Source organism: Endozoicomonas sp. 2B-B, from assembly GCF_053470045.1.
The window spans coordinates 5,815,344-5,873,014 of record NZ_JBLZMU010000001.1; the positions used below are offsets into that span (position 1 = coordinate 5,815,344).

57 protein-coding genes (1 of these 57 only partly in view) are annotated in these 57,671 nt (G+C 48.0%); 18 read left to right on the forward strand and 39 right to left on the reverse strand.

Annotated features, from left to right (window positions below; all coding sequences use genetic code 11):
* On the forward strand, window positions 1–45 hold the final stretch of the coding sequence (fliP, locus tag ACOMHB_RS21465) for a flagellar type III secretion system pore protein FliP (protein ID WP_448218661.1). Its footprint begins 690 nt before the window's first position; the window shows 45 of its 735 coding nt (coding positions 691–735); its start codon lies off the left edge, out of view; its stop codon occupies window positions 43–45.
* Here the strand turns inward: fliP and ACOMHB_RS21470 are convergent.
* From ACOMHB_RS21470 to flgB, 24 genes are all read right to left on the reverse strand, one after another.
* On the reverse strand, window positions 31–1,809 hold the full coding sequence (locus tag ACOMHB_RS21470; RefSeq protein ID WP_448218139.1) for an N-6 DNA methylase: 1,779 nt from the start codon (window positions 1,807–1,809) through the stop codon (window positions 31–33). The two genes, fliP and ACOMHB_RS21470, sit on opposite strands and share 15 nt — an antisense overlap.
* Before the next feature lie 114 nt (window positions 1,810–1,923).
* Window positions 1,924–2,652, reverse strand: coding sequence for a flagellar basal body P-ring formation chaperone FlgA (gene flgA, locus ACOMHB_RS21475; RefSeq protein ID WP_448218140.1), 729 nt, complete (start codon window positions 2,650–2,652; stop codon window positions 1,924–1,926).
* 127 nt (window positions 2,653–2,779) lie between these two features.
* Window positions 2,780–3,418: a hypothetical protein gene (locus ACOMHB_RS21480; RefSeq protein ID WP_448218141.1), complete on the reverse strand. Its 639-nt coding sequence runs from the start codon at window positions 3,416–3,418 to the stop codon at window positions 2,780–2,782.
* A gap of 21 nt (window positions 3,419–3,439) precedes the next feature.
* Window positions 3,440–4,423, reverse strand: coding sequence for an ImmA/IrrE family metallo-endopeptidase (locus ACOMHB_RS21485; protein ID WP_448218142.1), 984 nt, complete (start codon window positions 4,421–4,423; stop codon window positions 3,440–3,442).
* A gap of 103 nt (window positions 4,424–4,526) precedes the next feature.
* Entirely contained in the window at window positions 4,527–4,946 is a 420-nt protein-coding gene (locus ACOMHB_RS21490; protein ID WP_448218143.1) for a hypothetical protein, read from the reverse strand.
* Window positions 4,943–6,271: a FliI/YscN family ATPase gene (locus ACOMHB_RS21495; RefSeq protein WP_448218144.1), complete on the reverse strand. Its 1,329-nt coding sequence runs from the start codon at window positions 6,269–6,271 to the stop codon at window positions 4,943–4,945. Before ACOMHB_RS21495 ends, ACOMHB_RS21490 begins: the two co-directional genes overlap by 4 nt.
* A complete protein-coding gene (locus ACOMHB_RS21500; RefSeq protein ID WP_448218145.1) occupies window positions 6,271–7,035 on the reverse strand; it encodes a FliH/SctL family protein in 765 nt (254 codons plus the stop codon). Before ACOMHB_RS21500 ends, ACOMHB_RS21495 begins: the two co-directional genes overlap by 1 nt.
* Window positions 7,036–7,086: 51 nt before the next feature.
* On the reverse strand, window positions 7,087–8,109 hold the full coding sequence (gene fliG / locus ACOMHB_RS21505; protein WP_448218146.1) for a flagellar motor switch protein FliG: 1,023 nt from the start codon (window positions 8,107–8,109) through the stop codon (window positions 7,087–7,089).
* A complete protein-coding gene (gene fliF, locus ACOMHB_RS21510; protein ID WP_448218147.1) occupies window positions 8,102–9,754 on the reverse strand; it encodes a flagellar basal-body MS-ring/collar protein FliF in 1,653 nt (550 codons plus the stop codon). The genes fliG and fliF overlap by 8 nt, the downstream gene beginning before the upstream one ends.
* A gap of 14 nt (window positions 9,755–9,768) precedes the next feature.
* The gene (fliE, locus tag ACOMHB_RS21515) at window positions 9,769–10,089 is read right to left on the reverse strand and encodes a flagellar hook-basal body complex protein FliE (RefSeq protein WP_448218148.1); all 321 of its coding nucleotides are present in this window, start codon (window positions 10,087–10,089) and stop codon (window positions 9,769–9,771) included.
* 98 nt (window positions 10,090–10,187) lie between these two features.
* Complete coding sequence (locus ACOMHB_RS21520) at window positions 10,188–11,081, reverse strand: OmpA family protein (protein ID WP_448218149.1); 894 nt, start codon at window positions 11,079–11,081, stop codon at window positions 10,188–10,190.
* 5 nt (window positions 11,082–11,086) lie between these two features.
* The gene (flgN, locus tag ACOMHB_RS21525) at window positions 11,087–11,596 is read right to left on the reverse strand and encodes a flagellar export chaperone FlgN (RefSeq protein WP_422135160.1); all 510 of its coding nucleotides are present in this window, start codon (window positions 11,594–11,596) and stop codon (window positions 11,087–11,089) included.
* Complete coding sequence (gene flgM, locus ACOMHB_RS21530) at window positions 11,568–11,876, reverse strand: flagellar biosynthesis anti-sigma factor FlgM (protein ID WP_422135161.1); 309 nt, start codon at window positions 11,874–11,876, stop codon at window positions 11,568–11,570. Before flgM ends, flgN begins: the two co-directional genes overlap by 29 nt.
* A gap of 103 nt (window positions 11,877–11,979) precedes the next feature.
* The gene (gene flgL, locus ACOMHB_RS21535) at window positions 11,980–12,888 is read right to left on the reverse strand and encodes a flagellar hook-associated protein FlgL (RefSeq protein WP_448218150.1); all 909 of its coding nucleotides are present in this window, start codon (window positions 12,886–12,888) and stop codon (window positions 11,980–11,982) included.
* 21 nt (window positions 12,889–12,909) lie between these two features.
* Window positions 12,910–14,541 carry a flagellar hook-associated protein FlgK gene (gene flgK, locus ACOMHB_RS21540; RefSeq protein WP_448218151.1) on the reverse strand — a complete coding sequence of 544 codons (1,632 nt, stop codon included), beginning with the start codon at window positions 14,539–14,541 and terminating at the stop codon, window positions 12,910–12,912.
* 14 nt (window positions 14,542–14,555) lie between these two features.
* Window positions 14,556–14,888, reverse strand: a complete 333-nt coding sequence (locus ACOMHB_RS21545) for a rod-binding protein (protein WP_448218152.1) — start codon at window positions 14,886–14,888, stop codon at window positions 14,556–14,558.
* A 27-nt stretch (window positions 14,889–14,915) separates the two neighbouring features.
* Entirely contained in the window at window positions 14,916–16,034 is a 1,119-nt protein-coding gene (locus tag ACOMHB_RS21550; RefSeq protein ID WP_448218153.1) for a flagellar basal body P-ring protein FlgI, read from the reverse strand.
* Between the two features lie 11 nt (window positions 16,035–16,045).
* Entirely contained in the window at window positions 16,046–16,786 is a 741-nt protein-coding gene (locus ACOMHB_RS21555) for a flagellar basal body L-ring protein FlgH (RefSeq protein WP_448218154.1), read from the reverse strand.
* A 35-nt stretch (window positions 16,787–16,821) separates the two neighbouring features.
* Window positions 16,822–17,607 (reverse strand): flagellar basal-body rod protein FlgG, encoded by a 786-nt coding sequence (gene flgG / locus ACOMHB_RS21560; protein ID WP_448218155.1) that lies wholly within the window; start codon window positions 17,605–17,607, stop codon window positions 16,822–16,824.
* Between the two features lie 40 nt (window positions 17,608–17,647).
* Window positions 17,648–18,382, reverse strand: coding sequence for a flagellar basal-body rod protein FlgF (gene flgF, locus ACOMHB_RS21565; protein ID WP_448218156.1), 735 nt, complete (start codon window positions 18,380–18,382; stop codon window positions 17,648–17,650).
* The gene (flgE, locus tag ACOMHB_RS21570; RefSeq protein ID WP_422135169.1) at window positions 18,382–19,602 is read right to left on the reverse strand and encodes a flagellar hook protein FlgE; all 1,221 of its coding nucleotides are present in this window, start codon (window positions 19,600–19,602) and stop codon (window positions 18,382–18,384) included. Before flgE ends, flgF begins: the two co-directional genes overlap by 1 nt.
* Before the next feature lie 21 nt (window positions 19,603–19,623).
* Entirely contained in the window at window positions 19,624–20,265 is a 642-nt protein-coding gene (locus tag ACOMHB_RS21575) for a flagellar hook assembly protein FlgD (RefSeq protein WP_448218157.1), read from the reverse strand.
* A gap of 11 nt (window positions 20,266–20,276) precedes the next feature.
* Window positions 20,277–20,696: a flagellar basal body rod protein FlgC gene (flgC, locus tag ACOMHB_RS21580; protein ID WP_448218158.1), complete on the reverse strand. Its 420-nt coding sequence runs from the start codon at window positions 20,694–20,696 to the stop codon at window positions 20,277–20,279.
* Entirely contained in the window at window positions 20,697–21,083 is a 387-nt protein-coding gene (gene flgB / locus ACOMHB_RS21585) for a flagellar basal body rod protein FlgB (RefSeq protein ID WP_448218159.1), read from the reverse strand.
* A 242-nt stretch (window positions 21,084–21,325) separates the two neighbouring features.
* Between flgB and ACOMHB_RS21590 the strand changes: the two genes are divergently transcribed.
* Window positions 21,326–22,258, forward strand: coding sequence for a bile acid:sodium symporter family protein (locus ACOMHB_RS21590; RefSeq protein WP_448218160.1), 933 nt, complete (start codon window positions 21,326–21,328; stop codon window positions 22,256–22,258).
* Here the strand turns inward: ACOMHB_RS21590 and ACOMHB_RS21595 are convergent.
* A complete protein-coding gene (locus tag ACOMHB_RS21595; protein WP_448218161.1) occupies window positions 22,236–23,924 on the reverse strand; it encodes a SufS family cysteine desulfurase in 1,689 nt (562 codons plus the stop codon). The genes ACOMHB_RS21590 and ACOMHB_RS21595 overlap by 23 nt on opposite strands.
* 665 nt (window positions 23,925–24,589) lie before the next feature.
* On the opposite strand from ACOMHB_RS21595, the gene ACOMHB_RS21600 reads away from it, so the two are divergent.
* The 5 genes from ACOMHB_RS21600 to ilvM all read left to right on the forward strand — a co-directional run bounded on the left by ACOMHB_RS21600 (window position 24,590) and on the right by ilvM (window position 28,779).
* On the forward strand, window positions 24,590–24,838 hold the full coding sequence (locus ACOMHB_RS21600; protein WP_448218162.1) for a hypothetical protein: 249 nt from the start codon (window positions 24,590–24,592) through the stop codon (window positions 24,836–24,838).
* A 208-nt stretch (window positions 24,839–25,046) separates the two neighbouring features.
* Window positions 25,047–26,330, forward strand: a complete 1,284-nt coding sequence (locus tag ACOMHB_RS21605; RefSeq protein ID WP_448218163.1) for a BamA/TamA family outer membrane protein — start codon at window positions 25,047–25,049, stop codon at window positions 26,328–26,330.
* Window positions 26,331–26,664: 334 nt separating this feature from the next.
* Complete coding sequence (locus tag ACOMHB_RS21610; RefSeq protein ID WP_448218164.1) at window positions 26,665–26,871, forward strand: hypothetical protein; 207 nt, start codon at window positions 26,665–26,667, stop codon at window positions 26,869–26,871.
* Window positions 26,858–28,504, forward strand: coding sequence for an acetolactate synthase 2 catalytic subunit (gene ilvG / locus ACOMHB_RS21615; RefSeq protein WP_448218165.1), 1,647 nt, complete (start codon window positions 26,858–26,860; stop codon window positions 28,502–28,504). The genes ACOMHB_RS21610 and ilvG overlap by 14 nt, the downstream gene beginning before the upstream one ends.
* Window positions 28,501–28,779: an acetolactate synthase 2 small subunit gene (gene ilvM, locus ACOMHB_RS21620; RefSeq protein ID WP_422135179.1), complete on the forward strand. Its 279-nt coding sequence runs from the start codon at window positions 28,501–28,503 to the stop codon at window positions 28,777–28,779. The genes ilvG and ilvM overlap by 4 nt, the downstream gene beginning before the upstream one ends.
* 8 nt (window positions 28,780–28,787) lie before the next feature.
* Here the strand turns inward: ilvM and ACOMHB_RS21625 are convergent, their stop codons facing one another.
* Window positions 28,788–29,750 carry a LysR family transcriptional regulator gene (locus ACOMHB_RS21625; protein WP_422135180.1) on the reverse strand — a complete coding sequence of 321 codons (963 nt, stop codon included), beginning with the start codon at window positions 29,748–29,750 and terminating at the stop codon, window positions 28,788–28,790.
* Between the two features lie 278 nt (window positions 29,751–30,028).
* Here ACOMHB_RS21625 and ACOMHB_RS21630 point away from each other — a divergent pair, with 278 nt between their 5' ends.
* Window positions 30,029–30,487 (forward strand): hypothetical protein, encoded by a 459-nt coding sequence (locus tag ACOMHB_RS21630; protein WP_317145220.1) that lies wholly within the window; start codon window positions 30,029–30,031, stop codon window positions 30,485–30,487.
* 151 nt (window positions 30,488–30,638) lie between these two features.
* On the opposite strand, the gene ACOMHB_RS21635 is transcribed toward ACOMHB_RS21630, so the two are convergent.
* On the reverse strand, window positions 30,639–31,445 hold the full coding sequence (locus ACOMHB_RS21635; protein ID WP_448218166.1) for a PTS sugar transporter subunit IIA: 807 nt from the start codon (window positions 31,443–31,445) through the stop codon (window positions 30,639–30,641).
* A 165-nt stretch (window positions 31,446–31,610) separates the two neighbouring features.
* Window positions 31,611–34,391: a hypothetical protein gene (locus ACOMHB_RS21640; protein WP_448218167.1), complete on the reverse strand. Its 2,781-nt coding sequence runs from the start codon at window positions 34,389–34,391 to the stop codon at window positions 31,611–31,613.
* 176 nt (window positions 34,392–34,567) lie between these two features.
* Between ACOMHB_RS21640 and ACOMHB_RS21645 the strand changes: the two genes are divergently transcribed.
* From ACOMHB_RS21645 to ACOMHB_RS21655, 3 genes are all read left to right on the forward strand, one after another.
* The gene (locus ACOMHB_RS21645) at window positions 34,568–34,831 is read left to right on the forward strand and encodes a hypothetical protein (protein ID WP_448218168.1); all 264 of its coding nucleotides are present in this window, start codon (window positions 34,568–34,570) and stop codon (window positions 34,829–34,831) included.
* A gap of 68 nt (window positions 34,832–34,899) precedes the next feature.
* Entirely contained in the window at window positions 34,900–35,298 is a 399-nt protein-coding gene (locus ACOMHB_RS21650) for a penicillin acylase family protein (RefSeq protein WP_448218169.1), read from the forward strand.
* An 81-nt stretch (window positions 35,299–35,379) separates the two neighbouring features.
* Window positions 35,380–35,607: a penicillin acylase family protein gene (locus tag ACOMHB_RS21655; protein ID WP_448218662.1), complete on the forward strand. Its 228-nt coding sequence runs from the start codon at window positions 35,380–35,382 to the stop codon at window positions 35,605–35,607.
* A 221-nt stretch (window positions 35,608–35,828) separates the two neighbouring features.
* Here the strand turns inward: ACOMHB_RS21655 and ACOMHB_RS21660 are convergent, their stop codons facing one another.
* Window positions 35,829–38,852, reverse strand: coding sequence for a hypothetical protein (locus tag ACOMHB_RS21660; protein ID WP_448218170.1), 3,024 nt, complete (start codon window positions 38,850–38,852; stop codon window positions 35,829–35,831).
* A 327-nt stretch (window positions 38,853–39,179) separates the two neighbouring features.
* The gene (locus tag ACOMHB_RS21665) at window positions 39,180–39,470 is read right to left on the reverse strand and encodes a WD40 repeat domain-containing protein (RefSeq protein ID WP_448218171.1); all 291 of its coding nucleotides are present in this window, start codon (window positions 39,468–39,470) and stop codon (window positions 39,180–39,182) included.
* Window positions 39,471–39,635: 165 nt separating this feature from the next.
* On the opposite strand from ACOMHB_RS21665, the gene ACOMHB_RS21670 reads away from it, so the two are divergent.
* Entirely contained in the window at window positions 39,636–40,721 is a 1,086-nt protein-coding gene (locus tag ACOMHB_RS21670) for an IS630 family transposase (protein ID WP_448218589.1), read from the forward strand.
* Between the two features lie 21 nt (window positions 40,722–40,742).
* Here ACOMHB_RS21670 and ACOMHB_RS21675 read toward each other — a convergent pair whose 3' ends face one another.
* Both ACOMHB_RS21675 and ACOMHB_RS21680 read right to left on the reverse strand, forming a co-directional pair.
* Complete coding sequence (locus tag ACOMHB_RS21675; protein ID WP_448218596.1) at window positions 40,743–42,023, reverse strand: IS4 family transposase; 1,281 nt, start codon at window positions 42,021–42,023, stop codon at window positions 40,743–40,745.
* Complete coding sequence (locus ACOMHB_RS21680) at window positions 42,017–42,433, reverse strand: hypothetical protein (RefSeq protein ID WP_448218172.1); 417 nt, start codon at window positions 42,431–42,433, stop codon at window positions 42,017–42,019. Before ACOMHB_RS21680 ends, ACOMHB_RS21675 begins: the two co-directional genes overlap by 7 nt.
* 488 nt (window positions 42,434–42,921) lie before the next feature.
* Between ACOMHB_RS21680 and ACOMHB_RS21685 the strand changes: the two genes are divergently transcribed.
* A complete protein-coding gene (locus ACOMHB_RS21685) occupies window positions 42,922–44,046 on the forward strand; it encodes a linear amide C-N hydrolase (protein WP_448218173.1) in 1,125 nt (374 codons plus the stop codon).
* A gap of 79 nt (window positions 44,047–44,125) precedes the next feature.
* On the opposite strand, the gene ACOMHB_RS21690 is transcribed toward ACOMHB_RS21685, so the two are convergent.
* On the reverse strand, window positions 44,126–44,800 hold the full coding sequence (locus ACOMHB_RS21690) for a class I SAM-dependent methyltransferase (RefSeq protein ID WP_448218174.1): 675 nt from the start codon (window positions 44,798–44,800) through the stop codon (window positions 44,126–44,128).
* 217 nt (window positions 44,801–45,017) lie between these two features.
* Here ACOMHB_RS21690 and ACOMHB_RS21695 point away from each other — a divergent pair, with 217 nt between their 5' ends.
* The 3 genes from ACOMHB_RS21695 to ACOMHB_RS21705 all read left to right on the forward strand — a co-directional run bounded on the left by ACOMHB_RS21695 (window position 45,018) and on the right by ACOMHB_RS21705 (window position 49,646).
* Window positions 45,018–45,776, forward strand: coding sequence for an SDR family oxidoreductase (locus ACOMHB_RS21695; protein WP_448218663.1), 759 nt, complete (start codon window positions 45,018–45,020; stop codon window positions 45,774–45,776).
* Window positions 45,777–46,646: 870 nt separating this feature from the next.
* On the forward strand, window positions 46,647–48,668 hold the full coding sequence (locus ACOMHB_RS21700) for a protein-disulfide reductase DsbD family protein (RefSeq protein ID WP_448218175.1): 2,022 nt from the start codon (window positions 46,647–46,649) through the stop codon (window positions 48,666–48,668).
* A 258-nt stretch (window positions 48,669–48,926) separates the two neighbouring features.
* Window positions 48,927–49,646, forward strand: coding sequence for a DsbA family protein (locus ACOMHB_RS21705; RefSeq protein WP_448218176.1), 720 nt, complete (start codon window positions 48,927–48,929; stop codon window positions 49,644–49,646).
* A gap of 106 nt (window positions 49,647–49,752) precedes the next feature.
* On the opposite strand, the gene ACOMHB_RS21710 is transcribed toward ACOMHB_RS21705, so the two are convergent.
* From ACOMHB_RS21710 to ACOMHB_RS21725, 4 genes are all read right to left on the reverse strand, one after another.
* Window positions 49,753–50,178, reverse strand: a complete 426-nt coding sequence (locus ACOMHB_RS21710; protein WP_422135190.1) for an H-NS family histone-like protein — start codon at window positions 50,176–50,178, stop codon at window positions 49,753–49,755.
* 270 nt (window positions 50,179–50,448) lie between these two features.
* Entirely contained in the window at window positions 50,449–52,161 is a 1,713-nt protein-coding gene (locus ACOMHB_RS21715) for an AMP-binding protein (protein WP_448218177.1), read from the reverse strand.
* Between the two features lie 783 nt (window positions 52,162–52,944).
* Window positions 52,945–54,048 (reverse strand): RNA-guided endonuclease InsQ/TnpB family protein, encoded by a 1,104-nt coding sequence (locus ACOMHB_RS21720; RefSeq protein ID WP_448218178.1) that lies wholly within the window; start codon window positions 54,046–54,048, stop codon window positions 52,945–52,947.
* 22 nt (window positions 54,049–54,070) lie between these two features.
* A complete protein-coding gene (locus tag ACOMHB_RS21725; RefSeq protein WP_448218179.1) occupies window positions 54,071–54,646 on the reverse strand; it encodes an IS607 family transposase in 576 nt (191 codons plus the stop codon).
* 107 nt (window positions 54,647–54,753) lie between these two features.
* Between ACOMHB_RS21725 and ACOMHB_RS21730 the strand changes: the two genes are divergently transcribed.
* Window positions 54,754–55,065, forward strand: a complete 312-nt coding sequence (locus ACOMHB_RS21730; protein ID WP_448218180.1) for a hypothetical protein — start codon at window positions 54,754–54,756, stop codon at window positions 55,063–55,065.
* A 22-nt stretch (window positions 55,066–55,087) separates the two neighbouring features.
* On the opposite strand, the gene ACOMHB_RS21735 is transcribed toward ACOMHB_RS21730, so the two are convergent.
* Window positions 55,088–55,390, reverse strand: coding sequence for a GIY-YIG nuclease family protein (locus ACOMHB_RS21735; protein WP_422138829.1), 303 nt, complete (start codon window positions 55,388–55,390; stop codon window positions 55,088–55,090).
* Between the two features lie 425 nt (window positions 55,391–55,815).
* Between ACOMHB_RS21735 and pgtP the strand changes: the two genes are divergently transcribed.
* Complete coding sequence (gene pgtP, locus ACOMHB_RS21740) at window positions 55,816–57,171, forward strand: phosphoglycerate transporter protein PgtP (protein WP_448218181.1); 1,356 nt, start codon at window positions 55,816–55,818, stop codon at window positions 57,169–57,171.
* 67 nt (window positions 57,172–57,238) lie between these two features.
* Here the strand turns inward: pgtP and ACOMHB_RS21745 are convergent, their stop codons facing one another.
* Window positions 57,239–57,670 carry a DUF2147 domain-containing protein gene (locus ACOMHB_RS21745; RefSeq protein WP_448218182.1) on the reverse strand — a complete coding sequence of 144 codons (432 nt, stop codon included), beginning with the start codon at window positions 57,668–57,670 and terminating at the stop codon, window positions 57,239–57,241.
* Window position 57,671 lies beyond the last annotated feature (1 nt).

Genomic DNA, 57,671 nt, shown 5'->3' on the forward strand with positions numbered 1-57,671 from the left:
GGCTGGGCCATGATTATGGGTACTCTGGCATCAAGCTTCTTTTAACAACTCACTTTCTATCATTCGAGCTTTATCGCGAATAAACCGAACCTGGGCATAAAGTTTGAGAATTTCTCTGTGCGACTGTTCTGCCTGCCTTTGTTCAATGGAAGACCACTCGGGAACAGGAAGTTGTTTTAAATCATTGCCATGAATAAACGGCACCTGACTTTCTGTACAAATACTATCAAGCAACATTTTTCCGGTTTGCGAACGCAGGAATCGAAACAAAACAATAGAGCTATTGAGATAAGTATTTTTCTTCAGTCGAAGAATGACAAAGGACTGATTGGCCACCCAGTTTAACCCACAAACATCCGGTACAATGGCAATTCGCCCTGCCTGTCCCTTGATAACCAGTAGAACATCGCCTGGTCGCAGTAACTGTTGTTTTGCCCGCTTCAGCCCTTTTTCATCAACATGAATTTCTTTTTCAGGGTGCTCAATCTCTCCAGCCTCATTAATGTCATTGGCTGTTACTTCCAGAAATACCTGTTTTTCCAGACTATTATCACGCAGAGCTTGAGCTCTTATGATATCGACCTGTGACTCTAAATGACTGGCAGCTAAAGGCTTACCGAGTAAATCAATGCGTCGGGTGTCAGCACAATAATGTCCGGGATCAAGAATGACGCTCCCCTGAATCAGCTGCCTTTTGTCCAGCTTTTTGGAGAAACGAGGGTTTGCTGTTTCTTCATTCATTTGTTCAAGAATGACATCAACATTATTCAGCTGAATTTTAGCTGCTCCCTTTTTGCGCACGGGGGTAACTTTGAAGTAGTCGCTGCTGGCGTCTATCAAATGCACATTATCAGTAACTTGTCGTTTTGCCACCAGCACATAAAGTGGCGTGGCTCGTCCGGGAAGCAGCCCTTTAGGCAGTTTAATAATAGCGTGCAGCCTGTTCTGTTTTAATAACCAGCGGCGAAAGGCAATATGATGCTCGGTATTTTTCTGAAGAAATACCCCCGGCACAGCAATGACAACCTGTTCGGAACAGCGCCAGAACATATGCCGGATAAACAACATTTCTTCATTACGGACCTGGGTATCCAGCCGTTGGAAAATATCTCGAACTTCATTCACTTTATAACGGTGGTCCGCCGTCAGAAGGCCCACCCCATGATCAAATTTTTGTAGCTGGCCCGATTTAAAAAAAGCAGGTTCAAGTACCGGATGCCCCTGGGCAATATGAATATCCGGATTAATCAAAACACTCAAAGCATCCAGAGTATTGATAGAAGGCTGCTCAGAATAAATCTCGCCGGTGAGCGCAAGATCCGCTCCCAGAATAAAACTGTCTGCATTGGGCAGGTAGCAACTGCCAACTGATTCGGACAGTGCCTCCAGCAGTCCACCAATGGCTTCGGGCAATGCCGAGGAGAGAGGTCTGAAGCGACGATGCAGGGCCAGAGGAATCTCATTGTACTTCAGTAGCTTATGCCTCTTTGCAGTCATCACTGAGTGGCAGGCTCGGGTGATTTCATCTGTCGGGATCGGTCCAGGTAATTCTTCGCCCTGTTGCCAGGCTATTTGCCAGATACGTTGATCTGTATTGGCAAATGTCACCGGTACTTTTTTCTGCCCGATTTCTCTGAACAGCTGCTCAAGTTCAGAATGATTGTCTGGCAACTCTCGCTCTGGCAAAAACTCCATTTCACACAACCTTGCCCAGGCAAAGAGCTGCCCCAGCAGAACCAGGTAAGCCTGATACCAGTTTTTATTCTGTAACGTACCCGGAATAAGGGCATTAACAATGTCGCGGCTCATAAAATCATTCTCTGACAGGGTTAATTTAATCGTTATTGACTAAATCATCTGCTGATTAGTTAATTTTTTGATAAAACATCTAATCAGACGCTGATTACTGTATTCAGCAAAAAATTAATGATGAATTCGAACCTTTCCTGTGCTGATAACTTCTGCGTGCACAATTTTGCCAGAAGACCGGTTTCTTACCCGAATGCTTTCCTGTAATTCGCCATCATCCAGAGACATCCCGGACATAGAAACCTCCAGTCCATTCCCGCCGGCAATAATCTGGACGACTTCCCCCTTGCGAATCACATAGTCTTTTTCGAGCATATTGGCTGAAATCAGTTTCTGTGCACCTATACTGCGCTTGATAACTCTCCCCCTGATTTCATTAATTTCAGTAAAAAACTGACCTCTCAGCCTGCTGTAATCGGCTTCCCGAAACACAAGAGCATCGCTGGTCAGCCTCTGCCCTCTGGCCAAAGCACGAGCACTGTGAATAACAGGCACCAAAATCTTACTTTCAGTCATCACTGTCATTCGCCATTCCCCAGGGCATTCTACTGTTCGTTTGACCACTCCCACAGGCGGACGGGTTCCGGAAACTGCAGAGACGGACAGGTTGCCTTTGCAGGTTCTTCGGGACTTACTGGCAGAAAGAGGGCGGACTTTAAGTTCATAGCGGGCACCGGGAATCGATTGAATAAAACCGGCCACTGCTTTTTCAACGGATTGATAAACAATGCGTTCAATCTCTTTTGCGAGGTCTGTATCAGAAGAGGTGTGAGGAGAAAATAGCGAGGCGATGAGTATGGATGATCTAAAAAGCGGTCTGAAATGCGGTATGAAAAGCGGCATGGATGCTTCCCTGCATAAAGTACCTTATGAAGCATCAGGTTAACCTTTAAATCAGTGATTGCCAACGGGCAATCCACTGGATTTTGTTATTAGCTTGGGGAGCGAGGTAAGGGGCAGAGCTGGAGAGCTACTCATACCATGGCTTATAGCTATAAGCCAAACTCCCCAGGGATCTTACAGCATCTTTTGAAAAAGAAGCCAATGCTTCTACAACCGAAGCCTCCTGACTTTCTTCGCCTTGATTGAAAGAAAGCCTAAGGGTTGTATCGCACTGACGGGCAGGACCCACTCGATCACAGACATACCTGAATTGGTACGATTCGATAAGGCATAGAATCAAGTGCTCCAGACATATCATTTTGCCCTCCAAATGAGAACACGCTTTTAAGATTTCCGGCTTTTTCCCCAACGCCTTGTAGAATCTTTTGTCGCCACTCACCAGCAACATTTGCCCATCTTTTATTGCCCTATATAATAAAAAAGCTTCCCCATGGTCAAAAGAGTCCTGCAAGGTAGACAGCAGAAAGACATCCTCGACGTGTGCTTCTTTCATTCTGGGGATTGCTTTTATTTCTTTTGTGATCCTGCTCCTGACTGAAGGTTTGTTGTATCCGTATTGTTTATCACCAAATATTTGTTTTTCAACCACATGAGGCATTGCTTCAAGAGCACGGAAGCCATTTAACTTTAAGTACGTGGATGCTTCAACCAGAAGGCGGCAGCAGGAAAGTTTATAAGCAGCATCGGTATCGATCAAACCGAACATTTACCCATTACTCCTTTTGGGTTATACAAGACGACTCAAAACGTACCTGCTATCTCTGGGGATTTCTGCTTCATCAATGTTTTGCTTAAGAGCGTCTCTGACATACTCAACAGCATCGTAGCGGCCACCTATAGTTTTCAACGCAGCGTTGCCAACAGCTATAAAGTTCTCGTCATGCGCGTAGTTCAGTGCAATGTGCCCCGGCTCAACCTGGTGCTTTCGCCCAGAATCTATGGATGCCTTTGCCAACTGCCGACCTGTCAGTCTCCCACTTTTTGGGCCAATCCGGGTACGACTACTACCTGTAAGAAGTTTTAAGCCATATGCCGTTGCCTCTTTTTCTTTGGAATTATCGTCATCACTGTCAATAACTTCATCAAGGTAGCCGGCACCCTCTTTCACATGACCACAACCAATGTGACCTATTTCGTGAGCGAGGATAAAGAGCTGCCAGGAAGGGTTGCTACTTTTCTTGGCCAACACTATTACTGGCCGACCATCAACGTCAACAACCATGCCTTCAAACTTCTTGGCACCTTTGGGTAAACGGCTCAAATAAATGACAGGAATACCACGGCTCCAACAATAATCAACCAGGTTATCAAATTCCGTCCAAGGGTGGTTTTTCAATATCTTCTGCCGGATCAAACCAGCATTTTTAGGCAAAGGCTTATATTCCCTTACTGCTGCTGACGCAACCAGCTTAGCCATGCTTATGGCTAGAGATTGACTAAGTACAAGCTGATCTTCTTTTTTATTTTTGGTGAGCTTGTAATGGACATTTTCAGCAAGCTGAAACTTTATACTCCTACGGTTATCGAGTAATGAAGCAAGATCCAACCCGAGATTCTTCGAAAAATGCATTTTCAGCAATAACATCGACTGTTCTGATTTTTCGAGGCTCTTATCCCACCAGACGGGCATCAAATCATTAATAAAGGCAGCGGAAAAACCTGTGCTGGCTAACCTATTTACTAATTTTTTCATTGGGTTGGCGACGGTCATAGGCTACCTCTTATTTTGCCAGCAGCTCAAAGCAGCGCGTGATTGTATATTGTTATCGACAAGACACAACTCTAGCGCACGAAAATTTAAAAACCAAACAGAATTATCGAGGGGAGCGCTGCAGCAGTCGATCTGTCTCCTGAAGTTCATCCCGAAGCTGTTTTTGTTGCTGTTGTTCGGTTTCTTTGTTTTTTAAATGTTCAACGCCGCTGGTCATTCTGCGCTCTTCTTCCAGCCGCTGATTAATTTGCTCGAGATTTCCAGACTCTGCTTTTATCTTCTCTTCCAGTAATACAGAAACATCTTCAAGCAATTCAACAAACTGATTGCGACCCCAGCAGGATAGTGATGAAAGTTTTTCTCCAGGACGACTATCGCAGGATTTCCGGGCATCATTCAACAACTCTTTCTGGGCGTTGAGTGAAGCCAGACTCTGCTCAGCATGCTGTTTCTCTCTTTTAGTTAGCTGGCTCTTTTTTTCCAGTGCGGACTGTGCTTTTTCCAGACGCCGGACTTTGTTCATGATGTAACAACCTGATCAGATCGCCAGATATGTATCAGCTGTTCAATACTGCCGGTGAGATCAACCTGTTCATAACGGCTCTGCTGCAGAAAACGCTCCATCTGCGGACGGTATTCAATGGCTTTATCCAGCTCAGGATCAGCACCGGGTTTATAAGCACCTATCGCCATAAGTTCTCTGAACTCATTATACCGGGCATGGAAGCGTCGGAACGCCTGGGCGCACTTTTCATGTTCTTCTGTTGTCAACTGAGACATTGTTCTGCTAATGGAGGCTTCCAGATCAATGGCCGGGAAATGCCCTCTTTCCGCCAACTCACGACTGAGCACAATATGCCCATCAAGGATGGAGCGGGCAGTGTCTACTACCGGCTCCTGCATATCATCACCTTCTGCCAGTACGGTATAGATGGCCGTTACCGAACCTTCGCCGGTTCCCGTTCCCGCCCGCTCCAGAAGTATTGGAATCTTACTGAATACTGAAGGAGGAAAACCTTTCGCTGCCGGAGCTTCGCCCACAGCCAGGGCAATTTCACGGTGAGCCTGGGCATAGCGGGTGAGGGAGTCCATCAGCAGCAGAACCGTTTTGCCCTGGTCTCTGAAATACTCAGCAATTTGATGACAGTAGAGTGCAGCACGAATTCTTCGGACGGGCGACTCATCCCCGGGGGAGGCCACCACAACCGCTTTTTCCCGACCGTCCATACCCAGAATCTGGTCCACAAATTCCTTTACTTCCCGACTGCGTTCACCGATCAGACCAACCACTGTAACATCAGCCCGGGTATTTCGGGTCATCATACCCATAAGCGTGCTTTTGCCAACGCCACTGCCGGCAAACAACCCTACTCTTTGTCCTTTTCCCAGAGTCAGCAGACTGTCGATAACTCTCACTCCCACTTCCAGTGGCTCATCGACCGGCTTTCTGGCCATGGGATTAAGAGGGGAGGAATGAATTGAGATTCTGTCAGACAGGCTCAAGGCAGAGGAATCAAGCGGCTTACCCATAGCATCCACCACCCGCCCTAACAGTTCTTCCCCCACAGGCATGGTGTGATTGTGAGAAACGGGAATAATTTTGTCTCCCGCTGCCAGGCCTTCCATTGTCGTTGACAGGGGCATCAGAAACTGACTGGCCCCGTCAAAGCCAACCACTTCTGCTTCTACCTGACGACCACTGCGCATATTGATATGACAAAGTTGGCCAATGGGCAATCGCAACCCTTGGGCTTCCAGAAGAAGACCTTTTATGGCTGATACTTTCCCGGATAATTTGGCAACAGGTACTGTCTTCAGTTTTTCAATCAGATCATCAGAAAGAGACATTAACCTGCATCCTCCATTGCGGCAGGCAAGTTTTCACGAATGATATCGAGACACTCCACCAACCGGGATTCCATGCGCGCTTCCGCTTCTGTCTGGCTGGACATAATACGGCAGTCGTTTATTTGTAATTCGTGATCTTCGACAACCTGCCAGGCTGCACCAAAGTCAGGTTTGAGTGTCTTGAGCAACTCCGCATTGACCGGATTCACATGAATGGTGTACTGAGTATCCTCGGGCATGATACTCAGAGTTTCCCTGACAACAGAGACTATCTGTTCCGGAGAAGTCATCAGTTCCCGGCGCACTACCTGACGACAGGTTTCTTCTATAACTTTTCCTAGCCAGCTGATCTTTTCGTCACGACCATAATTGCCACCAGAGCGAAATTCAGACATTTCTTTTCGCAACAGGGATACCAGTTTTTTCTGTTCTTCAGTGGCAATACGCCCACCTTCTTTGACGCCCAGTTCTCTGCCTTCTTCAAAGCCCATTCGGCGACCTTCTTCCACACCTTTGGCATAGCCTTTCTCAATACCCTGCTCCAGGATACTCTGCAAAACTTCCGCAGAAGGCTCAATGGATTCCTGAGGTTTCGGTACTGTATTCTCAACCGTATCGACAGGCTGGGAAGCACTATAGTCAGGTTGCTGATCTACCTCTGAACGCTCTGGATTCTGAGATTCACCGGGCTTCTGGTGAACCGGAAAGAGAAACCGTTTGAAGGCCGCTGTTTCAGGCTGCCATATTTTTTGTCTGTTTGTCATGAACCAACCTGTTGTTAGTATTATGAAAAACGTGATAGATATTGGTTTGCATTACCCAATCATCTCGTCCTCATCATTAAAGCTCAGCTCTATCTCACCGGATGCCGCCAGCTGTCGCGCTGCCCGAAGCACATCATTTCGGGCAGACTGAACCTGGCTGGCACGCACCGGGCCGAGGTTTTCAATATCTTCAAGCAGGAATTTGGCGCTTCGTTTGGTCATGGTGCCTACCACAGAATCAACCATCTCCTGAGCAGCCCCCTTGAGCGCCAGAGCCAGAATATCCTGGCTGACCTCCGCCATGACCTTACGCAGCGCATCTTCATCCAGACGCATAAGGTGTTCAAAGAGGAACATCTGTTGTTCAATTTGCTCAGCCAGTTTTTTGTCCTGCTCCTTAAAGTAATTCAACAGACTCTGCACCGAAGTATCATTCATCCGGTTCATTATATCGGCCACCTGACGAAGACCACTGACGGTGGTATTCTGGCTGGTGCTCATTTTGCCGACATTGGCATCAAATATAATGTTGAGTTCTTCAATAATGGATGGGTGCAATTCCTGCAGTCGGGCGACTCGTGACAATAGATCCTGATGACTCTTGGCTGGAAGGCGCATTAATACATCGGTAGCCTGCGTGGCTCCCAGATAGGTCAATACCACTGCCTGAAGTTGTGGGTGCTCATCAACAATCAGTTCAGTGATGGCTCCCGAGTCCATCCATTTCATCGCTTCCAGGCTATTGCTCTCACCACCAAAAATAGAGTCCATGACCCCTTTTGCTTCTTTATCACCCAGAGCCAACTTCAAGGTCTTGTTAAGATAGCTTTTTGAGGAGCCGGACAAGGCACTATCGTAGCGATAGGTGTGGAAAAACAGGTCCAGCACTTCCTGAACCTGATCTCTTTTCAATGGTGAGATGGTCGCCATGGTCGTACTGATCTGTCGAACTTCCCGCTGGCTAAGGTGTTTGAATACCTGCGCCGCACCTTTTTCCCCGAGACTGAGCAGCAGAATGGCTATGTCTTTGGGCGTCGGCTGCCTTGACGGCAAGACTCTCGGATTATCACTCATAACTGTTCATCCATAGCTTGATCACCTGTGCTACCCTGGCAGGTGCCTTAGACGACAACTCTCGCATCTGAGTCACCTGAGTTTCAAAATCGGCTAACTCGGGTGGCAGCAGATCAAAGGTGTCATCAAAGATCACTTTCCTGCCTTTCTGGTCAAACTGGGCACCACTTTCCTCGGGCGGAGGAGGAGGTAATACGTCCGGCTCCTCCATCTTGATGGTGATCTGTTTCATCAAGGGTCTTAAAAGAAATATAATCACGAGAATACCCAACAAAGTGCCGCAACCATATTTGACGAAGTAGAGAACCTGCGGCTGTTGCCACCACGCCAACCCAACAGGTTCAACATGAGTGACTGGCACAAAGGGTGCGGTGTGAATACTGATCTGATCACCACGGGCCTGATCAATACCTGTTGCATCAATGATCATTTGTTGAATCGTGGCAATTCTTGCCTGGTCCCAGTTACCAATACCCAGAGCTTCATCAGGCTGCTCATTGAGAACGACTGCAACGCTCAGTTTTTGTACTCTGCCCTGCTGGTTGGCCACCTGCCTGATCACTTTATCTACTTCATAATTACGGACAAACTCTGACTGGACATTATTGTTTTGCTCTGCTTCAGCCTGACCTTCTTCTTCCGGAGGCTGATTGCTGAGCGCTCCAGGTATGCCTCTGGCTCCCTGCCCACTGGTTGCCACTTCCCTTCCCTGCTCGCTTCTCAGCACCGGAGCACCAGGCTCATATTGCTCAACCGTCTGTACTACCTGTTCAAAATCCACATTGGCGCTCACTTGAGCTCTGAAGTTGACAGCACCCACCAGTGGCTCCAGCAGGGCACTAATGCGCTGTTGAAAATGAGCCTCAACCTGGCGCTTAAAGTCCAACTGTTTACTGGCTTCACTGAGCGCACTGTTGCCCAGTAAAATATCGGAAGAGAGCAGTTTGCCGGACTGGTCAATGACAGAAACATCGCTGCGATTCATATTGGCGACACTGGCGGCCACCAGATTCACGATGCCTTCAATCTGCTCATTGCTCAACCTGTACCCCGGAAACAGATCGACAAACACTGAGGCCGATGGTTTTCCCTGTTTGCGAATAAAGCTGCTCTGCTTGGGCAGAGCCAGGTGGATTCGAGCATTACGAACGGGTTTCAGGCTGATGATGGTCTGAGCCAGCTCGCCTTCGAGACCGCGCCGGTAGCGGACATTTTCCACAAACTGGCTGGTACCGATCTCCTGCCCATCCAGAGTTTCCAGCCCTTCCGGCATTCTTGCCTGAACTCCGGATACAGCCAGCTGCATACGGGCATCAGAGAGTCTTCCGGCATCCACCATTACCTGACCCGAAGCAGGGTGAATTTTATAAGCAATATTGTTTTGATCCAGCACATTGACGACACTGGCCACATCATAGAGTTCCTGATTGCCATACAGTGGCTGATAATCGGGAGATTGTGACCAGAGCCAGAAAACCGACATCAGGGCAACAGAAACTGCAAACAACACCATCAGCACCAACTGATAGCGGCGATCTTTTTTCACCACTTTGTTGGCCCTTTCCAGGGCTTCCCGCCATACAGGCTTCACTTCTTTTTCTTCTGGTGCCGACTCCGGGGCAGCCTTTGTATCTGATTCTGCCATGGTATTTTTCTACCTTAAATCTGCATACGCATGATGTCTTCGTAAGCAGTCACTGCCTTATTACGGACCTGCATCAGCGCCTGAAAGGAAATACTGGATTTCTGCATGGCAAGCATGGTGCCTATGAGGTCATCACTTTCCCCGGTTTCAATGTTGTGCATCATGCTGCTGGAATGTTGTTGCAGATCATTAACCTTTTCGATGGCCTGTTGCAGCAGATTGCCAAAACCGGTGGTAGTCACAGCTTCAGATTCAATTGCGGAAGGTAAAATCGGAGCAGGTCGGTTTTTCAGGAGTACACTGAGGGAATCCGGGTTAAGACCTTTGATGTCCATTGAGCCGCCATCCACTATTGTTCTGTGAAATATTGTTCTTTAAAAGAGCCTGGTGAGAGCAGGCTCTTTCGTAGTTGACGATTTATTGTCAGAATTATTTATCGGCGGCTCAGGGTAATCTTTACCCGTCGGTTTTTATTTCTTCCTTCAACAGTTGCATTGGTGGCGACAGGATAGCGGTCACCATGAAAGCGCATGGTAAGACGCTGTTCGGGAATACCTTTTGATCGTAAATATCTATAAATCCGGCTTGCACGCACTTTTGACAGCTGAAGGTTTTCCAGCCTGTCACCCCGGGAATCTGTGTGAGCGTCAATGGCGACATTGGTTACACTTTTATCCACCAGAATATAGGTGGCCAGATCATCAAGATGTGATAACTGCTCAGAGCTTATACGAGAGCCTGAAGAGGAGTAATAGAACAGTGTTTCTTTTGCCTGTTCGTAGTTCAGAGCCAGCAATTCTCCATAACATTTATAAAATGTTGCTGCTGTTTTTTGGAAATTCATAGCGGGTATTTTAATATGAACAGGGTTAACTGCTTCCCTCTCAATCTCAATAACCAGCTGATGACCCTGTTGCATATCTTCCACAACACGGGCAACATTAATTCTCATTTCAAACTGTTTATCCGGCTCTGCTTCAACACCTCCGAGAGCGTTCAGATAATGGCTATGACGCCAGGGTGATTGCTGAACCCCAACACGAATATGTCGGGCTTCTTTAATGAAAAAATCCGGTTCCAGGGTTATATAATGAATGCCTCCGGCAGCCGCATTCAAAACGATACTACCCAGCCCCGTCACTTTGCTGTTCATGCGACACTCGAAACGGGAAGTGGTCAACTCCCATTTATGGAGACTGAGTTCCTGAGGGAATTCTCTGACTGAGTTGGCTGATGATCGGGAAAGCAGCAGCAAGGAGAAGCCAAAAATCGTGAGGCCAAAAATCAACAGTTTCTGAAATCGCCGCAAATCATCAGAAAACAACATGCTGATCAGCCCAGCTTTCTTTCGCAGATGCCCTGTTGGTTATAGGGCACAGGTTCCTGACTGGAAAAAACCACATCAATAATCTGGTTAGTACTGGCAGCCAAACGACTCAGCAGTTTGCCGTTTGCCTGATTCAAACTGCGGCAGCGACCTGCTGTGATTTCCAGTTGATGCCATTGTTTCAGTGTGATTTCAGACTTGGGAGTAGAAGCTATAATTTGCAGAAAAGTTCGTATACCTGCCGGGTCCGGTGACAACCCCGCTTCTTTCAAATAATGCTCTCGCAGGGATGCATTCAGATGCAGCATGTCCAACAGTTTGACCTGAGTTTCCAGATGAGTTTCCAGAGCTGCAATATCCCTTTCCAGCATCAGGTTATGGGCCTTGCTCAGAACAGCTTCAAGTTTGCGGGTTAAAGCCAGTGCATCTCGAATATTATCCAGCAGTTTTTTTTCAGCAGAGACGTTATAGGTACCACTTTTATTGTCATTCTTTTCTGTGGTCATCAAAGTCATCGGAAAGCTCCAGAATTTTATTGGCAAGCACTTGATAATCGACCGGCATCTCACCTTTTTTAATGGCGCGCCGAATGCTTTCCACTTTTTTACTGTCAATTTCATCTATGGCTGACAGAGACTGGAACAGTTCTTCAATATTCTGGGCTTCACCGCTCAACTGCAAACGATCATTATTGACTTTAGGGGGCTCGACAGCTTTCGCATCATTCTTGACTGCACGCTGACTTGCTATTGGACTAGCCGCTTTTTTTGGCCCGGTGCGATTTATTCCTGGCATCCTTTTCACCACTCGTATGTGATGGGTACAGAACTCCAATCGGCAAGGTGTCAAAAAATATTAAAATCCCCTGAAATGAGGATTTTTTTTTGCCCATGGCCCGTCAGAAATAATTGAACAGAGACAACTGCTTGATGTTGGCATAAACCTGCTGGCTGGCATTGAGCAGGGTCTGCTGCTGAGCCAGATCGGTAGCAGCCTTTGTCATATCAATATCTTCAAGGGATGAGTGAAGTTTTTCCAGCATCAGTTTGATATCGGCATGGCTTTCACTCACCCGGTCAAGCACACTCTGATTACTGCCAGCCTTGGTCTGGGCGATCCCTATCCTGTCCAGAGTGTCATCAATCCATGTCAATGCGTCAGAGAGAACGGTGTTTAAACTCACAGGGTTTCTCAGTTCATCCACTGCATCAGACAGAGCATCAAAGACACTGTCCGTTGGTGGTGTAGCGGCTGGGTCAAAAAACAGATTTTCTCCCGGCTCATTAACCGGTATCTGGGCAGAGCCGCTGATATTGACCTGGCGAAAGTTATTATTGCCATAGTATGAATAATCACCAGCGACTTCATCAACAGGCTTCTGGGTGCTCAGGGTTCCGGAGAAAATATATTGCCCGTCTGCCTGCTGATAATTGGCCAGGCTTAACAGAGACTTACTGACCGTATCCAGTTCCTCTGCCAGTGGCACATAGTCCTGGTCAGTCAGGGTTCCGTTGCTGGACTGCAAAACAATGTCTCTGGCACGCCGCAGTTGCTCAGTCATTCCACTGTACAAAACATCTTGCTGTTGCAGCATTCTCCTCGCCGAATCAATATTATCTTCATACTGTCCTATTGCCGTTAATTCATTATTGATCTGAAGAATTTTTACTGTATCAACGGAGTCATCTGATGGTTGCAAGATACGCTTTCCGCTTGCCATCTGGTCAGTGGTTACAGCCAGCCTGGCCATACCGTCCTGCATAGCCCTGAGCATAATATTATTGAAATTGATGCTGCTGATACGCATGTTTTCGGCTTCCTGTTTTAATCAGAACATTCTCAGCAATGAATCAAATGTCTGCCGGGCCACTGAAATTACCTGAGCATTGGCACTGTAAAGTTGCTGAAAGCGTAGAAGGTTGGCGGCTTCTTCATCCAGATTGACACCGCTATAAGCATTGCGGCTCGCTTCGGCCTGCTCAAACAGCTTTTTACCGCCATCGGCTTCTGTTTTCGCCTGAGAAGTCTGTACCGCAATATCGCCAATAAACCGGGTATAGCTTTCAGTCAGACTACTTTGCCCTTCTATCAGAGCATCATTCTGAAGCTGAATAATTGTCTGCAAGTTTGAATTATCGGCCACGCCGCCACCGGGTGCTGCCAGAGCCAGAGCAAAAGGTTCCGTCAGAACCGCATCAAGGTCTCTGGCACCATAACGCACCGGTGACAACCGGTAAGCCTGGTCAGTAGCGGTGCCGTCGATATCAATTTCAACACCATCAAAGTTCAGGGTATCGGTACCGGCACCGGATAAGCTGCCACTGAATTGAACCCCGTCGTTCAAACGGGTAATAACATAGTTGCCGGTGTTATCTACCCGCAGATCATAGTCGCTGGCTTTGACTTGGGAACTATCCGTAATTCTCATATCAGACACTGCGGTAGAGACAACGTCCAGGGAAAATATACCACTGGCAGGATTTGTCAGATCTGAAAAAAGGTCGACACCGGCGTTGCCATTAACATCTTCCCCAAGTCGAAGCTGGGCATTGATCGTCGATGATATGACTACTGCCAGACGTCCAATCTCATTTTGAGCCTGTCTTAAAGTGCCATTCTGGTAATTCAGGATGCCACCAATGCTGCCTCCCGGATCACCGTGTACCTTCAGAGAGGCAGAATCACTTTCAAACTCCAATGAAAAGCCATCAGGGTTGCTGGCTGATCCGCTCACATTCAGGTTGTTTCTCTGATCACCGACCAGCAGTGGCTGCCCTGATTTCAGATAAATATTAATACTGTTATCTGACTGCTCCAGAACATTGATGCCCATCAGCTTTGATAATTCTTTGACGGCCAGATCCCGCTGGTCAAACATCTCGTTAGCAGCCTCACCACTGGCACTGATCTTCTTCAGCTGGTCATTATAGCCGGCAATATTTGCCAGCAAACCATTCGCTTCTGCCACCGCAGCCTCCAGCTGCCGCCCGACCAGCCCCTGATGACCTGCAATTTGGTTATTCAGTGTCGTAAACTGCTGAGCCAGTTTATTACTTTCGCTGAGTATGACTTGCCTGGCAGCACTGGAATAAGGATCAACCGTTGCGCCATTGAGCGTCGTAAAGAAACTCTCAAGGCCTGAGGTAAGAGAGGTGCTGTCATCGCCCAGCCACTGGTCCAGCGAATTGATGTATTCTGAAAAAGTGGCTGTTTTTTCTGCCAGAGATTGGCTCTCCCACATCTGGGCAGTAAGAAAACTATTGGCTATTCGCTCGACACTGGACGCATTAACACCGGTTCCCTTGGTACCGATTCCCGGATGCAAAGTGTAAGTCGGGTACCAGTAAACCCTTTGACGGCTGTAGCCTTCTGTTTCGGCATTGGCAATATTATTACTGGCGACATTAAGCGATGCCTGGCTGGCCTGTAATCCAGAAATACCTATCTGTGTCAGACTCATGTCATCTACCCCGATTAACGTTCAACATCAAGCCCGTCGTCTTTATCACCCAGCTGCCTTACCAATGCCTCAGCGATACCCAGCCCGCCTTCTTTACCCAGATGTCCGGCAATCTGGCTGTCAAACATCGACTGAAAAAACTGCACATCCTTGCCCGACGTCGGCAAGTCTGAGCTGCTCATCATCGCTTCATTGGCCCTGCGCATACTCTTGAGTAATTCGTTAACAAATATGGCTTCAAAGGCTTCTGCTGCTTCTTTCAAATCCTCGGGAGCTTTCCCCTGACCGGAGTCCGGCTGATAAATACCGGCCAGATGTTTAGCCGACAGAGTGCTACCAATATCCATATCGAACGCCCTTATCGTAAATTCTATTTAAATCACAATTAATTCGGCTTCCAACGCCCCGGCTGCTTTGAGCGCCTCAAGAATTGACATCAAATCTGTGGGTGTCGCCCCGACACCGTTAATAGCCATGACCACTTCCTGCAAAGTGACTCCTTCCTTAACCATATAGATAGCGGCATTCTGCTCTTCTATTGTCACATCACTGTTTAATATGACTTCTGTGCCTCCTCCCTGAGAGAATGCACCAGGCTGTGATACCGAAGTTGCCTGCCGGACTTTGACGACCAGGTTGCCATGACTGACTGCAGCCGGACGAACACGAACATGCTCGCCCATAACCACAGTGCCTGTTCTGGAATTGAAAATAATACGTGCCGCAGGATCTGCCGTTTCAACATTCAGCCCTTCGAGCATGGACATAAAGGCCACCCGCTGGCTACTGTCTTTGGGAGCCGAAACCAGAATAGAGACACCATTACTGGCGTTGGCGACTTTGGGGCCAAAGTGATTATTAATGGCCGTCACTACCCTGCGAGCATTGGTATAACTGGGTTCTTTTAAATTCAGTACCAGCTGTTCCCCAAAGTTGAAAGCGCTCTTTACTGAACGTTCAACCAATGCACCTCCGGGAATGCGACCGGCGTTAGTACTGTTAATCTGTATAAGGCTACCAGCGACCGGAGCATCCGCCGTTCCTGCCAAACCCTGAGCAGAAACTCCGCCCACAATCAGACTGCCCTGGGCCACTGCAAACACCTCGCCATTAATACCTTTCATCGGTGTCAGCAGCAGAGTTCCACCTCTGAGGCTCTTGGCATCACCAATAGAAGAGACGGTTACATCGATTTTCTGACCCGGACGGGCAAAAGGAGGCAAACTGGTATGGACGGTGACCGCTGCAATATTTTTTGAATTCACATCAGAACTGCTGATGGTCAATCCAAACTCTCTCAGCATGTTCACCAGCGACTGTTTGGTAAACGCTGATTTATCTCCTGTGCCATCAAGCCCCACCACCAGACCGTAACCAATCAGCTGATTATTTCTGACACCTTCAACATCCACCATATCCAATAAACGACGGGCACTGGCATTACCTGCCACAACGAGCATAAGAAAAATGATTCCCCATCGTGTTAGAGACATAGTGACTCCTGTCAAAAAGGAAACCATGGACTGTTAAGCATCTTGCTCACCCAGCCTGGTTCATGGGCATCCGAGTTAATGCCTAATGCCACGTAATCAATTTTTGCTTCTGCCAGTCGCTCAGACGAAACCTTGTTATCTGTTTTGATATCTTCTGGCCGGACCAGTCCGCTGATCTTGATCAGCTCCTTACCCGAATTGATGGTCAGCCATTTTTCTCCCTCGACCCTGAGGGTGCCATTGTTGAAAACCTCGACCACCTTCACGGCAATATTACCTTTCAGGCTATTACCACGACTGGCGGAAGTATTGCCTCCGTAAGTTCTGGAAGGCTGAATTTCAAAGGCCAGAGATCTGCCCCCGCCAAGAATCGATGCACTGCTTTTACCAAGCAGAGTGGGATCAGGAATGCTGATGGCATTATTTTTGTTGACATTACTCAAACCACTCATGCTGATATTCGTGGTACCTTCCAGCTCGATGGTAAGAATATCGCCCAACCGATAGGCACGACGGTCGGAGAACATAAAATACCCGTAGTTGGCATTAAACAGGCTGCCGTTGGGATAAACAGCCTGGTTGTGGGAGTTCCCCTTTTGAAAGGCAACTTTATCGAGAGCCATTTTTTCCGCTTCAGGTTCAGGACGCTCTGTCACTTGCTGTTGATTACCAGCAGGTCGGGTGTCCCCCTGACGGGGTGCAGTCGAACAACCCAACAACATAAAAATGGCTATAAAACACAGAAGTCTCATTCCCTGCCCTCTATCCAGCTCTCTATCCAGCCCTGTTAAAGAGTCTGGTTAACAAACTGCATCATTTCATCAGCCGCTGCTATGACCTTGGAGTTCATTTCATAGGCCCGCTGTGCTGATATCATATTGACCAACTCTTCCACTGAGCTGACATTGGATGTTTCCAGAGTAAACTGTTTCAGCGAGCCCAGACCTCCCTCACCGGCAGTGCCTTCTACCGGATCACCACTGGCGTTGGATTGTAGATACAGATTCCCCCCCAGAGCCACCAGACCAGCCGGATTAACAAAATTAACAACGGTGATCTGGCCTATTTCTGTCGGTTCAACCTGCCCCTGAATGGTTGCCATAACAATGCCATCTTCACTGATACTGATTCCGGTAGCGTCAGCGGGCAGGGTAATGCCAGGCTCCAGGGGCAAACCACTGGCGTTCACTATTTGACCATCTCCATTCAGATGAAACTGACCATTTCTGGAGAATGCAGCGGTTCCATCAGGTTGAGTAAACTGAAAAAAACCATTCCCGATGATCGCCACATCCAGTGCCTGTTTCGTGGTTTCATAACTGCCGGGAGTAAACACTTTCTGGGTTCCGGTAATTTTTACGCCGGTTCCTATCTGCAGGCCGGAAGGCAGTTCGTTGTCCTGGTCTGACAGCGCCCCCGGTTGTTTTTCAATGTGGTAAAAGAGATCTTCAAAGCTGGCCCGATCCCGTTTGAAACCGATGGTATTGACGTTGGCCAGGTTGTTGGAAATGATGGACATCTGCTTTTCCTGAGCAGCCAGCCCTGTTTTACTGACCCATAATGCGGGATTCATCGGCTCGTCCTCTGAGCTATAAGTTGTTATCTGCTGTCAGTTACTGATCTCTGACTAAACGGTCACCTGCGGTAGCCATGTCGCCAGCGGTTTTCATCAGCTTCATCTGGGCCTCAAACTGTCGGCTGAGGCTTAAAAACGACACCATTTCTTCCAGAGCATTAACGTTGCTGCCTTCAAGAAAACCACTTCGTAACCTGACTTCCGGGTCGGCCTCCAGCTCTCCACCCTCAATCGAACGAAAAAGCCCGTCTGCGCCTTTAGTAATTTCTGTAATAGCCGGGTTCACCAGCTTTAACTGACCTGCCTGAACAGGATTGCCGCCCTCAGCAGGCACGATACTTATTGTACCGTCTACACCAAAGGAGACAGATTGATTATCCGGTAACTGAAGAGGCCCGCCATCTCCGATAACGGCATACCCCTGGGCGGTCAGTACATTACCTTCATCATCTATTTTTAACTGTCCGGCTCGGGTATAAGCTTCATTGCCATCACTGCCCTGGACTGCAAACCAGCCACTGCCACTGATCGCAACATCCATTGCACGACCGGTAGTCTCCATCGCACCACTGGCAAAACGACTACCGAGTCCTCGCATTTTGGGCATTATTCGCGATTCAAGGCCATCACCCTTCATTTCCACAGCCATACTGCTGACAAAATCCCGACGAAATCCGGGGGTAGAGACATTAGCCAGGTTATTGGCATGTACCTGTTGGGCTTGCATGGCCAGATTGGCTCCGGCTGTGCTGATATATAGAACTTTATCCATCAGATAATATTCATCAGTGCCTGAGTAAGGTTGTTACTGGTTTCAATGGTTTTGGCATTGGCCTGATAGTTACTCTGGGCCTCAATCAAACGAACCAGCTGCAAAGAGATGTCGACATTGGATTGTTCCAGTGCTCCTGACTCCAGGGAACCCATAACACCCGCTCCCGGAATACCCAAAGCAGCATTACCTGAAGCAAAGCTTGACTGCCAGAGGCTGTCCCCTATTGGAATCAAACCACTGTCGTTAGCAAAATCGGCCAGAACGATCTGCCCCTGAACCTGGGTTTGTCCGTTGGAGTAAAGCGCCTGAAGAATACCGTCAGCAGTAATCTGAATACCGTTGAGTGAGCCCGGAGGAAAACCATTCTGGGTTACCCGGTTTACCGATGAGTCAGTGCCCAACTGAGTGAAATCTGAAAAATCGATGTTGAAGCTCATCGCGTCAGCACCGGACAGCCGGGCATCCCCGGCTGGAATACCCAGAGTGACCGCGCCGCCAACAGGGGTTGCCAGTGTTCCATCGTTATTAAATGTGACCGGCTGAGTCAGGTCCGGCCCCTGCCCATCAAAATAATATTCAATGTTCCAGGCGTTATCTGCAGTTTTTGCAAAATACATACTGACGGTGTGCGATCCACCCAGACTGTCATTAACATTAAATGCCATGGTGGAATTAAAGGTAGACCGGTTGGTTGGGTCTATTGCCACAGCGGGCGTAATGGCATCCGTTCTGGCATCCAGATTGGCAAGCGTCACCACATCGGTAGTTGCCTGGGCGGGTATAGAGGTCTGGTTGATTTTCAGGTCAGTCTGGGTACCGGCCAGTACGTTGCCTGATGCATCCGCTGAATACCCCTGAAGCCTCAGGCCCTTATTATTGACCACATTATTATTGGCATCTAACTGAAAGAAACCGGCTCTTGTGTAATTCATTTGGCCATTGTCATTAACGACAAAAAAACCCTGACCATTAACCGCCATATCAAGCGCATTATCTGTTGAAGTAATACTGCCCTGTGAGAACTGCTGACTGATAGATGCCACCTCAACACCTGCCACCTGACCATTACCACTACCTATTGAAGAGGCATAAACATCAGAAAATTCTGCGCGGGAACCTTTAAAGCCAATAGTATTACTGTTGGCAATATTATTACTGACTATTTCCAGATCCTGCTGTGCAGCATTTAATCCGGTCAACCCGATTCTAAACGACATTCTCCACCCTCCCTGACAGTCTTATTTGCCAATTGTTGAGATAGAAGACAGTGGCACAGATCCCATGCCTTCAAGCCTTAATTCACTTCCGGAGCCGGTCATATTGATACCGGTCACCGTAGATTTCATAGACAGCTTTCCGCTGTAGGCTTCATTGCCACTGACTCCGGTCGCAGTGACTGTGTATTGCCCGGGAGCAAGATCATCCAGAGTGAATGGAACAATACCCGCCGATTGTTGTCCCAATGATTTGGACTGAACCAGGCTACCATCCGGCGTATAAACCCTGATAAGAACGTCCGAAGCATTGACCTGCAACTCGGTTCGCCCGCTGTATTGACCTTCCTCTTCCACCGACAGGCTATTGGAGTCAACCCAGACTTCTTTCCCTACCAGTCCGGCGGCCCCCAGAGACTGGGACTGCTGAAGCGAACTGGTCAGACCGCCAATTCGATCATCAATTGAGTTGAGGCTTTCAACAGACGATATTTGCGAAAGCTGTGTCAGCATCTGGTTGGTGTCCATCGGCGCCAGCGGGTCCTGGTTGTTCAATTGTGCGATGAACAATTCGATAAACTGATCCTGGTTGACCTGCAGCGTTCTACTGTCATTGTTCACAGCGTTAACGCCGCTGCCTGATGAGACCGAATTAATGCCTGTCATAATTCTCCTTTTTACTCACCAAGCGACAGCAGTCGTTGCTGTAATTTCTTGGCGCTAACCATAACTTCCATACTGCTCTGGTAGCTGCGAGTGGCCGACAGCATGTCAGCCATTTCCTGCATCACATTGATATCGGGATAGAAAACATAACCCTCCTGGTCCGCCAGAGGATTATCTGGCTCATATCGTTTATTTTTGGCACTCGGTGGCATTTCCAAAACATCGTCAACCTGCACCAGGGCAGCTCCCTTATTTTCTCCAACAGCCTGCTTGTAAATGGCAGAAAAAACAGGTCTGACAGGGCGGTAAGCTTCTTCGGGCGTGCTGCCTGCACTGGAGATATTAGCCAAATTACTGGCAATGGTATTCAGACGAACCATCTGAGCATTCAGTGCCGAACCGGATATTTCATAGAGGTTGTCCAGTTTCATTTATCGACCTCCCTTAACAGCCTGCTCAAGGGAGCCTAGCTTTTTACGGAGAAAAATAAGACTGGTTTGAAAGTCCATGGCATTCTGAGAGAAGGCTGCCTGCTCAACGCCCAATTCTACCGAGTTGCCATCGGTAGTTTGATGGAATGGAATACGATACATCATTGAATTATTTTGCTCAGTGGGTGGCATTTCCAGATGCCTGCCGTCGGTGGTGGCGCCTCCGGAAAGTTGCTCATTCAAGATGGTTTTAAACTCTACATCACGGGCTTTAAATCCCGGTGTATCAATGTTTGCCAGGTTTCCGGCAATGACTTCAGCACGGACTCCCCGAAACGCCAGCGCTTGGGGATGAACACCCAACGCAGATTCAAAACTGATGGCCATAGGAGTTAAGCTCCTGCTTTATCGTTATTGATTTACTCCTAATCAACGACAATCCGGTTTTTACTCATTGCCAGACTAAGCAGCTTGCAGCAAAAACAGATTGTCGGTTTCAATGCTCCCTCTGTTACTCAACTTGCTCTGAGTGGTCTGTCACCCGGGTTCACATTGGTTTAAGATTTATCTAGCGACTCAAGAAAATCTTTAGCTGCCAATGATTAACGGTTGGCGTGGAAAAATCCTTCATGCTTTTGAATACGATGACACGACTTTTTCCTTTATGGGCAGTTATCTTTTCAGCCTTGGCCTATATCTTTCCCGAAAGTTTTGACCACCTTGGTTACCTGATTACTCCGGGACTCAGCCTGATCATGTTGTTTATGGGACTGACCTTATCAGTGGCCGACTTCGCCCGAATCAAAAATCGTTTACCCGCGCTCTCTGCTGGAGTGATTCTGCAATTTGGCATCATGCCTTTTGCCGGGTTATTGATTGCACAACTTCTGAGTCTTCCCGTGGATTTGACAATAGGCATGATTCTGGCTGGCAGTGTTGCCGGAGGAACTGCATCTAACGTACTGTGTTATCTAGCCAGGGGAGATGTTGCACTGTCGATTTCAATGACAGCTGCATCAACCCTGATTGGCGCTTTCGCTACCCCCTTGTTAATCAGTCTGCTTGCCCACCAGTATATTGAAGTGGAACCACTGGCAATGATGTGGAGCCTGGCCAGGATAGTTGTTTTACCGGTGGCTCTGGGGGTTCTGATCAACCATTTCTGCCATGGTTTCGTGCAAAAACTGAGCCCTCTGTTTCCACTCTGTTCCATGGCTGGCATCCTTCTGCTCATTGCCGTCGTTGTCGCGTCTAATGCTCAGGAGCTGCCAGAAATTGGACTCATTACCATTCTGGCGGTGGCTTTGCACAACGGCACAGGACTGAGCCTGGGTTATCTGGCAGCATACCTGTCAGGCTTTGACCGGAAAACCTGCAAAACCGTCGCCATCGAAGTCGGGATGCAGAACTCCGGTCTGGCTGTTGTACTGGCTACCAAATTCTTTATGCCTGCCGCTGCTCTGCCGGCTACATTCTTTAGCATCTGGCATAACATCACAGGCTCTGTTCTCGCAGCCTGGTGGGCAAAGACAGATACCGTTATTCAAACCGGTGAGCAATAGATCTGATCTCTTCTATAATCGCCCTCAGCCCATTGCCCCGTGATGGGCTCAGATGGCTGTAGAGGTCCAGACTGGCAAACCAAACTTCTATATCAAAACGACTGATGTCTTTTGGTGTACAACCATTAAAGACGGAAATCACGATAGCGATGAGCCCCCTGATCACTCGGGCATCAGAATCCGCAGCGAAGAACAGCTTCATGGACTGCTCGTCATAAAAATGATGTAACCAGACGGCACTTTCACAGCCATGAAGTCGTGACTCTTCGGTTCTCATCGTTTCTGGCAGGGAAGGCAGTTTCTTGCCAAGCAGCATAATATGAAGGTACTTTTCCTGCCAGTTTCGGGCATTGGTGATTGTCTGGAAAATCTGATTTTTCGTAAACTCGGCAGCATGTTCACCTTCAAGCTGGTTGAAGAAGGCTGAATCGGCTTTAACCTCTTTGCTCAGGGGAGAAGCATCAAACTCGCCGTTCACAATACGGGTCAGCGCTAACAGGAAGGCATCCACATCAGCAAGTGTGTTATAGAGAGAAAAAGAAGCTCTGACGGTTCCTGACAATCCCAGATGCTCCATCAACGGCATGGTGCAATGATGGCCAGTCCTTACGGCAATACCCTGTTGATCCAGCAATAGACCAATATCCTGATTGTGAAACCCTTCGACTACAAAAGAGACGACAGACACTTTCTCTCTGGCTTCCCCCACCAAAGTGACTCCGGGAATTTTTCTCAAACCAGCTTCCGTTTTTCTTCTCAGCCTGTCTTCATGCTCAGCAATCTGTCCCATATCCAGTGACCTCAAAAAACGGATAGCTTCCCCGAGTCCGATCACGCCGGACACATTGGGAGTACCCGCTTCAAATTTGAAGGGTAAGTTGTTGAATGAAGTGCCGCTGAAACTGACCCGCCGAATCATTTCTCCCCCGGCCTGCCAGGGTGGCATGTCTTCCAGTAAAGCTTTACGACCGTATAGAACACCGATACCGGTTGGGCCAAATACTTTATGACCGGAAAAAACATAGAAGTCACAGTTAAGTTTCCGTACATCAATGCGAGAGTGAGCCACTGCCTGGGCGCCATCCACCAACACCAATGCGCCCCTGGCTTTGGCTTCAGGAATAAGCGTTTGAAGCGGGTTCACTGTTCCAATCGCGTTGGAGACATGGGTAATAACAAGAATCCTGGTTCTGTCCGTCAACTGTTCACGAAAACTGTTGCTATCAAGCTCTCCCTGCCCGGTGACACTGATGACTTTAATCACGGCTCCGGTTTGCTCGGCGACCAGCTGCCAGGGCACAATATTGGCATGATGCTCCATGGCCGAAAGCAGAATTTCATCGCCCGGCTGCAACTGACTTCTTCCCCAACTTTGAGCGACCAGATTGAGAGCTTCTGTCGCGCCCCGCGTCCAGATAATTTCGTCAGAACTGGCGGCATTCAGGAAATGCTTAACCTCCTCCCTTGCTTCCTCAAAGGCATGGGTTGAGCGAGCACTCAGGTAGTGTGACGCACGATGTACATTGGCATTGGCTTCCCGATAAAAACGATCTATGGCTTCAATGACCGGGAAAGGTTTCTGGGTAGTGGCAGCATTATCCAAATAAACCAACGGATGGCCATGGGCATGCTGTTCCAGAATGGGAAACTGCTTTTTCAGGTTCATATGAGCCTTCCCTGATTCGATTCGGGCATTGTATTGATGAATGCGGATTATTATCAATTGACCGTAGCGACAATATGTTAGCGACAATATTAATATTAAAGTCTGGATTTGTGACGATGCTCAGTCCGTAAATTATGAAGAAACGAGGTGCTATCCACCTTATGGTTGACCGTTTCCAACATTAACCATTTATCGAATGAGCGTAAAACCCCGTACTTTGAGAGGCTGTCGCAAAACTCTAACAACTCGTTCCCACGTCTGCGTGGGAATGCATACCTCCCCTGAAAAGTGGACTCTGCAGCGCGAGATGGGTATGGGTTCCCACGCTGGAGCATGGGAACCAGAGTTTTGCGACACCCTCTTCACGGCGGGGAGGATGTCAAGCTCGCATAAACGTCAGGGTGTTCTAGAATACAGGCTGCAGCAATGCAACCGGAGATTTAATGATGTCGAGGCAAAATGCAAACCAAACCGTTACGATAGCATTTATCATGGTTTTGTTATCGCTCTGCTCCATGAATGCCTTCTCCGTTGGTAAGGCACAGATAGAATTCTTACAGGGAGCCGGCGACGATACCTTCACAGTGACTACGGGATTTCCAAGAGAATGCATTGACCATGTCTCACCGTGGACTGTGCACACGACCTCAGGAAACATACAAACCATGAATATTTATTACCTTCAGGGGGCAGGCTTCTGTGACGTAGATCCGTCGATCCTGCTTTTCGAGGTAAAAAGTAATCAACACTCTGACAAGCTTGCCCAATTTAAGTGGTTGAAAGATGCGGGTGAAGACCCGACTTTGGTCGAAATCTATGACCCTGATCATTTATTAACGGTTGATGCTGGCGATGTCTATCGTATCAAGGTCACGGCTAGCTATGGTGGCCGGCCTCAACAAGAACTCAGGTAAATCAGAACACTTCAGTGTGAAACAAACTACGAGCTGGCCAGAACATTATCAGGGTAACTAACTGTCAACTCAGATTTTTTTATCATACTGAGAGAGGGTCGACTGCATAATCCAAAGTTCAGCAGGTCAATAGGCACAACCTCTTATTCCAGAACGTTGGAACCAATTAGAAAATAGCGCATTACCTTAAGGATCTGCTGCACACACAATGCGCAACAATACCCAACGCGGACAAAAAACAAAGCTTGTTGGAGCTTCTTTACTCTTGACTGCCGGGCTTCAAAGCGCGTTTGCTGCGACGCCTGCAGGTGAAGAATTCGATTTTGCCGGAGTCCCCTTCCTGTTCAGTTCTGAAGACTGGGGCACCGCCTTGGGTGGTGCCGGACTTATCAAAGGCATTGGACAACCACAGGCCTCTCTGTTCGGAACCGCCATTGCCTCCAGCAATGGTTCCGCGATGGCCTATGCCGGTCTTTATAATCTCATCATTCCCGGTTTTGATCAGATGCTGGTGAGTGTCAATGGGCTTTATGGTGATTACACACAGTCCAGATATTATTTGCCCGGCAATCCTGACTTTTCCGGAGAGCAACCCGGCAGCAATGAGTCGAGTAAGGAAAACTTCATAACCCCTGGCACTATTGAACAAAGCTATTCAGCCCGTTTCAAATACATTTTTCCTATTGCAGAAGGTCGAAACGGTGCACTGTCCAGCCTGAAACAGGATGCACTGGGCAATGCCGCTGCGGGTAAAGTCTGGAACCCTCTGATATCCGGTATCAGCTCTTTCGACATTCAGCCTTTTTACGAAAGTGTGAAACTTGAAGACCACTCGACAGATTCTGCAGACGAAGCTGCCGGTATCAGGCTTACTCTGGATTATGACAATCGTAACGCCAGTCAATTGCCGACCCGGGGCAGTCAGACAACCTTCACCTACACCAGGGACTGGGGTAGCGAAAGCCGTGCCGACTGGACAACCTGGCAATTTGAGTTCAGCAAGTTCTTTAACCTGGGTAGCAATGACTATCTTGACCAGCAGGTCATCGCCTTGAACGCCTGGCTGGCTGATACGCCTACCTGGAACGACACTACCGATGTCAACGGCGTAGAGGAGTACAAGCGCCCCCCTTCTTTTGCCGGAGTCTCTCTGGGCGGCTGGGATAAGCTGAGAGGTTACAACACTGAGCGTTTTCATGGCCGATCAGCAGTGTCTTATAGTCTGGAGTACCGGGCAGTTCCTCTCTGGCAGCCACTTGAGAATCTAGCTGTCATCGGACCTCTGTACGATATTCCCTGGTGGCAATGGACCCTGTTTGTTGATGCTGGCCGCGTTGCTGACGACTTCGACCTGAGAGAACTTCACACCGATATGAAATACAGCGTGGGCGGTGGTATCCGCTTTAAGGTGGAAGGTGTCACTGTAAGAACTGAAATCGCCAGCAGCAAAGAAGACAACCGGCTTCGCATCTTTATTAACCAGCCTTTCTGAGGATTTACCAGTGAGGAAACCCTGCCTCACTGGCTCTGCTACCTTCCCGAGATTTTAATTTTTTCTGGCAGATGCTGACTGCGTGTGTTATACCTGACGACACGTTAAATAACTTGATATGTATTTGTCAGCCATGAAAACCAACCCCATAAGCAACATCATTCTGCTACCAGTCGTGGTGATTAACATCTCTGCGCGGGGGTCTGTTGGCTGACAGATCAGAGTTTCGAGGAACCCCCCGCACCGAAAGGTTCGGGGGGTTTTTTCGTATTTGGGGCCTGAAAACCCGGCAAGTATAAACAAGATAAAAACTCCAAACAGAGAGGATAGAACCATGCTAAACGTAAACAACAAACTGATTATTACTATTCTGAGTCTGGCCACTGTGGCAGTCATCAGCCTTCCTGAACTGCTGCTGATTATCCTCCCTGTTGCCGTTTTTTTCTCTGCGCAGCAATGGTTTGAGTTGAACACTGGCAAGCCTGTTCGCATCAAGTCTGAAGTTCATCCCGGGCGAGGTCAACCCCATGAACGGCGCTAATGTACTGGTAAGAAATCTTACCCAACGCGGAGTCCGGCATGTTTTCGGTTATCCCGGTGGCACAATTATGCCAGTGTATGACGCCCTTCTGGATTCCAATATTGAGCACCTTCTTTGCAGACATGAACAGGGAGCCGCTTTCGCTGCTATTGGCTATGCCAGAGCCAGTGGCAAAACCGGAGTCTGTATTGCTACTTCCGGTCCTGGCGCAACCAACCTGATCACCGCTTTATCTGACGCCATGCTGGACTCCATCCCCCTGGTAGCCATTACAGGCCAGGTGCCTGTTGCCATGATGGGAACGGATGCCTTCCAGGAAATCGATATTCTGGGTATGACACTGGGTTGCACCAAGCACAGCTTTCTGGTGACAGACCCGAATGATATCTGCGAAACCCTGAACAAAGCTTTCGATCTGGCTCAATCTGGCCGCCCGGGTCCTGTTCTGGTTGACCTGCCAAAAGATATTCAGCAAGCAGAAGCTCACTATGCACCACCGCTCAACGTGATAGAAGAGAGAGCTGCCGAAAGTTATGACAAAATTGATACAGCCCTCTCATTGCTCCGCAAGAGCAACAAGCCTCTTGCTTATATCGGTGGTGGAGCAGGCATGGCTGATGCGGTAAACGAACTCAGAACATTCCTGACAGAAACCTGTCTTCCCAGTGTTTGTACTTTGAAAGGTATCGGAGCGGTTTGTCCTGAGGATCAGGGCTACCTTGGTATGCTAGGTATGCATGGAACCCGGGCTGCCAATCTGGCAGTGCAGGAATGCGACTTGCTGATAGCCATCGGAGCCCGCTTTGATGACCGGGTCACAGGCAGGCTTGAGAGCTTTGCACCCGATGCGAAAGTCATCCATCTCGATATTGACCCGGCAGAATTTGGTAAGCGTCGCCTGGCTGATGTCAGCCTCGGTGGTTGCTTAAAGAAGAATCTCAAAAGCCTGACCATCGCCTTAGAAAAGGGTGACTGGTTACAACACTGTATAGCCAGCCGCGCTGCCAGCCAGTGGGTTTATGACAAACCCGGTAAGGATATCTTTGCGCCTCTGCTTCTGAAACAGTTATCTGAAGCCTCCCGCGAGAATTCTGTCATCAGTTGTGATGTGGGTCAGCACCAGATGTGGGTAGCCCAGCACATGAGCTTCTCTCATCCTAACAACCATCTCTCCAGTGCCGGGCTTGGCACCATGGGCTTTGGTCTGCCGGCAGCGATAGGCGCGGCCATTTCAAGACCGGAAGACGATGTGATACTGGTTTCCGGAGATGGCTCTTTCATGATGAATGTGCAGGAGCTGGCTTCGATCAAAAGAAAACAGCTCCCCGTCAAAATTGTCTTACTCGACAACCAGCGGCTGGGCATGGTGAAGCAATGGCAGGAACTCTTCTTTGACCAGCGCTACAGTGAAACTGACCTTTCGGACAATCCTGATTTTGTTACGCTGGCCAATGCATTTGGCATTGAAGGCAGAATGATTACCGAACGACATGAAGTGCTCCCGGCCCTGGAAGAAATGCTCCTGGCTCCGGGACCAAGAATGCTTCATGTCTGTATTGATGAGCGAGAAAACGTCTGGCCCCTGGTGCCACCCGGCGCCGCCAACCACGAAATGATGGAGGCAAGAGCATGAGCGATTCCAAAACCCACTACTCTCTGACCATCCAGTGTCATAAAAAACCAGAGGTGATGGAGAGACTCCTGCGGGTAATCAGACACCGGGGATTTGATCTCGAGAGCCTATCCATGAGCAGCTCCGAGTGTGGGAAAATGGTTTCTGCTGCACTTGATGTCTCCGGTGAGCGACCTGTTGAGATGCTCACCCGTCAGATAGAAAAGCTATATGATGTTCTTCAGGTGTGCCAGCCCCCGACAACGGAAGCAATCGCCCGGGAAAGTATCATTTGAGAACAGGGTCAGGAAAGGCGTGCACCTGGCCTTTTCCGACTTTCTTCTGACTCATTGGCAAACATATACAGCTCTTTGCTCCGGATATGTTCCAGCAATGCATCACTGATGAACTCCCTCATCCAACGATGCGCCCTGTTCATCTCCCAATACTCTGGCCAGACAATATCGAAGCTGACTTCCGGGATAATTTTTGGGCAATCACGGATCACATAGCCTGACAGATCGTCCAGGAACATGGACAGTGAAGCCGGAGCCATGAGCACACAGTCTGTTCCCTTGATTAACGCCAGACTGATCGAAAGACCGGGTGACCAGGTTTTCACCTGCACCTTGCTCAGGAAATGGTTGATCTCGCTCTGTTGATGCAGATTGATATTGTCCCGTTGTACCACAAAGGAAAAAGACTTCAGAGCCTCTTCTGAAAAAGACTCATGGGCCAAGGGATGGTTTTCACAGAGAATCAGGCACATCCGATCTTTCATCAGTGAAAAGCTGGATAATCCTTCTTCCCGAACGCCCATATAACCAATGGACAGATCCAACTTTCCGGCTGCAACATCAACAGCGGGATTGATGGCTTGCAATTCAAAGGTCAGCCCGGGTGCCACCGCCCATATTTTTTGCAGTACTTCTGGCAGAATTCGCTCCAGCACCGTGTGCCCCGAAGCAATCCGGAAATGTCGCTGGGTAGTCGCAATATAAAATTGCTGGTTTTCAAAAATACTGCTCGCTTCCGTGACCACTCTGTTCACATCTTCATGCAGTGACGTAGCTTTCTCGGACAAAAAAATCCGATTGCCTTTTCTCACCAGAATCGGATCATTCAATGCTTCCCGCAACTGGGCCAGAGTTCGACTCATGGCAGACTGGGTAACACACATCATCTGCGCTGCTTTGGAAACACTCTGGGTGTCCAGCAGGGCTTTCAGGCCGGGCAGCAGGTTCAGATTCAGTCTGGAAAGGTTCATAGATACAGCAGAAGGATTGATAGAAAATAAAAGTATGGCCAAACAGCCCTACATTACGAATAAAAAAAACCTTTCAGAAAACCTTTCATGAAAGCTATGGTGGCCAAATGTATCACCTTAAATCAACTGTTAGAAGATCTACTTGATGCCTTTAGGTAACACCCGAAATTCGCAAAAGTACAAATACTTATTTAACCTTTCATTTGATCCGCAATCAGGTACACTGGAATTGTGCACTCGTTTACAGGCATTACTGAAAGCGCAGTTAAGGAGGGTCCATGAACCATAACAAGTACAAAGAACTGCAGGATCTGGTAGACAACTACCTGGACTCGGGGTTATCAGCCAGAGAGTATGTTGAAGCCTGTGTGGATGCAGGCGATATCAGCGCTGCAGAAGCCCTGAAGTTGCTGTCTGTTCTCAGGGAAGCTCAATCTGTTACCTTCAAGTTGGCCGAAGTCGCGGACTATGAGAACCCCGGACTTCAAATGACGCTCATGCGCAAGGGAGAGGAGTATGAACATGATAATCCTCTCTTTAATATCACTTTTGATGAAAGCCTCGATCCTGACAGGGAGGAAGTGATCGATCTATTACAGAGCTTTGCCAAGGATCTGGCAGTGCTGGCAACCCGTGGGGAGCTGAACGAAGCCGAAGCAGTGGACTCTATTGATGAGAGCCCTGAAGAATGGCTTGATCACCCGAACATAATGCCAGCCAGTGAAACCCGTCATTAACCGGATACTTTATGTTCATCACTGAGGTAGATGAAACTAACAACTTCCTGGAGGCCTGAGCTCCAGATAGAATTTGCAAAAGCGCCCGTTCAAGGGCGCTTTTTACTTTGGGAGCCTTTCGGACTGAACTCAAAAGCGCGCCAGACCCAGATCAAAAAAAACTCTTCTGAAACAACTGATCAAGACGCTTTAACGCATCAAATGCGTGAAGACCAGAAAGTCTGATACCCAGAGTCTCACCACAGACCAGCTCAAGACCCAACAGTTTGACCAGACTTCTTCCATTGACATAGTCACCATTCTTACTGACATTGCGGACATAAACACGGGCATCATAGTGCGTCAGGGCAGCAATAAAGGCACTGCCGCACCGGGCATGTAGACCATTAATGTTGTGGATAAGATACTCTCTGGTCAGCTCATTGCTTTTCGTGGATGTACGACTGACCCAGCCTCTCTTACAGGTTTCCCTCTGGCTCTGGCTCAAGTAAGCCTTTTGCCATTCGCTGAGATTGCCCAGCCCCGGTAATGGTTTGCCCTCGAGTGCATCGACAATTATTTGAGGCTCACGGGTACGGGCCAGATAATGACAGAGAGGTCGATTGTCCAGAACACGGGTCAGACCACCCAGTATCCTGAGGTGTTCATGGCAGTGGGCAGCTATACCAAAGGCCAGAAAAACAGGTTGATTCACGCCCCATTCAACACCTTCAGGAAACTGAATGACAACTACGCCCGTTCTCTTAATGGCGTGGCGAAGTTCTGGCATGCCATGAGGTATAGCGATACCGTTATCCAGAAATGTGGAAGCAAGGCTCTCCCGGGCGTGGATACCCGGAAGGTATTCAGCTGAAACCAAACCGGTTTCCAGCATTTTTTTGCCAGCTAATTGCAAAGCCTCCTGCTTGCTATCGGCTTCCTGCTGTAAAAATATCTGCCTTTTTTCGAGTTTTAACATCAGTGAAAGAACCGCACTAAACCGTCCCAGCCAACATACTATAGCCGAAACGCAAAAGGGCATTTATAGCCAGTTATCCTTCCGGTCAGAGTTTTTATAGTCAACGCCTCTACCAAGGTAGACCGGGTCGGGACAGAATTCACTATCGAGGTACAAATCCTGACGTCAGGCTGAGTCAACTCTCAGCAATTGCAGGCCCGCCTGCCCTTCAACCTGATGGGTGTTAATTGCTAACTGGCCTCTGGCCATTGCGCGTTTTAACCAGAAATTGGCCAGCCAGGGACCCAGTAGAGGTACTCTGGCACCACGAACCTTAATGAAGGGTTGCCTGAACTGAACAATATCCTCTTTCAGGGGAGCCTGAACAGATAGAGCCAGGTCTGATCCCAACAGCCAGCTAAACAGCAAAGGCAACTTCCCAAGCACCTTGAGGGCAGGTACTTTCAGAGCAAAACTCACTTGCGGTGTATCCCCCTTGACCGCTAATTTCATCTGACTGACTTCTGGACAATGGCTTAGATCACCCAAATAAATCTCTGTCCTCGACAGTGCTGCTTTTTCAGGGTTTTCCTGAAGTGTGCTGAACGCTCGCTCCTTGCGTTCAGGTTCTGACTTTATATTGCTATGACTCACGGGACTTTCGGTAAGAGGAGCCTGTATTTCTTCGGGTATTTGAGGAGGCAACCCGGTGCTGATGTCAGCCTTTTCATTGATTACAGGAGTCACTTCAATCTCTTTGGGAAAGGATGACGGTATCTCATGGGTCGATAGTTCTTTCTGTTCGTCCGGAGCAGAAAGCGGTTCCGGTTCACCCAGCAAGCCCAGGCAAAGCAGGTTCATGATCTGATTGGACGACTGAGGATTCATACCCATTTTTTCCTGGAACAGCTGATCCAGTTCACTGACCCTGTGCGGCTTGCCCATCAGATCAGAGATAGCAAGGGCCACCCACTCCTTATCTGCAACCGAGCGCTCTCCGGCTTCGACACGAACATCTCCGGCAGCCAGACAGGCCACGCTGCCCAGGTCGACAGAAAGATAACTGGCGATACCAAGAGGATTATGGGTACCAATGGAGCTGTAATGTTCAGAGGTACAAGCCTGATACTGTTTCCATAACCGTTCCAGTTTCCGAAACTCAAGAGGAAAGTCCAGTTGCAGTAATTGGTGAACAATCTCTCCCATTGGCGGATTCACTTTCACAGAGACATCTTTCAAGCTGACGGGAAACGCTTCACGGATACCTGACACTTCGTTGACCAGCCCCAGGTTCAGGACGACATCGGGCACTTTGATTGCCAGCACACTATCCTCACCCAGACGGAATCCGGAAAACTTCAGAGAGGCGGAAGATAACTCGCCATGGGCTGTGTCTGTAAAGTCGATGCGCTGCTCACCAAAACCCATTGATGCAGAGGTAGAAGGGTCTGATGCCTGCTTTTTGGCAAGTCCTCTTAAGGTATGAAAGAGCTTCAGGGCATTTTGGTAAGAATGGATGGATTGGCCAGCATTGGCTTCGCGATACATCATAGCCGCAGTCCGCTGTTTCTGCTTCGACAACTCTTCTTGCCTCTGCTGAAGCAATTTCCGGGCGCGTTGCAGATCTTTCCGGCAAGAGGTCAACATGACCTGGCAAGCCTTTTTCTCCTTGCTTTCCTTCATCCCCGGAAGATCTTCTTCCAGCATCTTTACCGTCTTTTCTCTTGACTGATACAGACCGACCGTAGCATTGGCTTTTACAGCAAAGCCATCTTCCCGCTCTCTGGACTTTTTAAGACTGTCAGCACCCAGCTCTTTTTTCCAGGTCGTCACCATCGGAGCAAATAATCGGATGACCGCTTCTCCCATCGCTTGCATGAACAGGTCTGACTTCACCCCTCTCTCTTCCGTTTCCAAGCCATCAACCGAGCATTGAATAACATCACCCAGATGCCTTTTTGCATCCGATCCTGATGTCTCTGCATAGAGAGCTCCAAAGGCCTCAGAGCATTTTTTGTAGGCGCTGAAAGTCTCTGTCTTTCTACAGGTCAATAAGTGGTTCAGTGGCTCGGCAAGGGGTTCGCCAATACAAACACGACAGCTCCCCTTTATTTTGATGGGGCCAACCGCTTTATCTTCTTCCAGGGAAAAGCAATCGGCAGAGATTTCGGGTACTTCCAGCTCCAACTGCCCCTTCTCAAAACAGAAACGACTGGTATTAAGGACCAGATTTTTAACCTGAATGTCATAACGGTCAGGATCGGTCACTTTCACATCACCCAGACGCATCTCAAACACCTTTCCTCGATGCTTGTCCTTCTTGTTTCTTTTGAAAACATCTTTCATTAGTGCAAGGGCTTGGATACCGGTTGAAATATTCTCTTCCAGCACCTTCATACTCTGCTCAAGTTTTCTTTTACTGACTGGAAGCGACTGCCCATAAGAACGCACCTGTTCAGCGGATCTTGTTAAATAAGCCTTTTTGAGAACCAGCTGTGCCTTTATGCTCAGTTGCTTTTTAACCAGAATAATGTAGTGATTCATCTGCTCAGGCGTCAGGACCTCGATACTTTTGCGTAGCCTTTGCAGTGACTCCTCAGCAAGCTTCAGACTGTGCTCCAAGTCTTCGATATCCCGCTTGAATGACTCCTGATTCTCAAGCTCATCATTGATTAAATTGCGAAACTCTTTCTGAGTGGCACCGGTAACCGATGAAATGGCAGAGCTGAAAAAAGAGATAAAACTGGACGACAGTGAACTGAGCGCACGGGTCAACAGGCCGGGTTTAACCTGGACTGTCTCTATTCCTCTTTCAGCCAGTGATCGGAAAGGTTGATATTCTGAACGAGACAGGATCTGTTTGCGGGTTGTGTCTTCCTTGCGAACCCCCTGAACCTCATTATCCAAGTCCGAAGACGGAGGCTGATACAGGGGCTTTCTGCCGGTTACTTTATTGCCTAATTTCATTACCTTTTATTAACCATTTCCCTGGTAGGCGAGTGTCTGAAACACTGGTTTAATACGCCTGTAACGTTAGTGTAACAATTTAAAAAGCCTGACATGCACAGACTCAGCTCAACGACCGATTGCGGCGGGTCTGCATGTTTTCGCTAACGTGTTAGCGTGGTTGCGCATCGCCAAAAGTGATGCAGCAAGATGTAAAAATAACAAGAAACAATAATAATAATATGCAATTTCACAAACTTAAGTTGGCTATTGGAGTTGCGCTAGGAGCCGCTAACTTCCTGGACTTAATTTTCTATGCCAACCCTGGCGATGGAGATGAATACTTGCCGCGTCCGGCGAGCACCAGCTCAAGCGTGACGGCTTTTAACCAGAGCTTAAAGCAGCAGTTAGCAACCAGCATGGCGCAGATCACCACATCTGAGCCTGACGCCCGCTGTTAGAGGCACCGCCAGGATCGGCCCCTTTTGGCTGGGACGATGGCAAAGCCTTTATGATCCAGGATGTGAATATGGGCAACACAGATCCCATTGATCACTGGCTGGCGATGAACCGCGCCAACAATTTAAAAGAGTTCCAACAAACCTTTGTCGATTATGATGGCTTGATTTTTAACAACACCATGTATGCCGACAAAGAGGGCAACGCTTTTTACATTGATGACTCTGCAGTCCCCGGGCTTTGTGAGGCGGCAGTGGCGACACTGCGCACCTCACCAGAGTTAAATGCCCTGCGTGAACAGGCGGGCTTTACCGTACTGCCAGGTGATAACTCATTCTTTGCCTTTGATGGTTCAACGCCCTATGAGCGCTCACCCAAGTTGCTGCGCAGTGATTTTGTGCAAAACTCTAATGACTCACATTGGTCAACTAACCTTGCCCAGCCACTGGAAAATTTCTCACCTATGTAAGGGGAAGAGCGTGGTCAACTTCGGTTACGTGTCGTCAGTGGTGACACCTTACCTTCCGGGTTAACCACCGAGGGATATCCTATTCGTTTTGGCTCAAGCTGGATGTATGTGGTGAGCTTTACGGATTCCGGCCCGAAGGCTAAAGGCATATTAACCTACTCGCAAACGAACAATATGTTGCGCCCTGAGTATACAGATCAAACTCAGCTTTACTCATCAGGTCAGGGGCTCAGACCTCTGCTTTATAGCGAAGATGAGATTGCCTTGGGTTTGGTATCGACATTGGAGTTAAACACCCAAAAGCAGTGAGGCTTAATTGCACTTGCCAAAAACGCTCAAGGCTGGCTTGAGCGTTTTTTATTGACCTAATGTCCGTTCAGTTATACGACCAACACATCTCAGTTGTCTGGTGCGACACTCTGAGAAATGCCTTCACTTGATTTTCACTCACCCATTCTACAAACCAGTTAGTCAGGTTTGCCATATATCCCTGTGCTTTCTGCTCTGCCCCGCGTTCCGGACTCCCGGCATCACCCAGGCCTAACCCGAGACTTTTGAACAAGATTCAAACGCTTCTGTCGCTCAACATGGTCCAGCTCCAGCTGATAATGCTGCTTCCTGAGCCTGCGATTAACCAGAAAAGTCGCCAACCAAACAGCCGGGTTTAAGGAAGTTCGCTTCTTCAATTGAACAAAAGGTGACTGCAGTTGCAATTCTGAACTTTTTCGGTCAATCGGCAGAGTTACCTCTACAGCCACCTCTTTTTTGCCGAGGAAAAAGCCCATCCACCAGGACAGCTTTTTCATCAAACTCCAAGGAGCAATACGCATTTCAAAATCAGCGACTCTTTTTCCTTTTTCTGTCCGGAACCTTGGATTAATCACTCCGATGCACTCGTCCAGGTCTTTGAACTTTAAACCTTCTGGTGGTTTTTCTGTGGCAGGTTTAACTGAGGCCCGGGACAGGTGCCGATTGGTCGCTGCGTTTGCCACTTCGGATGGTTTGACTTCTTCGGGTAACGATGATGAGGATGGAGTAACTGCCCGGTTTTTTCGAGCATTCACCAGGATTGACTGAAGCCTTTCCGGCTCAGCGACGGAAGCATCCACCGTTACCTTCCAGGGAGACTCAGGATTTACCGCCGCTGTGCCTGATGGAGTGGTTAAAACAGATTCAGACTCTGAGATCTCAGCATTTGGGGTTGTATTCTCTGGTGGCTCAGTCTCTGGAACAGGGGTGGTCACTTCCGAACTCTGAGTGACCTCTTGCTCCGGCAGTGGGGAAGTCCGTGGGATTGGTGGCTCTTGTCCAGAAAATGGCAAGACCAGATGTTCCAGTTTTTCAGGTGCAAAAACAGCACTGTCAGCAAAAACACCTTCCTCACAAAGCTTCCAGACTTTCTGCTGAGACTCTTTGGTTAAACCTGCCGATGCCAGTGCTGACGCCATAGCCTCGGCATCAACATTCGCCGAGAGAAGTTCTCCGGTTTTCTCGACAAACGTCTGCCTGTGCTGCTGATACGGGCTAGCTTCCTCTCCTGAGAAAGCCACCTCTCCCTCGCGGGTCAGGCAGGCAACCTTCCCCAGATCAATCTCTAAATAATCGGAGGTTTTAGTCCCACCCGAGCGCTTCTTTTTCTCCGCCTCCCTATAAATGGGCAGAACGACTTTTTTCAGCGTTTTGGAGTCCACTGGAAACTTCAGCTGCAACAGTTCCTTCACCAGAGGTCCAAAGGGTGGCTGAATTTTGATCGATGCACCTCTAACGATGACCGGTACCGACTTTTTCTCTCCCGTCACTTCATTCTGAAGAGTGATATGGCTGGCCATTTCGGGAATAGTCAGCTCCGCGACACCGGATGGACTGAAAGAAAAATCAGACACGTTGACCTTAAGCTGGCTCAATTCAACAGAACTGGTATCCGATACGGGAATCTTCATTCCCGGAATAGCAATATGCTTTTGTCTGCCTGTCGGGCTGCCATTAGCCACAGCTGCCAGCCCGTAGACCAGATCGATCATCCCCCGGTTCATATCAAATGACGAGTCAATATTCTTTGATCGTTGTTGCTGAACGCTTCTTAACTGTTTGCTGTGGGTTAACTCACGGATTTTGACTTCTCTCAGTTCCTCTACCGCTTTCAGAGCTTTGGTCGCTTGAAGACTCAATTGTTGACATTGGTCTTTTGCTTCACCCCCAGGCAGGCTTTCTATATCTTCCAGCAGTTGATGAAGATCGTCTTTGCGCTCTTTTTCTTCTTTGTCCAAACTTTCGCAAACCACTTCCAACCCTTTATGCTTCCATTGCTTCTCAAGATCCAGTGCAACAAGAGGAAGCTCGGAGCTTCCTGACATGAACGGGATCATCAAATCAAGCAGCGAGTGAGCAAACGAAGCGTCTTGCAGCGCAAGGGTTTGTCCATCTTTTTTTTCTAACTGAAGGCTTTTAATCGACACTTCAGCCATATCAGCCACATTGGCAGGCTTCAGCTCTTTGCTCATGGCATTAATATATATGGGAGCTTTCGCGATGTTCTCGGTCAACACCTTGCGCAAGTGTTCACTGATCGGTGGCTTCAGTTTGAGACTGATTCCTCCGGACAAAGTCATTGGCTCAACCTCGCCACTGGCCCCCATTGACGATAAGTCTGCCCTGATATCGGCAATATCCAATATCAGCTCTTGCGTGGGAGACATATAACACTGCTCAATAAAGACACCGATGTTTTGTACCTTCAGCTCAGCACCGGAGGACAGTGTGGTCGACAGGTTCCCCAGGTTGAGGTGATAAACCTTGCCAGCAGGCAATCCTTTTTTGGACTTCCCAAAGACCTCTTGAAGCCCATGTATCAGTTTAAGTCCGGGACCCATTTGCTTTTCGATCAACTTCAGGAAGTCCTGTGTCTCTTTCCTGATCGCCGTACCCCAAACTTTCAGGAGAGGCTTCGTCTCCTCTATCTCATTTAAGTTTCGCTCTAGCCTGCTCAGCTGAGCTCTTAATTCAAAAAGCCTTTCTTGGAGTTTTGAAAATTTATCCTGCTTTTTAGTTTCCAGACGGGGAAGCTTTTTTCTCAATCCCTTCAGTTCAGTCTGAATGGATTTCATCTCATACTGTAATTTCTTCAGATTCTTTTTGTTCTCGTTGGCAAACTGTTCATTTCTCTTTAAATTATCATCGGCCCTGTTGCCAGTCTTACCGACTCCGGCTCGGATAAACTTCATCGCTAACTTGGAAAATCCTGTCAGGAGGGTGGCCCAGAAGCCTCCCTCCACATTCTCAATGACAACATCCCGTTTGTGGATAGGCACATATTGGAGGTGCAGACCTGCTTCCCCCTGCAATAGCGAGTCGGTGGTTTCGTCAACAGAGACATCCCGAGGCCCCATTTTAGCCTTGGTTGGTTGAGTAGAAGGTAGCGATTGATTTTGAACTGTTTGCTGCCTGCCCCCGGGGCCATTAACAGGTAGATTGGAGCCACCAGTTGTCATATCATCATCCATGATCAGAGAGTTTTTTTTATATCGCCACATTGCCACTGAGCTTGAAACAGACAATCTCGCCCCACCTTTGATGACCATGACCCACCAACAAAGTCTCTGGAGCACAAACAGTTAAGAACAGGTAATTGCGGCAGGTTCTGGGAGTTTGTCAGTGGCGTCAAAGTACCAGAGTATATCCCTGCCCACTCGGCGGGTCGTGTTAATCAAGGTGAGTTCGACGCAAAAAAAAAGACAAGGCAGACCCCTGTGATTTAACTGTCTTTCGGTTGCACTTCTCAGATAGCTAACCAGAGGCTTGCTGCATTCTTTGCATCGAATTCAGTTCTGAGTAGTCAAGAAATACTGCCTGACACCATGGGTGAGCGCAGGCAATCAATCATTTCACTTCAGCTCAGTGACTTGCCTCGTTCCATTCTCACTGCTGGTCACCAGGCGAAAGCCATCGTCGATGAAGTCTACGAAATTGACCGGCCCATCATGTTGAACGGTGGTTTTTTCTACCCATGATCCGTCGACCATCTTGTCACAGACTTTTGCCGTGTGATCGTCACTGGCAGTCACCACATGCATTTCATCAGCGCTGAAGGTTGCTAATGTGATCGGCCCGTCATGGGAAATGGCAGTTTTGGTTACCCATGCTCCGTCGGCCCCCAGGTCATGAATTCCCGCCATGTGATCGTCGCTGACAGTGACCACATGGAGCTTATCGCCGCTTAAGGTGGCTGAGTTGATATGACCTTTAGAGGCAATGCTAGTGTAGTGCGACCTAATTAACAGTACATAAAGACTCCTAACGGTCTACTATGGATGTTATTCCAACCACTGCCTGTTTTTACTATGCGAGTTGCCACAGAGATAATACTTGATGCTTCTGAAGAAATACGACTCAGAAAGATTACTTCATCAAATACTTGCCCTCTTCGCTTGGCCCGCCGTGCCCAGATTGTTCTTCTCTCTGCAGAAGGAAAAAGCAATCTTGAGATTGCGCAAATACTGAAGATCGGTCGTCATCAGGTCAGCCGCTGGCGTGACCGATATGCTCAGGAAGGCTTCTCCGGGATTGAACAGGATCGAGCTCGCAGTGGCCGTAAAAAGAAGATTGATGCTGCTGAGATTGTGAGTCTGACCACAAACACCCTTCCGGAAAATGCCACTCACTGGAGCACCCGAACTATGGCTGCTGTTAGCGGTATCAGTGAGAGAAGTGTTCGCCGGATATGGCATGCATATGGCCTCAAGCCTCACCTGGAAAAGACATTCAAGGTGTCCCGAGACCCGAAATTTGTGGAGAAGCTTGAAGATATTGTCGGACTCTATCTGTCTCCTCCTGAACATGCGTTGGTGCTGTGCTGTGATGAAAAAAGTCAGGTTCAGGCACTCGATCGAACACAGCCTGGCTTACCGTTGAAGAAAGGGCGTGCCGCAACAATGACTCATGATTATAAACGACATGGTACAACCACTCTCTTTGCAGCACTGAATGTACTTGATGGTGCTGTCATCGGTCAGTGCCAGCAGCGTCATACCCATGTGGAATGGTTGAAGTTTCTTAAACAGATAAATAGGGAAACGGCAAAAGACAAAGAGCTGCACCTGATTTGCGACAACTATGCGACTCACAAACACCCGAAGGTGCGAGAATGGCTGGAAAAACATCCTCGTTTTCATATGCACTTTACGCCAACGTCAGCATCATGGTTAAACATGGTTGAGAGATTTTTTCGGGATCTCACGAGTCAGCGTTTACGCCGTGGTGTGTTTGTCAGTGTGCCACAGCTAGTCAGTGCGATTGATGAATATATTGAAAAGCATAATCAAAATCCAAAGCCGTTTATCTGGACTGCTAAGGCAAATGATATCTTAGAAAAAGTCGTTCGGGCTAATCGCCGGTTAAGTTGCAAAAAGAACGACGCACTACACTAGCCTCTTTTCTTAAGGTAGACATTAAGCCCCACCCACAGCACAAAGACCTAATCTTGTACGCCCTGAACAACCATCTCGTGCAGGGTGTTCACGTTTCGCATTATCTGCCCAGAAGTTGAGCAGCTTCCTTGTATGTGAGAGCAGAGACTTTCCTGCATTCATAAGGGATAAAATGACATTACCAAACAGTCGGGTTCCACTTTTCATCGCCTTATGCGTCGAGATTTCTTCAATGGCTCCACTTTCATAGAGGTTCGCCTGTGCAGCATGGGCAAGATACCTTTTCAACGTCACAACCACGAAGGACATCAGAATCAGGCTAAACACCAGTGTCGCTGATTTAGTGTTAAAACGATGCCACCCTGAATAGGACTTGATCTCTTTGAAGATAAGCTCTATTTGCCATCGTAGACGATAGGCCTGAAGTACTTCATTCAGGGTGAACTCAACCCGGTTAAGGTTGCTTACAACGAATACCCATTTCAGTTTCCTGTCATTCCAGCGGACAACCAAACGATATGGCCAGGCTTTGAATCCTGGCCATTCTACATCCAGGTCGAGGCATTGATCTTTAGGGAAGCCAGACAACACTTCCTTAAGTTTTTTCCCTTTGTAGCGATTCAGATTTTTGCCATCCTCCCGTACTGCGCTGAGTATCGTCGGGTTGATACTCTGAGGTGCCTTGCAGATAAAAGAACCTTCCCGATCATCAATGGCAGCAAAGCGTTCCAACTCAAAATAACCGGCATCGATCAGCATCAGGATATTAGCCATGGAGGTTGGCAGTGGTGGCAGACAGTCTCTTTCTGAACGGGTATCTTCAGTGAGCTGCACGCGCACCAGATTGTTGGTAAGAAGATCCATTGTCGTATGAAGTTCTACAGCAGCAGGACTGACCGTTGAGAACCTGCCGGGAAATGTTTCCTTTAGGGCATTGTAGACAGCCTGCGATGAGCCGTCATGAATCAGAATGTGCTCGAACTCTGAAAATGGACTGTCCTCATCAAACGCCATGACTTTGCGGGTAAAGACTTCCAGACACTGCACCCATAGCCAGAGGACAAGAGCAGGCATCGCGTCTTTTTTAGCTTGATTTGCCCAGGAACGATAGGAGACATTCAGCCCCGTCAACTCATTAAATTTACGGTGGAGATCGGCTTGAGTATCGCAGTTTCCATCACCAGCAAGGGCATCAATCAGTGAAAGGATAAAGTCCAAGGGGCGGATATCTCGCTGTCGTATAGTAAAACCAAGCTGTTCCGCCATACTGAGAAGTTCAGACCGGTCGAAACACGTCAGCAGTTTTTTTGAACTAGTCTACTATTTGCGATACTCATCTTGTTCAGCCTTGATACTTTTCGCGAAGCTTTATTTTGGCTGTTCAAGGTGAGTTCTGCCGCTGGAAATGAAGCTTTTTTGAGCTTAATGTCTACCCTAAGAGCCTCTTTTGCAAATGACCCATCGGCCTTCCGATTGTAGATATTCGCTATGCCATCGGTATTGATGGTCACCACACGGCGGTCACTGGCTCTGTCACCTTGAAGCTGGGAGCCTGCCTGTTGTAAACCTTGATGACTTAAAAGTTCACCCTGGTCAGCTTTAGTAATAACCCATCCGAAACCAGCACCTGTTTGTTTGCTCTGTGGCTGAACAGGTTTTGTCAAGTCTGAGGTTGAAACCCCAACAGCGGCGGGTGTATTTACGTTATTCATATAAAGTTCCTTTCATTAAGTTAGTTTTATCCTTGATTGCAAGGATATTGATTTGAAGATCATCCAACATTGATGTCCTTCGGTAACTCAGAGTTGCCTTCAGGATAAAAGTTCATAACATTGATGTAAGCGCAACTAACAAGAAGACAGGACGCTGATGATCTGCTTAAAAAACGTGAGTTCGACGCAAAAAAAAGACAAGGAAACCCCTTTGATTAAACTATCTTTTATAAGTACTCAGCCATACGGAATCGAATATTTCTGGCTTATTGGGCAGGTGCTCTGCAAGGCGCAACGACGGGAACATAGCAAGCTATGTGACCAGAGTTGCAACGCATCACGACTGCATGGATGCAGGAGCTAGAGCAACGCAGGAGCAGTTGCCGCGAGTGCCTGAACAATGAGTCAGAAAATATGATTTCGTATGGTTGAGTACTTAAGACGCTATACTTCCATCGCGCCTTACTCGCCACAAAGAGCGCTTTTTTATGAACACTACTTCATTAAAAGTATCGGTCATCGCAGCCTTTCTTCTCAGCGCCATGGCTCTTGCCGCCGTTGTTCAGATCCCAATCGCTCTGGCCTGTACGGGCATTACACTGGTTTCAGAGGACGATGCGGTCATCCAGGCTCGCACTGAAGAGTGGGGATCCTTTGATCTGGAATCAAAAATTATGGTGATACCACGAGACACCGCCTTCACGGGTCTCACGCCTGATGGCAAACCGGGCTTAAAGTGGAAAGCCAAATACGGTGTTGTCGGCATTAATGGCCTGAATAAACCAGCGCTTATTGATGGAATGAACGAAAAAGGGTTAGCCGTTTCAGTGCTTTACTTGCCAGGCACTGCCGAGTTTCCACCCTATGACCCGGCCAAAGCAGCAAACACAATTGGCCCTCAAGACATCAGCAACTGGGTACTTTCTACCCAGTCGACAATAAAAGATATAAAGCAAAATCTTCCAAAAATAGATGTTGCCCCCGTAAAGGAAAAAGGCTTAGGCAATATCGTGCCTCCGATCCATTTCATGATGACAGATCGCTCAGGAGCGTCAATTGTGGTGGAGTACACCCATGGCGGCCAGCTGAATATTTATGACAACCCCGTCGGCGTGTTAACTAACAATCCTGAGTTTCCCTGGCATCTGCAAAACCTGAAAAATTACGTCGGCCTTACCGCTAAAGCCAAACCAGACATTAAAATAGGCGATCTGGAGTTAGCGCCACACGGCGCTGGTTCGGGCATGATTGGCCTGCCTGGCGATTACTCACCCGTCTCTCGATTTGTTCGCGCAGCAGCACTTCGAAACACTGCACGCCCCGTCGAAAATGGCTATGCCGCCGCAATGGAATCACTGCGCATCCTGAACAACTTTGATATTCCTTCTGGTGCAGTACTCGCCAGAGATGAACTCCCCAAAGACGACACAATGGGCTCCACTCAGTGGACGACGGCCATGGATACCAAAGACCTGAAATACTATTACAAAACCATGTTTAACAGCCGTATTCGAGAGATTGATTTCGCATCGGTAGACTTTGATAAACCCGGGATTCGTTATCGCGATTTAGATCTGAAAAAACAGCAGGATTTGAAGGTCGTCGATATTTAATAGTCCCCGTGACATGGGAATGATCAACCCCCGTCTGGCCAGTGAGTATTTTCATTGGGCTATAAGTCTGTTTCTGCACTTACTGACTACTGGCTACAAAACGAGCGACACAACCGGTCGCCTGAATGTCCACATCAGTGAATCTTGAGCGCAATTCCTGCTCCAACCCATCCAGATAATCATTCTGATTGCTGAAGATCCCTTTTCGGTTGTAAACGCCCATTAGAGCTTTTGCCACCAGAGTATGAGGTACATTAAGAATGGTGGCGCCAAACAGTTTTCCCCCTTCATTCAGCAAGGGCTTAACGTGATCGAACACGACAGCTTTGCTATGGATGCTGCCTGGCAGGCAGTGCAGTAAATAGTTCATGCTGATAGAGTTGAAGGCATTGACTGGCAAGGAGGTAAATGGTTTGAAAACGTTATGCACCAGGGTGATGGGTTGATAACGGTTTAATCGCTGCCCGGCATACTCAAGTGTGTTTACGTTCAGGTCTACCAATGTCAACGATGGATGATCGGTTGGGAACTGGCAGCGATCAGGGAAATAACCGGTGCCAACACCTATATCCAGATGCTGGTCGCTGACGTGCTGATTAAACCAGTCCAGGATTACGGGTGTCGGACACTGCCAGATAAAACGGTTGGAAATGCCCAGCACGGCAATATCATAGATATTGAGAACCCGCTTTGAATAAACGGCCTGACCCCTGTGAACTTGTTCTTCCGTTATCTTACCGCCTGGTAAAGCCATAGTAGAGTACTCCACAGTATCTGACTTACTATAGAAAAGATCAGAGTTCGCAACAGTAATGCCCAACAATCTGACTCTGTCCGCATTCGAAAGCATATTTTCATGCACAGGAAGTCAGTCAGCAGCCTCACTGAGACTAAAAAAATAATAGCTCTGAGAATCTGACATAATAAGGAAAGAGAAAAGACCCACTCTGACCAGGAGTCCCCCCTTGAGCTTGAAAACTGTGTTTATCACCGGAGCCACTTCCGGTTTTGGTGAAGCCTGTGCCCGTCGTTTTGCCAGTGAACAAGGCTGGCAGCTGGTAATTACCGGCAGAAGAAAGGAACGTCTGGAAGCACTGGCCAGAGAACTCTCGGCATCCTGTCCTGTTCACTGCCTTGTTTTTGATATAAGAGATGAAGATGCCATTCAGGATGCGCTGAGCAGCCTCCCGGAAGCTTTTTCAGACATTCATACTCTGATCAACAATGCCGGTCTGGCTCTGGGCACTAAACCAGCTGACCAGTGTAATACACGACAGTGGATAAGCATGATCGACACCAACATTAAAGGGCTGGTTCTGATCACTCATGCGCTTTTACCGGCCCTGAAGAAAAACAACAGTGGCAGTATTATTAACCTGGGATCAGTTGCCGGTAATTATCCTTACCCTGGTGGCAATGTTTATGGCGGCACCAAAGCATTTGTAAAACAGTTTTCCCTGAATCTTCGTTCTGACCTTCTGGGGAGTGGCATCAGAGTGACCAATATCGAACCCGGAATGGCTGAAACTGAATTTTCACTCGTGCGTTTCGAGGGTGATCAATCAAAAGCCGATGCAGTGTATAAAGGTATGAAGCCTCTTTCAGCAGAAGATATCGCAGAGAGCATCTACTGGGTCGCAAGCAGACCAGCCCATGTCAATATTAACGCCATGGAAATCATGCCCGTTCAGCAGGCTTTTGCAGCTTTTGATGTGGATCGCAATCAATGATATCTCTGTCTGGAGCTTGCTCTCAGCAGGCTCCTGCTTTAAACACACGCTCTCAAAAAACAACTGTTGAAGCAGGTTATACACAAAATTTTGTAGCCTTATAAACAACAATTAACGTATAAATACGGCTTTCAAAAGGCCCAATATATTCAAGAGACTCTCGTCTGATTATTTTTCAACCAATGCATAAACGCCTTGTAATTTCAGGCACCTCATGAGTTATCCACAAGTAATTCAGTGTGTTAATCAGTTATTTTGTTGAAAACACACCTCAACCCTTTCTACCATTGAGTGCCAGCTACACACCGACCCCAGCGAATGGGTGCATTTCTCCAAACAGCCAACCGGACTCAAAAAATTGACCGCAACGGAGTATTTCTGACTACTGGATACATTGATATCCTACTTCGCGGGAATGACGACCTCAGAGCATGGGAACGAGCTGTTGTAGTTTTGCGAAACTCTCAGAGCGTGGGAACGGGTTGAAAATATCAAAGAAAAATCATTTTTCCTGAATCCAGGTACTGAAGTCCAGCGTATCATTCACAGGATCAATAGAGAACGGTCACTGACCGGCCACATTTACCCTGACAATGTTTTTTCAGGCAAAGTTTCGCCAATGTCGAGATAGACTCATACTTTTTTGCACTATGCAGTCTTTGACAATAATCGACTTTTTAAGGTCTGCCTGAATTTATCGGGATATACATGAAGATACGATCACTTAATCTGCATTCTCAGATAAGCTGCACTGCAACAGTTTCAAAAAACAGCAGGCAGAATACCCTGCTAGTGCTATTCAGCTTATGTCTGGTATTCCTTCTTTTATCGCTCAATCGACCTGCACATGCTCTTTCAACTGAATGGTTAGTGAACCCTCAGCAGCCTGAGGCCAGGGTCAGGCTGCACTTTTCTGGTGAAGCAGACCCGACCACCCGTCAACTTTATGCGGCACTGGAAGTCCAATTATCAGGTGACTGGAAGACTTACTGGCGATCACCCGGCGAGGCTGGTATTCCACCTGAAATCGACTGGCGTATAGAACAGCCACAAGGCAGCAGTAATATAGAAACGGTTGAGTGGCTCTGGCCCGCTCCAGAGCGTATAGAAATGCTGGGACTGCATACCCTTGGCTATAAAAATGGTACGGTTTTTCCTCTTCTGATTCAGGTTAAAGATTTGAATCAGCCGGTCTCCATCAATGCCAGACTGAGGTTGTCTTCCTGCACCACGGTATGCGTACTGACAGATTACGAGATTCAACTGGATTTCACCCCCTCTGATCTGAAAGCAGACCCGCAAGCGTCATTCCTGATTGATAAAGCCCTTTCCCGGGTTCCGACGACTATGCCGGACTCAGGGCTGAGCGTAGAATCTGTTGTATGGAACAAGGAAAACAACAAGGTTGTTGCCACTGCCCACTCTGAGACTGGCTGGGAAAAGGCCGTTGACGTCATCATCGATGGTCAGGAAGAGATTACCTTCGGACTGCCGGAATTTACCATTGAGGGCAACCAGCTTCAGGCCGTCATGAATGCATCAAGCTGGCTGGGTGAATACAACCTGTCAGATGAACCTGTCACCGTTACCCTTCTTAATGGCGACAATGGCCTTGAAAAAACCTTGTCCGTCAAGGAAGTCGCTGCCAGTTCACTGCCAGCAGACACCCGTTCAGCAAGCCTGATGGTGTTACTGGGTCTGGCACTTCTGGGCGGCTTTATCCTCAACCTGATGCCCTGCGTTCTGCCCGTCCTCGGTATGAAGCTTTCTTCCGTACTCCATGCTTCAGGCCAGGAAGCCAAAGTCACCCGCAAGCAGTTTCTGAGCTCTGCGGCAGGCATTGTTTTCTCCTTCTGGTTACTGGCGACGTTTCTCTGGATACTCAAGCTGACCGGCAACAGTATTGGTTGGGGCATCCAGTTTCAAAGCCCCTGGTTTATCGGTTTCATGGTGGCGGTCACTGCCCTTTTTGCTACTAACCTGATAGGCCTGTTTGAAATCCATCTGCCCTCATTCCTGTCGACCAGGCTGGCTACAGCAGGTGATAACAGTACAGCAGGCCACTTTGTTCAGGGTATGTTCGCAACGCTTCTGGCAACGCCCTGTTCAGCGCCATTTCTGGGAACCGCCGTCGCCTTTGCCCTGTCCACCAACAGCTTCAACCTGTTTGCCATATTCACGGCTTTGGGCATAGGTCTTGCCCTTCCGTATCTGCTGATTGCAGCCAGACCCTCTCTTTTGAAGTGGATGCCAAAACCCGGTCAGTGGATGATCAACCTTCGTCGTTTACTGGCACTGATGCTGCTGGTGACTTCGTTGTGGCTAACCAGCCTGCTTCAGGCATTCCTGCCAGTCTATCTGCTTCTGATGATTGCCCTGATTCCTACTGTACTGGTCCTGCATCGCCTGTTGATCAGCTTGATGCCTCAAGCTGGAAAAAGACTATTGCTACTGCCCTCACTGTTCCTGTCAATGGCGATAGTGCTCTTCGGAGCCTGGTCGACCGGTTTGTTCACTGCGGAACAATCGACATCAGACAATCTGATCTGGAACCCCCTGAATGAGCAGGAAATTGCCAGCTCGGTGGCTGAAGGCAAAGTCGTCTTTGTCGATGTCACAGCTGACTGGTGTATCACTTGTAAAGCAAACAAGATCAGGGTCATCGACAGGGATCCAACCAACAGTCGCCTGCAAAAAAACTCTATGATAACTATGAAAGGAGACTGGACCCGGCCTTCAGAAGAAATTAATGCCTATCTTCAGAAGAACGGGCGATTTGGTGTACCTTTCAATATCGTCTATGGTCCGGGTGCTCCTGAAGGAATACCACTGCCGGTTATTCTCGACCATGACAGTGTTGCAGCGGCTATTGAGAAGGCATCGTCCAGGTAAACCCGGGAAATCAGCCCGAAAAGCTTCTCATAGAATCATAATGGAATGCTTTTTCGCTGTTTACCGACCAACCTGAGCCCTGAAGTTTCACCAACAGATGGGCTCCATAGCCAGAGAGCCTGGCCTATAAGTCTTTGCCATTGCCATTTAATCATGACAAAGTGGCAGTCAAAGCTATTTCGCCCCTGAAGTGAATCTCACTCCCATGAGCTTCAGCAACAACTCAGGGAAATAAATACTGACTCACAGATGAGCACGATGAAAAAAACTCTTATTCTCGCCACTACCCTATTGATGGGCTCGCTCAACATTCAGGCACAGTCTCTGGATGATCAGCAGAAGCAGGAAGTCAGAGAGCTGGTTCGTAAAACACTGGTAGAAAACCCGGACATCCTGGTTGAAGCTATGAACGAACTGAGAAAGCGAGAAATAGCTGCCCGGCAAAGTGCCGAAACGCAGATGCTGGAAGATCGTCAAAAGCAGCTATTCGAAAACCCTGAGAACCCCATTATGGGTAACCCTAAAGCCAAGGTGACTATTGCCTACTTTGGTGATTACAACTGTGGTTTCTGCAAGCGTCAGGATCCTATCCTGAAGAAAATTGTTGAAGAGAACCCTGATGTAAAAATTGTTGTCAAGGAACTCCCCGTTCTTGGCCCGGAATCTCGTGAAGCTGCGGAAATGGCTCTGGCCACCTTCAAGCTGGACAAGGATAAATACCTGTCTGTTAACCAGCGTCTGATGTCCAGACCCGGCAGACACACCAGCAGCTCCATTAAAGCGGCGTTGAAAGCAGAGGGAGTAGACTCCGACAAACTGAAAGTAGACGAGTCTGTAACTCAGCAGCTTGACGAGAACCTGCGTCTGGCACAGGAGCTTGGTATTCGCGGAACACCTGCACTGGTATTCCCCGATGAAGTGTTGAGAGGCTACACCGAAGAAGGCGTACTGAAAGAAAAAATCAAGCAGCGTCTCTGACCTGCAATTCAACTAATAAAAAACCGGAATCATCCGGTTTTTTATTTGACTTGCTGGCTATTACATTTCTCAGGCCACTTAGTAATAACTTTTGCGCTGATGAGTATTAAAGCTCAGCCACAATACAGTCTTTACGTTCTTTTCCTGTCTTTGACAGATATTCAGTAAACTCCGATGGAATACGACCCATGGTAGCGCCTTCCCAGTTAACTACAGAGCCGTCTTCTTTTTCGTATTGAAATTGATAGCGCTGTCTTGGCTTTCCTTTTCTGGTTTTCTCTACAACAGTAGAAGCCATCAGATCTTCAATGGTCAGACCTTTCTCCTGCATCTGACCAAGAATGCTTTCAACAGCTTCTCTTTTGCGACCTTGTTGTTCCTTCTGCTCATTGTGCTCACGCACTTTTTCTGCATGGATCGCTTCTACACGTCTGATAACGTTTTCTATATCTTCAACATGCATGCCCTGAAACAGTTTACGTAACTGTACTTTTGATTTCAGGATATTCAGGGACTCTTCAAAAATATTCATTATAGAACCAGGGTGGGCAATATTTGGAAAGCGTCAAAAGTACCATTGCACTGACTAACTGTAAACAGTGTCGTACATAAATTATGATGCAAAACTAAATAACGACTAACGAATTAAGAAAAAAATAATCATTTCTTTTTCAATAGCCAATCCTACGAACAGTCTAATTAAATCATACGACTGGCTGTCATCGTTTTTATTACCAGACAGTGGCATAGACTCATTACGAGTCTATGCCATGCTCCATAAAACAGATCGCTGCAATTATAATCAGGCTGTTTCCAGCTTCTTCAGTTCCTGCGCACGGAGATCTTTTCTTAAAACCTTGCCGACAGGGGTCATCGGAAGCTCTACCCTGAACTCCACCTGTCTGGGCACTTTGTAAGCCGTCATATTTTTACGACAGTAATCTTTCAACTCCTGCTCGGTAATACTGTCATCCTGTGGAATAACAAACAGTTTTACTGCCTCTCCTGTTTTTTCATCAGGTACTCCGATCACCGCACAGTTTTGCACTTTTTCATGCCTGGCCACGACATCCTCAATCTCGTTAGGATAGACATTAAAGCCGGATACCAGCACCATATCTTTCAGACGGTCTACGATACGTATATAACCGTCTTCACCAATAATGGCTACATCACCCGTACGGAACCAGCCTTCGTTGTCCAGCACTTCGGCAGTCGCTTCAGGGCGCTGCCAATAACCCGCCATGACCTGAGGGCCTTTTGCACAGAGTTCGCCGCGTTCACCGAATGGTAACTCGTTGCCTTCATCATCAATGACTTTCAGAGCAGTACCCGGTAGGGCAATACCCACTGTGCCATCCTGAACAAAGTCACCCGCAGGGTTGGCGGTCAAAATAGGAGAGGTTTCCGACAAACCATAGCCTTCACCAATTCGGCAGCCAGTCAGTTCGAGCCAGCGATCTGCTGTCGCCTGCTGAAGCGCTGTCCCCCCCGAATTGGTCACCCTCAGGTCAGAGAAGTCAATATTCTTGAACTCGGGATGATTCATCAGGCCGACAAACAGAGTATTGAGGCCAATGAATGCATTGATACGCCATGGCTTGATGGTTTTGATAAAGGTATCAATATCCCTGGGGTTAGCAATCAGGATACTGTGCCCTCCCAGAGAGAAGTATGACAACAAGTGAACCGAGAAGGCATAGATGTGATAAAGAGGCAATGGCGCTACCACAGTATCACCTTCAGGATTGCAAACCGGACTACCATCAGCATTCACCTGTTTTCTCAACTCAACTGTCTGGAGAACGTTGCCGACCAGATTGGCATGAGTCAACATCGCACCCTTGGCGACACCGGTAGTCCCCCCGGTGTACTGCAAAGCAGCCAGATCTTCTCTTTGTGCTGGCTTGGGTGGCTTATAGGTTCCCTTGCTACCCAGTGCCAGGGCCTTCCTGAAAGTTATGGCCGTTGGAAGGCTGTAAGACGGCACCATTTTCTTGACGTGCTTAACGGCAAAGTTGATTAAGGAGCGTTTCGGCCAGGGCAACAGATCCGCCAGATCAGTCACAATCAGGTGCTCAACACCGGTCTCCGATAAGACTTCTTCGACCAGATGTCCAACGATATTGACGCAGACCAGTGCTTTCACACCTGCGTCATTGAACTGATGTTTAATCTCTCTGGCAGTATAGAGAGGATTCGTATTAACAATGACCAAACCCGCTTTGATGGCACCAAAGGCCACCACTGGATACTGCAAAATGTTAGGCATTTGCAGAGCAATGCGATCACCGGGCTGCAATCCGGTGTGCTGCTGAAGGTAGGCTGCAAACTGATCGCTCAGGCGATCCACCTCATTAAAGCTGAGCGTTAATCCCAGTCCTGTGAAGGCGGGCTTGTCTCCATGTCTATCGACAGCATCTGCAATCACTTCCCCAAGATTAGAGAAGGCTCCGAGGTCAATATGATCAGAAATACCGGGTGCGCGTTTGCCATCCCAAAAAGCTACTTCCATGGAGAGCTCCTCGTCTTATTGTTGTGAATGTCGTCCGGGCTGCCACCGGTTACATATACATACAGATTGTTCAAACCTTAATCGGGTGCGCATTATACTCGCTTCCCCGTCAGTCTTGAATTATTTTTGTAAGATTTTGTTAATTGGCGGGAAGTTTTCAGCATCAGAAAACTGCTGTTTTTATCGGGTAAAGTTAAGGCAGCAGCAGGCTTCAGAGGTATTGCCGTCCCATGAAAAGTGGACGTAACGTTACACTGTGGTTTCTATTTTCTGCCCGTTAAGCCCGGATATTTGCAGGCAAAGTTAAAAATCTCCGGGCTTTCGGAAGATGCACTGGCCTGTCTGCTACTTTAACACTGACATCTTGTCAGAGATCAATTATGCAATTTGTCTTAATCGTATTCCTGTTGTTATCCCATTTGCCCCTGACCTGCCATGCTAGTCGCCAAGTCTACCAGAGCACCTGGTGGATTGACGAGTTATATTCCCGCGACGAAAATAAGAGCGTATCGGTAAAGTTAAACTCACATATGTATTTTGTCTGTCCCAATATTGCCACCGCAGTAAAGATGCGTACTTCCATCAGACAAACCTCCAGCATGTATGAAAATATATGGTTGACGGATAACGAGACCTACTATGAGAATTGTGAGATACCGAAAATCACCTCAGATGAAACATCTGTCCATCTATGTCGCGATCCCCTTCGCCTGGGCTTTCTGAGTATACTCTTGATTAAATCCGCAACGAGCGCAACACTCGCTGTTATGGCTAAGGTTCAAGCTACCTTGTCAAACACTTAAGAAAGACATTTCTGGCACCGTTGATGTCACGATCAACGGTGAAGCCATCACCCTTAATAATTTTGGAAGAACCTAATTTTTCGTCAATGGTCCCGTTCCATGATTGAGTCTTGGATGTATAGGCTTCGTTGCAATCAACTACATGCTTTCCATACTTTTTTGCGTACCACTTAAGCCGCTTTTTGAATTGGTAGTGATTGAGGTCAAGCATCTGGCGGCAGGTGTTACGGCGAATGGTGCGAACCTTCTTATCTTTGCGTGTGACCATACCTCTTGTCTCAAAGGTTGGCAAAAATACAACGTCGTAGTTCGACACCAGCTCGAACGCCAGCCGGTTATGCAGATCAAGAACAATGTCATCCTTTTTGCATTTCAGCCGGTCAATTTCCCTGTTGAAATGAATAATCCGATCCCTTGCCCACTGGGGCATGTCGGGGAACTTAACGCCCTTCTGCGTGTTCAGGATTTTTTGCTTTTGACTGATCAAGCTGTCCACTTGCTTCATCAGTGGGAACAGCTTTGTTTTTGCAACCTTATCACCCGCTATCAACGCCTCTTTTTCGCTGTAGCAAGTGGCAAAGGTGCGAACTCCGGGGTCAACTCCAACGCATCTAACCTTCCCTTGGATTTCGGGATTTAGCTCAATATGTTGTTGAACCTGAATGAACCAGCGACCTTTGTCGTAGGTTATGAGACAAGACTTGCCAATCGCTTCTGCTGGCACATCTTCTGTCAGGTGAATCTTGCCAAGAGCTTGTACGCAGGGATTTAACCCCTTTGGCAAACGGTCAATAGAGAATGAGTGCCTGCTACCTTTGCGGCTTTTGAAACTGATTTCTGCAAAGCCCTCTTTAGCTCCCTTGAGCTTCTTGTTGTGCTCGCAGACCGCTTTGAATGTGGTCGCTGCCGCCAGTGTTCCATTATCAGAAACAAGCGAGTTATAAGCCCTGCCACTTTCTTTTTGCTCTTGCTTCACTTGAGCTTTAATGGCAGGTCGCATGTTGATGAATTTTCCGCTGGCATCTTTATAGTCATCATTGCGGAAACGCTCAACAGCAAGGTTGTACGACCTCCGATAGAGCATCAGGGCATCGTGATAGGCTTGCTCATTCTCTGGGTAAAACCTGATCTTTTTTGACGCTACTCTCTTTGCGTCCTTTGCGTCTTTTAGCAGATCGCTTCCCGTAGTGGCTATTGCAGAATGAGGTAATGAAACCGATAAGCTCCTGGGTGTCGAATGGCTCACAGGCGTTATCCGGGTCATCCAAAACCTCGATGTGTCCTCCCGATAATTCAACAAGCCATTTGATGAGTCCAAACCCTGATCGGGCAAGGCGATCTTTTGTGGCAACCACAATATGGGTTGGATTTCCGCACACTGCTGATTCCAGAATGGTTTGCAGTCCTTTTCTCTTAAAGTTGAAAGCACTGGCAATGTCGCTGATAAATTCTGCATCAGGGTGCTCTTTGAGTAAGATACGCATTTGCGTGTCAATGCTGGATTTTTGCTTTCCAGAACTCACTCTTGTATAGCATATCTTCCTCTGCTGGTTAATGAATATGCGGAAGTGACCACCACTGGTTTGCTTCACTTTTTCGTAGTGACCGCTTTCGATCTTGCGCCTCATAGTTTGGCTGGTTACGGCTTCAATCTTGGCTAGCTTTGTAGTTGAAACCCACAAGATAAATTCACCTTCTAACAATTTATCTTGTGTCTAGCTTATCATTGATGTTGCGATTGTTGTAATTTTATTTGACTGTACAAGCCTTTGAAGAGAGGAATTACCCGGTGGTTGCACTGTGTAAAGAACCCAACACAAAAATCAGTCTTCTGAACGACAAAGGAAACATTGTCGATAGCTGGTTATGTCAGAAAGTCGGTGAGCGCCTGACGATACTGAAACCCGAATACCAAAATGGCGACGTTTATCGATTTGAGGCATCACCGGAGTACAGTCCTGCGCGGTTATGGAAATCAAAACTGTCTATCAATGTGGGTAGCTTTAAGTATGAATACATCAGTAAGGCAAGCTCACTTTATGACTTACCGGCATTGACGCTTTTGATGTCGATGTATTTTATTGGTTTAGGCGCATTCTGACAGGGTGAGAAATTTCTGCGGATCAAAGCCTGGCTTCGACCGGAAGGACTTCAGCATAGTTGGAAGCAATGTTTTGCTTTTCTTTCAGCAGAGCCTCCTTCTGAGTGCGAGTCATTTTTTTAATGGCGGCTTCCCGTCTGCCAGCGGTTGAACGGTTATGACCTGCTTCCAGATACATCAGGGCAGCAGGTTTTTTACCATTAAAAAATCGGGCGCCGCCTTTCTTTTTGCCTGAGTGTTCTTTCCAGCGCCGCTCGACATTGGTAGTAATGCCGGTATACAGACTGTTGTTGCTTGCCAGAATGATATAAACGAACCAGTTCATGAAACCTGCACAAAAAAGATAAACAACAGCAGTTTACCGCACTGGGCAGGTTAGCACTATAAAACAAAACGAAAGTTCTATTTAAAGAACTTCATTCTGATATTAAGTTTTTTTGGGCTTTCGACTTGCTAAATCACAAATCTGAACTGGAATTAACAGTTGCTAGCCTCCCACAGGAACATCTTTGAACAGAGTTTGTGGGACTTAATAAAGCGGCTTTTCTTTTTTGATACCGGTGAGTCTAACCATCGTTTTGCCAGTTACCTGTAAAAATGATGCTCACTGAAATCAGAGCAAAGCTGTTCGATCATTCAGCCGTGAACCCAATTGCCGGCCAAAGGAATGTTTGCCGAAGCTCTTGGCCGCCCGAACGAGCTCTTGTTCGGGATAAATGGCTATAACGAATAAATTAGGGAGTACTTCCTATGCTGAGCTTTCTCAGTCCTCCTGCTCATCAAGAGCAGATTGCGTCCAAAGAAGTTGATGAAACTTATAAAAAACTTCGTATACAGGTTTTGTTAGGCATCATTGTTGGCTATGCCGCTTATTACCTGATTCGCAAAAATTTCTCTCTGGCCATGCCCGACCTGATTGAACAGGGTTTTACCAAGTCCGAACTGGGTCTGGCTCTCTCAGCGGTCTCTTTTGCCTACGGCTTCAGCAAGTTTCTTATGGGCAACCTCTCTGATCGCAGTGACGCCCGGAAATTCATGAGTATTGGCCTGATTCTCTCGGCCCTGACCATGATCTTTATGGGAACCGTTCCTTTTGCCACCACCACAGTCACTTCCATGTTTGCCCTGCTGTTTCTCAATGGCTGGTTTCAGGGTATGGGCTATCCGGCTGGCAGCAGAGTCATGACACACTGGTTCTCTGTAAGAGAGAGGGGCGTTAAATGGGCTTACTGGAATACTTCTCACAACCTGGGAGCCGGTCTGGTAGGTCCCATGGCTATTTTTGCGGTCTATCTGTTTGGTGACTGGCAATCACAGCTCTGGTTCCACGGAGTCGTAGCCCTCGTCCTGGCCGGTATCACCTGGACCTTATTAAGAGATACTCCTCAGTCCTGTGGCCTGCCCAGTATCGAAGCATGGACTGGTGACAAGCTTAAATCCTATGACGAGCAGCACCATGAGCAGGAGATGTCGGCCAAAGAGATCTTTTTCAAATATGTATTTAACAATAAATTGCTCTGGTATCTCTCGCTGGCTAATGTCTTCGTTTATCTGGTTCGTTACGGAGTACTGGATTGGGCGCCAACTTACCTGAAAGAAGTGAAAGGTTTCTCAATGGCTCAAAGCGGTCTGGCCTATTTCCTCTATGAGTTTGCCGGCATTCCCGGCATCCTGCTCTGTGGCTGGGCCAGTGACCGTTTCTTCAGAGGCTGTCGTGCCCCTGTCAGTATGTGGATGATGGCACTGGTCTGTGTTGCCATTGTCATTTACTGGCAGAACCCGGCTGGACACCCGATGATTGATAATCTCTGCCTGATATTTGTGGGCTTCCTGATCTATGGCCCCGTTGTGCTGGTAGGTCTCCAGGCCGCTGATTCAGCCCCCAAGAAGGCAACCGGAACCGCCACTGGCCTGACCGGCCTGTTTGGTTATCTCGGTGGCGCTCTCTTTGCCAACCTGGCTATGGGAGTTATTGTTGATGCGATGGGCTGGAGTGGTGGCTTTATGCTGATTCTGGCTGCCTGCGTCATGGCGATTCTGTTCCTGGCAATGACTCTGAAGCAGGAAAAAGAAGACAAAGCCGAACTCTTCAGTCAGTACAAATGATACAACTTCTACCCGGCAGTCATTACTGCCGGGTAATGGGAGCCTCTGAGACCTAAGGCAATTGCGACTAATCAGCCTTCACCCAAACCGAAGTTCGACCCAACAATGAAAAGCCCAGATACCCCCTCAGCTCAAGTTTTTGCCCCCCGTCAATCAACTTCATGCTGCCGCTGTATACTCTACCTGACTTCGGATCGAGAACATTTCCGTTGTCGTATTTAGAACCATCTTTTTTCATTCCCCAAAGAAAAGTCATCCCTTCTATCTTTTGGTTCTTTTTGTCGCCTTTGCATTTTTCACAGACCGCATCTCTGGAAGCAGGATCAAGGATCTCCACAATCTTACCTTTCAGCTGATCACCTTCTTGCCAGATAGTCACCAGAGATTCCTTTTTATTGGTTTCTTCGTTAACGGTGTACCACTCACCAACGTATCCACTGGCAAAAGACAGAACAGGGATAAGCAGTGCAGAAGCTGTCAGAAGTGCTTTTCGTAACATG

Bases quoted from the DNA above. Each gene is read 5' to 3' on its own strand.
- ACOMHB_RS21470 (WP_448218139.1), bottom strand. From the start codon at position 1,809: ATGAGCCGCGACATTGTTAATGCCCTTATTCCGGGTACGTTACAGAAT.
- flgA (WP_448218140.1), bottom strand. From the start codon at position 2,652: ATGCCGCTTTTCATACCGCATTTCAGACCGCTTTTTAGATCATCCATA.
- ACOMHB_RS21480 (WP_448218141.1), bottom strand. From the start codon at position 3,418: ATGTTCGGTTTGATCGATACCGATGCTGCTTATAAACTTTCCTGCTGC.
- ACOMHB_RS21485 (WP_448218142.1), bottom strand. From the start codon at position 4,423: ATGACCGTCGCCAACCCAATGAAAAAATTAGTAAATAGGTTAGCCAGC.
- ACOMHB_RS21490 (WP_448218143.1), bottom strand. From the start codon at position 4,946: ATGAACAAAGTCCGGCGTCTGGAAAAAGCACAGTCCGCACTGGAAAAA.
- ACOMHB_RS21495 (WP_448218144.1), bottom strand. From the start codon at position 6,271: ATGTCTCTTTCTGATGATCTGATTGAAAAACTGAAGACAGTACCTGTT.
- ACOMHB_RS21500 (WP_448218145.1), bottom strand. From the start codon at position 7,035: ATGACAAACAGACAAAAAATATGGCAGCCTGAAACAGCGGCCTTCAAA.
- fliG (WP_448218146.1), bottom strand. From the start codon at position 8,109: ATGAGTGATAATCCGAGAGTCTTGCCGTCAAGGCAGCCGACGCCCAAA.
- fliF (WP_448218147.1), bottom strand. From the start codon at position 9,754: ATGGCAGAATCAGATACAAAGGCTGCCCCGGAGTCGGCACCAGAAGAA.
- fliE (WP_448218148.1), bottom strand. From the start codon at position 10,089: ATGGACATCAAAGGTCTTAACCCGGATTCCCTCAGTGTACTCCTGAAA.
- ACOMHB_RS21520 (WP_448218149.1), bottom strand. From the start codon at position 11,081: ATGTTGTTTTCTGATGATTTGCGGCGATTTCAGAAACTGTTGATTTTT.
- flgN (WP_422135160.1), bottom strand. From the start codon at position 11,596: ATGACTTTGATGACCACAGAAAAGAATGACAATAAAAGTGGTACCTAT.
- flgM (WP_422135161.1), bottom strand. From the start codon at position 11,876: ATGCCAGGAATAAATCGCACCGGGCCAAAAAAAGCGGCTAGTCCAATA.
- flgL (WP_448218150.1), bottom strand. From the start codon at position 12,888: ATGCGTATCAGCAGCATCAATTTCAATAATATTATGCTCAGGGCTATG.
- flgK (WP_448218151.1), bottom strand. From the start codon at position 14,541: ATGAGTCTGACACAGATAGGTATTTCTGGATTACAGGCCAGCCAGGCA.
- ACOMHB_RS21545 (WP_448218152.1), bottom strand. From the start codon at position 14,888: ATGGATATTGGTAGCACTCTGTCGGCTAAACATCTGGCCGGTATTTAT.
- ACOMHB_RS21550 (WP_448218153.1), bottom strand. From the start codon at position 16,034: ATGTCTCTAACACGATGGGGAATCATTTTTCTTATGCTCGTTGTGGCA.
- ACOMHB_RS21555 (WP_448218154.1), bottom strand. From the start codon at position 16,786: ATGAGACTTCTGTGTTTTATAGCCATTTTTATGTTGTTGGGTTGTTCG.
- flgG (WP_448218155.1), bottom strand. From the start codon at position 17,607: ATGAATCCCGCATTATGGGTCAGTAAAACAGGGCTGGCTGCTCAGGAA.
- flgF (WP_448218156.1), bottom strand. From the start codon at position 18,382: ATGGATAAAGTTCTATATATCAGCACAGCCGGAGCCAATCTGGCCATG.
- flgE (WP_422135169.1), bottom strand. From the start codon at position 19,602: ATGTCGTTTAGAATCGGGTTGACCGGATTAAATGCTGCACAGCAGGAT.
- ACOMHB_RS21575 (WP_448218157.1), bottom strand. From the start codon at position 20,265: ATGACAGGCATTAATTCGGTCTCATCAGGCAGCGGCGTTAACGCTGTG.
- flgC (WP_448218158.1), bottom strand. From the start codon at position 20,696: ATGAAACTGGACAACCTCTATGAAATATCCGGTTCGGCACTGAATGCT.
- flgB (WP_448218159.1), bottom strand. From the start codon at position 21,083: ATGGCCATCAGTTTTGAATCTGCGTTGGGTGTTCATCCCCAAGCGCTG.
- ACOMHB_RS21590 (WP_448218160.1), top strand. From the start codon at position 21,326: ATGCTTTTGAATACGATGACACGACTTTTTCCTTTATGGGCAGTTATC.
- ACOMHB_RS21595 (WP_448218161.1), bottom strand. From the start codon at position 23,924: ATGAACCTGAAAAAGCAGTTTCCCATTCTGGAACAGCATGCCCATGGC.
- ACOMHB_RS21600 (WP_448218162.1), top strand. From the start codon at position 24,590: ATGAATATTTATTACCTTCAGGGGGCAGGCTTCTGTGACGTAGATCCG.
- ACOMHB_RS21605 (WP_448218163.1), top strand. From the start codon at position 25,047: ATGCGCAACAATACCCAACGCGGACAAAAAACAAAGCTTGTTGGAGCT.
- ACOMHB_RS21610 (WP_448218164.1), top strand. From the start codon at position 26,665: ATGCTAAACGTAAACAACAAACTGATTATTACTATTCTGAGTCTGGCC.
- ilvG (WP_448218165.1), top strand. From the start codon at position 26,858: ATGAACGGCGCTAATGTACTGGTAAGAAATCTTACCCAACGCGGAGTC.
- ilvM (WP_422135179.1), top strand. From the start codon at position 28,501: ATGAGCGATTCCAAAACCCACTACTCTCTGACCATCCAGTGTCATAAA.
- ACOMHB_RS21625 (WP_422135180.1), bottom strand. From the start codon at position 29,750: ATGAACCTTTCCAGACTGAATCTGAACCTGCTGCCCGGCCTGAAAGCC.
- ACOMHB_RS21630 (WP_317145220.1), top strand. From the start codon at position 30,029: ATGAACCATAACAAGTACAAAGAACTGCAGGATCTGGTAGACAACTAC.
- ACOMHB_RS21635 (WP_448218166.1), bottom strand. From the start codon at position 31,445: ATGTTAAAACTCGAAAAAAGGCAGATATTTTTACAGCAGGAAGCCGAT.
- ACOMHB_RS21640 (WP_448218167.1), bottom strand. From the start codon at position 34,391: ATGAAATTAGGCAATAAAGTAACCGGCAGAAAGCCCCTGTATCAGCCT.
- ACOMHB_RS21650 (WP_448218169.1), top strand. From the start codon at position 34,900: ATGGGCAACACAGATCCCATTGATCACTGGCTGGCGATGAACCGCGCC.
- ACOMHB_RS21665 (WP_448218171.1), bottom strand. From the start codon at position 39,470: ATGGCGGGAATTCATGACCTGGGGGCCGACGGAGCATGGGTAACCAAA.
- ACOMHB_RS21670 (WP_448218589.1), top strand. From the start codon at position 39,636: ATGCGAGTTGCCACAGAGATAATACTTGATGCTTCTGAAGAAATACGA.
- ACOMHB_RS21680 (WP_448218172.1), bottom strand. From the start codon at position 42,433: ATGAATAACGTAAATACACCCGCCGCTGTTGGGGTTTCAACCTCAGAC.
- ACOMHB_RS21685 (WP_448218173.1), top strand. From the start codon at position 42,922: ATGAACACTACTTCATTAAAAGTATCGGTCATCGCAGCCTTTCTTCTC.
- ACOMHB_RS21690 (WP_448218174.1), bottom strand. From the start codon at position 44,800: ATGGCTTTACCAGGCGGTAAGATAACGGAAGAACAAGTTCACAGGGGT.
- ACOMHB_RS21705 (WP_448218176.1), top strand. From the start codon at position 48,927: ATGAAAAAAACTCTTATTCTCGCCACTACCCTATTGATGGGCTCGCTC.
- ACOMHB_RS21710 (WP_422135190.1), bottom strand. From the start codon at position 50,178: ATGAATATTTTTGAAGAGTCCCTGAATATCCTGAAATCAAAAGTACAG.
- ACOMHB_RS21715 (WP_448218177.1), bottom strand. From the start codon at position 52,161: ATGGAAGTAGCTTTTTGGGATGGCAAACGCGCACCCGGTATTTCTGAT.
- ACOMHB_RS21720 (WP_448218178.1), bottom strand. From the start codon at position 54,048: ATGCTCTATCGGAGGTCGTACAACCTTGCTGTTGAGCGTTTCCGCAAT.
- ACOMHB_RS21735 (WP_422138829.1), bottom strand. From the start codon at position 55,390: ATGAACTGGTTCGTTTATATCATTCTGGCAAGCAACAACAGTCTGTAT.
- pgtP (WP_448218181.1), top strand. From the start codon at position 55,816: ATGCTGAGCTTTCTCAGTCCTCCTGCTCATCAAGAGCAGATTGCGTCC.
- ACOMHB_RS21745 (WP_448218182.1), bottom strand. From the start codon at position 57,670: ATGTTACGAAAAGCACTTCTGACAGCTTCTGCACTGCTTATCCCTGTT.